The sequence below is a fragment of the Pseudomonas sp. 6D_7.1_Bac1 genome (assembly GCF_025465945.1).
Lineage (GTDB): Bacteria > Pseudomonadota > Gammaproteobacteria > Pseudomonadales > Pseudomonadaceae > Aquipseudomonas.
In genome coordinates, this window is record NZ_JANLNW010000019.1 from 1 (window position 1) to 55,625 (window position 55,625).

The 55,625-nt window shown below is 55.3% G+C and carries 54 protein-coding genes, 4 tRNA genes and 4 pseudogenes (1 of these 62 running past the window's edge); 33 read left to right on the forward strand and 29 right to left on the reverse strand.

Annotated features, from left to right (window positions below):
• Positions 1-8: 8 nt before the first annotated feature.
• Positions 9-1,241: a serine/threonine transporter SstT gene (gene sstT / locus NTD87_RS04780; RefSeq protein ID WP_262112245.1), complete on the reverse strand. Its 1,233-nt coding sequence runs from the start codon at positions 1,239-1,241 to the stop codon at positions 9-11.
• A gap of 311 nt (positions 1,242-1,552) precedes the next feature.
• Between sstT and NTD87_RS04785 the strand changes: the two genes are divergently transcribed.
• A complete protein-coding gene (locus tag NTD87_RS04785; RefSeq protein WP_262112246.1) occupies positions 1,553-2,707 on the forward strand; it encodes an MFS transporter in 1,155 nt (384 codons plus the stop codon).
• A 4-nt stretch (positions 2,708-2,711) separates the two neighbouring features.
• Here the strand turns inward: NTD87_RS04785 and nhaR are convergent, their stop codons facing one another.
• Positions 2,712-3,611 (reverse strand): transcriptional activator NhaR, encoded by a 900-nt coding sequence (gene nhaR / locus NTD87_RS04790; protein ID WP_262112247.1) that lies wholly within the window; start codon positions 3,609-3,611, stop codon positions 2,712-2,714.
• 135 nt (positions 3,612-3,746) lie between these two features.
• Between nhaR and NTD87_RS04795 the strand changes: the two genes are divergently transcribed.
• Complete coding sequence (locus NTD87_RS04795) at positions 3,747-3,998, forward strand: hypothetical protein (protein ID WP_262112248.1); 252 nt, start codon at positions 3,747-3,749, stop codon at positions 3,996-3,998.
• A 29-nt stretch (positions 3,999-4,027) separates the two neighbouring features.
• Entirely contained in the window at positions 4,028-4,783 is a 756-nt protein-coding gene (locus tag NTD87_RS04800; protein ID WP_262112249.1) for a TerC family protein, read from the forward strand.
• A gap of 87 nt (positions 4,784-4,870) precedes the next feature.
• Here the strand turns inward: NTD87_RS04800 and NTD87_RS04805 are convergent, their stop codons facing one another.
• A complete protein-coding gene (locus NTD87_RS04805) occupies positions 4,871-5,041 on the reverse strand; it encodes a hypothetical protein (protein ID WP_262112250.1) in 171 nt (56 codons plus the stop codon).
• A gap of 212 nt (positions 5,042-5,253) precedes the next feature.
• Here NTD87_RS04805 and NTD87_RS04810 point away from each other — a divergent pair, with 212 nt between their 5' ends.
• Positions 5,254-5,928, forward strand: coding sequence for a peptidase C39 family protein (locus NTD87_RS04810; RefSeq protein ID WP_262112251.1), 675 nt, complete (start codon positions 5,254-5,256; stop codon positions 5,926-5,928).
• An 81-nt stretch (positions 5,929-6,009) separates the two neighbouring features.
• On the opposite strand, the gene pbpG is transcribed toward NTD87_RS04810, so the two are convergent.
• Positions 6,010-6,951 carry a D-alanyl-D-alanine endopeptidase gene (pbpG, locus tag NTD87_RS04815; protein WP_262112252.1) on the reverse strand — a complete coding sequence of 314 codons (942 nt, stop codon included), beginning with the start codon at positions 6,949-6,951 and terminating at the stop codon, positions 6,010-6,012.
• Positions 6,952-7,895: 944 nt separating this feature from the next.
• On the opposite strand from pbpG, the gene NTD87_RS04820 reads away from it, so the two are divergent.
• The gene (locus NTD87_RS04820; RefSeq protein WP_262112253.1) at positions 7,896-8,288 is read left to right on the forward strand and encodes a hypothetical protein; all 393 of its coding nucleotides are present in this window, start codon (positions 7,896-7,898) and stop codon (positions 8,286-8,288) included.
• Positions 8,289-8,414: 126 nt separating this feature from the next.
• On the opposite strand, the gene folD is transcribed toward NTD87_RS04820, so the two are convergent.
• Entirely contained in the window at positions 8,415-9,269 is an 855-nt protein-coding gene (gene folD, locus NTD87_RS04825; protein ID WP_262112254.1) for a bifunctional methylenetetrahydrofolate dehydrogenase/methenyltetrahydrofolate cyclohydrolase FolD, read from the reverse strand.
• A 280-nt stretch (positions 9,270-9,549) separates the two neighbouring features.
• Here folD and NTD87_RS04830 point away from each other — a divergent pair.
• From NTD87_RS04830 to NTD87_RS04885, 13 genes and pseudogenes are all read left to right on the forward strand, one after another.
• Positions 9,550-9,626: transfer RNA gene (locus tag NTD87_RS04830), tRNA-Arg, on the forward strand.
• Between the two features lie 40 nt (positions 9,627-9,666).
• Positions 9,667-9,742: transfer RNA gene (locus NTD87_RS04835), tRNA-His, on the forward strand.
• 56 nt (positions 9,743-9,798) lie between these two features.
• A tRNA-Leu gene (locus NTD87_RS04840) sits at positions 9,799-9,883 on the forward strand.
• A gap of 452 nt (positions 9,884-10,335) precedes the next feature.
• Positions 10,336-11,646: a trigger factor gene (gene tig / locus NTD87_RS04845; RefSeq protein ID WP_262112255.1), complete on the forward strand. Its 1,311-nt coding sequence runs from the start codon at positions 10,336-10,338 to the stop codon at positions 11,644-11,646.
• Between the two features lie 92 nt (positions 11,647-11,738).
• The gene (clpP, locus tag NTD87_RS04850) at positions 11,739-12,380 is read left to right on the forward strand and encodes an ATP-dependent Clp endopeptidase proteolytic subunit ClpP (RefSeq protein ID WP_019692758.1); all 642 of its coding nucleotides are present in this window, start codon (positions 11,739-11,741) and stop codon (positions 12,378-12,380) included.
• Between the two features lie 106 nt (positions 12,381-12,486).
• Positions 12,487-13,770, forward strand: a complete 1,284-nt coding sequence (gene clpX, locus NTD87_RS04855; RefSeq protein WP_054596541.1) for an ATP-dependent Clp protease ATP-binding subunit ClpX — start codon at positions 12,487-12,489, stop codon at positions 13,768-13,770.
• A gap of 161 nt (positions 13,771-13,931) precedes the next feature.
• Positions 13,932-16,328, forward strand: coding sequence for an endopeptidase La (gene lon / locus NTD87_RS04860; RefSeq protein ID WP_262112257.1), 2,397 nt, complete (start codon positions 13,932-13,934; stop codon positions 16,326-16,328).
• A 147-nt stretch (positions 16,329-16,475) separates the two neighbouring features.
• Positions 16,476-16,748 (forward strand): HU family DNA-binding protein, encoded by a 273-nt coding sequence (locus NTD87_RS04865; protein WP_002552737.1) that lies wholly within the window; start codon positions 16,476-16,478, stop codon positions 16,746-16,748.
• A 53-nt stretch (positions 16,749-16,801) separates the two neighbouring features.
• Positions 16,802-16,878: transfer RNA gene (locus NTD87_RS04870), tRNA-Asp, on the forward strand.
• 101 nt (positions 16,879-16,979) lie between these two features.
• Positions 16,980-18,839, forward strand: a complete 1,860-nt coding sequence (locus NTD87_RS04875; RefSeq protein WP_262112260.1) for a SurA N-terminal domain-containing protein — start codon at positions 16,980-16,982, stop codon at positions 18,837-18,839.
• 86 nt (positions 18,840-18,925) lie between these two features.
• Positions 18,926-19,021 (forward strand): annotated as a pseudogene (locus NTD87_RS27985) (LysR family transcriptional regulator); the annotation flags it as partial.
• A gap of 91 nt (positions 19,022-19,112) precedes the next feature.
• Positions 19,113-19,994 (forward strand): DUF2242 domain-containing protein, encoded by an 882-nt coding sequence (locus tag NTD87_RS04880; RefSeq protein WP_262112261.1) that lies wholly within the window; start codon positions 19,113-19,115, stop codon positions 19,992-19,994.
• Positions 19,995-20,142: 148 nt separating this feature from the next.
• Positions 20,143-20,343: a hypothetical protein gene (locus tag NTD87_RS04885; RefSeq protein WP_262112262.1), complete on the forward strand. Its 201-nt coding sequence runs from the start codon at positions 20,143-20,145 to the stop codon at positions 20,341-20,343.
• Positions 20,344-20,367: 24 nt separating this feature from the next.
• Here NTD87_RS04885 and NTD87_RS04890 read toward each other — a convergent pair whose 3' ends face one another.
• Positions 20,368-21,408: an AraC family transcriptional regulator gene (locus NTD87_RS04890; RefSeq protein WP_262112263.1), complete on the reverse strand. Its 1,041-nt coding sequence runs from the start codon at positions 21,406-21,408 to the stop codon at positions 20,368-20,370.
• Positions 21,409-21,411: 3 nt separating this feature from the next.
• Positions 21,412-22,542 (reverse strand): nitrilase-related carbon-nitrogen hydrolase, encoded by a 1,131-nt coding sequence (locus NTD87_RS04895; protein ID WP_262112265.1) that lies wholly within the window; start codon positions 22,540-22,542, stop codon positions 21,412-21,414.
• Between the two features lie 277 nt (positions 22,543-22,819).
• On the opposite strand from NTD87_RS04895, the pseudogene NTD87_RS04900 reads away from it, so the two are divergent.
• The 4 genes and pseudogenes from NTD87_RS04900 to NTD87_RS04915 all read left to right on the forward strand — a co-directional run.
• Positions 22,820-23,251 (forward strand): annotated as a pseudogene (locus NTD87_RS04900) (Tn3 family transposase); the annotation flags it as partial.
• A 718-nt stretch (positions 23,252-23,969) separates the two neighbouring features.
• A complete protein-coding gene (locus NTD87_RS04905; protein WP_262112266.1) occupies positions 23,970-24,401 on the forward strand; it encodes a hypothetical protein in 432 nt (143 codons plus the stop codon).
• Between the two features lie 340 nt (positions 24,402-24,741).
• A pseudogene (locus NTD87_RS04910) lies at positions 24,742-25,594 on the forward strand (agmatine/peptidylarginine deiminase).
• Between the two features lie 597 nt (positions 25,595-26,191).
• A complete protein-coding gene (locus NTD87_RS04915; protein ID WP_262112268.1) occupies positions 26,192-27,103 on the forward strand; it encodes a cation diffusion facilitator family transporter in 912 nt (303 codons plus the stop codon).
• Positions 27,104-27,544: 441 nt separating this feature from the next.
• On the opposite strand, the gene NTD87_RS27990 is transcribed toward NTD87_RS04915, so the two are convergent.
• The 13 genes and pseudogenes from NTD87_RS27990 to NTD87_RS04975 form a co-directional block, all read right to left on the reverse strand.
• Complete coding sequence (locus NTD87_RS27990) at positions 27,545-27,763, reverse strand: carbon storage regulator (RefSeq protein WP_410017462.1); 219 nt, start codon at positions 27,761-27,763, stop codon at positions 27,545-27,547.
• Positions 27,764-28,225: 462 nt separating this feature from the next.
• A pseudogene (locus NTD87_RS04920) lies at positions 28,226-28,448 on the reverse strand (IS3 family transposase); the annotation flags it as partial.
• A gap of 492 nt (positions 28,449-28,940) precedes the next feature.
• Positions 28,941-29,720 (reverse strand): lytic transglycosylase domain-containing protein, encoded by a 780-nt coding sequence (locus tag NTD87_RS04925; protein ID WP_262112269.1) that lies wholly within the window; start codon positions 29,718-29,720, stop codon positions 28,941-28,943.
• Complete coding sequence (locus tag NTD87_RS04930) at positions 29,707-30,759, reverse strand: EscU/YscU/HrcU family type III secretion system export apparatus switch protein (protein ID WP_262112270.1); 1,053 nt, start codon at positions 30,757-30,759, stop codon at positions 29,707-29,709. Before NTD87_RS04930 ends, NTD87_RS04925 begins: the two co-directional genes overlap by 14 nt.
• Positions 30,756-31,544 carry a type III secretion system export apparatus subunit SctT gene (gene sctT / locus NTD87_RS04935; protein ID WP_262112271.1) on the reverse strand — a complete coding sequence of 263 codons (789 nt, stop codon included), beginning with the start codon at positions 31,542-31,544 and terminating at the stop codon, positions 30,756-30,758. The genes NTD87_RS04930 and sctT overlap by 4 nt, the downstream gene beginning before the upstream one ends.
• A gap of 2 nt (positions 31,545-31,546) precedes the next feature.
• Positions 31,547-31,816 carry a type III secretion system export apparatus subunit SctS gene (sctS, locus tag NTD87_RS04940; RefSeq protein ID WP_124320327.1) on the reverse strand — a complete coding sequence of 90 codons (270 nt, stop codon included), beginning with the start codon at positions 31,814-31,816 and terminating at the stop codon, positions 31,547-31,549.
• A 13-nt stretch (positions 31,817-31,829) separates the two neighbouring features.
• Entirely contained in the window at positions 31,830-32,480 is a 651-nt protein-coding gene (gene sctR, locus NTD87_RS04945) for a type III secretion system export apparatus subunit SctR (protein WP_262112272.1), read from the reverse strand.
• 81 nt (positions 32,481-32,561) lie between these two features.
• Positions 32,562-33,521, reverse strand: a complete 960-nt coding sequence (gene sctQ / locus NTD87_RS04950; protein ID WP_262112273.1) for a type III secretion system cytoplasmic ring protein SctQ — start codon at positions 33,519-33,521, stop codon at positions 32,562-32,564.
• Entirely contained in the window at positions 33,499-33,963 is a 465-nt protein-coding gene (locus tag NTD87_RS04955) for a hypothetical protein (RefSeq protein ID WP_262112274.1), read from the reverse strand. The genes sctQ and NTD87_RS04955 overlap by 23 nt, the downstream gene beginning before the upstream one ends.
• 3 nt (positions 33,964-33,966) lie before the next feature.
• The gene (locus NTD87_RS04960) at positions 33,967-34,350 is read right to left on the reverse strand and encodes a hypothetical protein (protein ID WP_262112275.1); all 384 of its coding nucleotides are present in this window, start codon (positions 34,348-34,350) and stop codon (positions 33,967-33,969) included.
• The gene (locus tag NTD87_RS04965; RefSeq protein ID WP_262112276.1) at positions 34,329-35,669 is read right to left on the reverse strand and encodes an EscN/YscN/HrcN family type III secretion system ATPase; all 1,341 of its coding nucleotides are present in this window, start codon (positions 35,667-35,669) and stop codon (positions 34,329-34,331) included. Before NTD87_RS04965 ends, NTD87_RS04960 begins: the two co-directional genes overlap by 22 nt.
• 1 nt (position 35,670) lies before the next feature.
• Positions 35,671-37,725, reverse strand: a complete 2,055-nt coding sequence (locus tag NTD87_RS04970; RefSeq protein ID WP_262112277.1) for an EscV/YscV/HrcV family type III secretion system export apparatus protein — start codon at positions 37,723-37,725, stop codon at positions 35,671-35,673.
• Entirely contained in the window at positions 37,725-38,090 is a 366-nt protein-coding gene (locus tag NTD87_RS04975) for a hypothetical protein (RefSeq protein ID WP_262112278.1), read from the reverse strand. Before NTD87_RS04975 ends, NTD87_RS04970 begins: the two co-directional genes overlap by 1 nt.
• 183 nt (positions 38,091-38,273) lie before the next feature.
• Between NTD87_RS04975 and NTD87_RS04980 the strand changes: the two genes are divergently transcribed.
• The gene (locus NTD87_RS04980) at positions 38,274-41,060 is read left to right on the forward strand and encodes a two component system sensor kinase (RefSeq protein ID WP_262112280.1); all 2,787 of its coding nucleotides are present in this window, start codon (positions 38,274-38,276) and stop codon (positions 41,058-41,060) included.
• A gap of 15 nt (positions 41,061-41,075) precedes the next feature.
• On the opposite strand, the gene NTD87_RS04985 is transcribed toward NTD87_RS04980, so the two are convergent.
• Positions 41,076-41,726, reverse strand: a complete 651-nt coding sequence (locus NTD87_RS04985; RefSeq protein ID WP_262112282.1) for a two component system response regulator — start codon at positions 41,724-41,726, stop codon at positions 41,076-41,078.
• A 123-nt stretch (positions 41,727-41,849) separates the two neighbouring features.
• On the opposite strand from NTD87_RS04985, the gene NTD87_RS04990 reads away from it, so the two are divergent.
• From NTD87_RS04990 to NTD87_RS05015, 6 genes are all read left to right on the forward strand, one after another.
• A complete protein-coding gene (locus NTD87_RS04990; protein WP_262112283.1) occupies positions 41,850-42,245 on the forward strand; it encodes a hypothetical protein in 396 nt (131 codons plus the stop codon).
• 32 nt (positions 42,246-42,277) lie between these two features.
• Positions 42,278-43,747, forward strand: a complete 1,470-nt coding sequence (locus NTD87_RS04995) for an EscC/YscC/HrcC family type III secretion system outer membrane ring protein (RefSeq protein ID WP_262112285.1) — start codon at positions 42,278-42,280, stop codon at positions 43,745-43,747.
• 7 nt (positions 43,748-43,754) lie between these two features.
• Positions 43,755-44,975: a type III secretion system inner membrane ring subunit SctD gene (gene sctD / locus NTD87_RS05000; RefSeq protein ID WP_262112287.1), complete on the forward strand. Its 1,221-nt coding sequence runs from the start codon at positions 43,755-43,757 to the stop codon at positions 44,973-44,975.
• A 26-nt stretch (positions 44,976-45,001) separates the two neighbouring features.
• A complete protein-coding gene (locus NTD87_RS05005; RefSeq protein WP_262112289.1) occupies positions 45,002-45,226 on the forward strand; it encodes an EscE/YscE/SsaE family type III secretion system needle protein co-chaperone in 225 nt (74 codons plus the stop codon).
• A gap of 252 nt (positions 45,227-45,478) precedes the next feature.
• Complete coding sequence (locus tag NTD87_RS05010) at positions 45,479-46,681, forward strand: CyaA/EF/ExoY family adenylyl cyclase toxin (protein ID WP_262112291.1); 1,203 nt, start codon at positions 45,479-45,481, stop codon at positions 46,679-46,681.
• A gap of 207 nt (positions 46,682-46,888) precedes the next feature.
• Entirely contained in the window at positions 46,889-48,019 is a 1,131-nt protein-coding gene (locus tag NTD87_RS05015; protein ID WP_262112293.1) for a CyaA/EF/ExoY family adenylyl cyclase toxin, read from the forward strand.
• 110 nt (positions 48,020-48,129) lie between these two features.
• Here NTD87_RS05015 and sctW read toward each other — a convergent pair whose 3' ends face one another.
• From sctW to NTD87_RS05055, 8 genes are read right to left on the reverse strand one after another with little or no spacing between them, the layout of a single operon-like run.
• Positions 48,130-49,227, reverse strand: coding sequence for a type III secretion system gatekeeper subunit SctW (gene sctW, locus NTD87_RS05020; protein WP_262112295.1), 1,098 nt, complete (start codon positions 49,225-49,227; stop codon positions 48,130-48,132).
• Positions 49,115-49,885, reverse strand: coding sequence for a hypothetical protein (locus NTD87_RS05025; RefSeq protein WP_262112297.1), 771 nt, complete (start codon positions 49,883-49,885; stop codon positions 49,115-49,117). The genes sctW and NTD87_RS05025 overlap by 113 nt, the downstream gene beginning before the upstream one ends.
• The gene (locus NTD87_RS05030; RefSeq protein WP_262112299.1) at positions 49,882-50,472 is read right to left on the reverse strand and encodes a type III secretion system domain-containing protein; all 591 of its coding nucleotides are present in this window, start codon (positions 50,470-50,472) and stop codon (positions 49,882-49,884) included. The genes NTD87_RS05025 and NTD87_RS05030 overlap by 4 nt, the downstream gene beginning before the upstream one ends.
• Positions 50,469-51,209, reverse strand: a complete 741-nt coding sequence (gene sctJ, locus NTD87_RS05035) for a type III secretion system inner membrane ring lipoprotein SctJ (RefSeq protein WP_262112301.1) — start codon at positions 51,207-51,209, stop codon at positions 50,469-50,471. The genes NTD87_RS05030 and sctJ overlap by 4 nt, the downstream gene beginning before the upstream one ends.
• A complete protein-coding gene (gene sctI, locus NTD87_RS05040; protein ID WP_262112302.1) occupies positions 51,206-51,538 on the reverse strand; it encodes a type III secretion system inner rod subunit SctI in 333 nt (110 codons plus the stop codon). Before sctI ends, sctJ begins: the two co-directional genes overlap by 4 nt.
• An 8-nt stretch (positions 51,539-51,546) precedes the next feature.
• Positions 51,547-51,855: an EscG/YscG/SsaH family type III secretion system needle protein co-chaperone gene (locus tag NTD87_RS05045; protein WP_262112304.1), complete on the reverse strand. Its 309-nt coding sequence runs from the start codon at positions 51,853-51,855 to the stop codon at positions 51,547-51,549.
• Complete coding sequence (sctF, locus tag NTD87_RS05050) at positions 51,852-52,067, reverse strand: type III secretion system needle filament subunit SctF (RefSeq protein ID WP_217857793.1); 216 nt, start codon at positions 52,065-52,067, stop codon at positions 51,852-51,854. The genes NTD87_RS05045 and sctF overlap by 4 nt, the downstream gene beginning before the upstream one ends.
• A gap of 6 nt (positions 52,068-52,073) precedes the next feature.
• Positions 52,074-52,796 carry a helix-turn-helix transcriptional regulator gene (locus NTD87_RS05055; RefSeq protein ID WP_262112305.1) on the reverse strand — a complete coding sequence of 241 codons (723 nt, stop codon included), beginning with the start codon at positions 52,794-52,796 and terminating at the stop codon, positions 52,074-52,076.
• 376 nt (positions 52,797-53,172) lie between these two features.
• Here NTD87_RS05055 and NTD87_RS05060 point away from each other — a divergent pair, with 376 nt between their 5' ends.
• From NTD87_RS05060 to NTD87_RS05075, 4 genes are all read left to right on the forward strand, one after another.
• Positions 53,173-53,958 carry a hypothetical protein gene (locus NTD87_RS05060; RefSeq protein ID WP_262112307.1) on the forward strand — a complete coding sequence of 262 codons (786 nt, stop codon included), beginning with the start codon at positions 53,173-53,175 and terminating at the stop codon, positions 53,956-53,958.
• A 126-nt stretch (positions 53,959-54,084) separates the two neighbouring features.
• The gene (locus NTD87_RS05065) at positions 54,085-54,444 is read left to right on the forward strand and encodes a hypothetical protein (protein WP_262112309.1); all 360 of its coding nucleotides are present in this window, start codon (positions 54,085-54,087) and stop codon (positions 54,442-54,444) included.
• A 19-nt stretch (positions 54,445-54,463) separates the two neighbouring features.
• Positions 54,464-55,015: a hypothetical protein gene (locus tag NTD87_RS05070; RefSeq protein WP_262112311.1), complete on the forward strand. Its 552-nt coding sequence runs from the start codon at positions 54,464-54,466 to the stop codon at positions 55,013-55,015.
• 52 nt (positions 55,016-55,067) lie between these two features.
• On the forward strand, positions 55,068-55,625 hold the 5' portion of the coding sequence (locus tag NTD87_RS05075) for a SycD/LcrH family type III secretion system chaperone (RefSeq protein ID WP_262112313.1). Its footprint extends 9 nt past the window's final position; the window shows 558 of its 567 coding nt (coding positions 1-558); the start codon lies at positions 55,068-55,070; its stop codon lies off the right edge, out of view.

Below are 55,625 nucleotides of genomic sequence, written 5' to 3' on the forward strand. Positions count from 1 at the left end.
CGAAGTTTTTACGCGGTTTGTTCGGCTTTCTCTTCCTGGGCCAGACACGCCGCAGCGGTGAACAGCACGTCGGTGGAGGAGTTCAGCGCGGTTTCTGCCGAGTCCTGCAGCACACCGATGATGAAACCGACGGCCACCACTTGCATGGCGATCTCGCTCGGTATGCCGAACAGGCTGCACGCCAGCGGAATCAACAGCAGCGAACCACCGGCCACGCCCGATGCGCCGCAGGCGCAGACTGCCGCTACCACGCTGAGCAGCACGGCGGTCGGGATGTCCACGGCAATCCCCAAGGTGTGCACGGCCGCCAGAGTCAGCACGGTAATGGTGATCGCCGCACCGGCCATGTTGATGGTCGCGCCCAGCGGGATCGATACCGAGTAGGTGTCTTCATGCAGGCCCAAGCGCTTGCTCAGTTCCAGATTGACCGGAATGTTCGCCGCCGAACTGCGGGTGAAAAACGCGGTGATTCCGCTTTCCCGCAAGCAGGTCAGCGCCAGCGGGTAAGGGTTGCGACGCAGCTTCCAGAACACGATAGCCGGGTTCATCACCAACGCCACGAACAGCATGCAGCCCAGCAGCACCGCCAGCAGGTGCAGGTAGCCGATCAGCGCGCCGAAGCCTGAGGTGGCCAGTGTGGAAGCGACCAGGCCGAAGATCCCCAGTGGAGCAAAACGAATCACCAGGCGCACGATCATGGTGACGCCGTTGGACAGGTCGCCCAGCACGGTGCGGGTCGTTTCGCCGGCATGGCGGATGGCGACGCCCATGCCGATCGCCCAGGCCAGAATGCCAATGAAATTGGCATTCATCAGCGCGCTGACCGGGTTGTCGACCACACTCAGCAGCAGGCTTTGCAGGACTTCACTGATCCCGCCGGGTGCGCTGATTGCCACATCGTGGGTGACCAGCACCAAACTCGAAGGGAACAGGCTGCTGGCCACCACCGCGACCACCGCTGCGGCAAAGGTGCCCAGCAGATACAGGAACAGAATCGGCCGGATATGGGTTTCCTGGCCGTGTTTGTGGTTGGCAATCGAGGCCATCACCAGCACGAACACCAGAATCGGCGCGACGGCTTTCAGTGCCGAGACAAACACTTTGCCAATGAGCGCGGTGGACTTCGCCACGTCAGGTGCGAACAGCGCCAGGGCAATACCGGCGATCAGGCCAATAATGATTTGCGTGACCAGGCTGGTGCGTTTGAGTCTTTGCAAAAGAGAGGGCGGGGCAGCAGTCATAGCGGTATCTCTGATTTTTTAAAGTGCTGTGAGTCCAGAAACTCGGTCAGCAACAAACGGGCAGGCTGACTGAGTAAGAGCGCATTGCGTCATCGGCATCGGCGGGTGTGCAAGGTTGTTTTTTTTTGCGGGCGCGGACTTTATCACAGCGCAGGCCCGATCCTTGAGGCCTGTGACGATCTGCCACCGGGACAGGTCAGGTTCGTGCCAGCGCTGTCGGACACACTCTGTTAAGCTTCGCCATCCTCGTTTACATCCCCCTCAGTGAGCCCTTGGGCTGTCGCTGGCGTTGTCGTTTTCTGGAGTTATCCATGCTGTTGCCCATCCTGTTGTTGTCAGCGGCCGGTTTCACCGTGCTGACCACAGAATTCATCATTGTCGGTCTGTTACCGTCGATTGCTCGCGACCTCGACGTCAGCGTTTCCCAGGCGGGACTGCTGGTGACCTTGTTCGCGTTTACCGTCGCCGCTTTCGGCCCGTTTCTGACCGCGTACTTCGCGCGTTTTGAGCGTCGGCGTCTGTTTATCAGCGTGCTGATCATGTTCGGGCTGGCCAATACCCTGGCGGCCATGGCGCCGAACATCGGCGTGATGGCGGTGGCGCGGCTGATTCCAGCGCTGGGCTTGCCGGTGTTCTGGGCGCTGGCCAGTGAAACGGCAGTGGACATTGTCGGGCCGGATTACGCAGGACGGGCGATCGCCAAGATCGGTTTCGGGATCGTCTGCGCGACCGTATTCGGAATTCCCGTCGGTACGCTGATTTCCGATGCATTCGGCTGGCGCAGCGCCTTCGGGATTCTGGCGGTGATTGCCTTTGCCAAGGCGTTGCTGCTGTTTATCTATTTGCCGAAAACCAACCTGCACAACCAGCAGGTGAGCTTTCGTTCGCAGTTCAAGATTCTGCGCAGCCCGCTGATGCAAGGACACGTGCTGTTGTCGATTCTGGTTTTCTGCGGGATGTTTACCGCGTACACCTACCTGGCCGATATCCTTGAGCGTCTGGCCGGTTTCAACGGCACCGTGGTTGGCTGGTGCCTGATGGGCTTTGGCGCGGTCGGGCTGATCGGCAACTCGCTGGGCGGGCGCATGGTTGACCGCCATCCGTTGATCGCGTCGATGGTGTTTTGTGGCTTCATGATCAGCGGCATGGTGGCGCTGGTGCCGAGTATCCATTCGACGTTGGGATTGGCGGCGGCGATGGGCATCTGGGGCGTGACCCAGGCCGCATTGTTCCTGGTCAGTCACGTGCGCTTGATGAAAGCCGCCCCGCAGGCGCCGGCCTTTGCCGCGTCGCTGAACATCGCCGGGGCCAATCTGGGGATCGGCCTGGGGGCGATGGTCGGTGGGCACGTGATCGATACCCTGGGGCTCGGTAGCCTGGGGTTTGCGGCGGCCGGTTTCATCCTGGTGTCGATTGTGTTGGCGTTGTTGCTGATGAAGGTCAAACCCCCGGCCGTCTGCGCCTGAGCCCTTAAAGAGCGGTAAACAGTTCGCGTCGGGCACCTTCGGTAATCGCGACAATGCCGGGGTGCTTGACCTTGCGCTCCACCGAGATGGCGTAGAACGACTCGGTTACCGCATCGGTCTGCCCGATCAACTCGACGCCGCACTGGCGTTTCACCTCATCGGCAATCACGCTTGGGCCGATGAAAATCCCGCTGCCGGATTGGCCGAACGCCTGCATCAAGGCACTGTCATCGAACTCGCCGACAATGCGCGGCTGAATCTGCTGTTCGGCGAACCAGCGCTGCAAGCGGCTGCGCACCACGGTTTCCTGCCCGGGAATCAGCAGGGGGGCGCCGTGCAGGCAGCGTGGGAAGTCTTTGCCATAGTGTTGTGCCAATTCGCGGGTGGCGAAAAAACTGATGCCGCATTCACCTAGTTTCTGGCTGTAGCCCTTGATGTCCAGGTGTGAAGGCATCGGGCTGTCGGAGATCACCAGGTCCAGCCGCTGAATGGCCAGGTCAGCCAGCAAGCGTTCCAGTTTGTCCTCGCGACAGGTAATGCGCAGCGGTTCACTCAGTTCCATGGTCGGTGCAATGAGCCGATAGACGATGGATTTGGGCACCACGTCGGCGACCCCGACCCGAAACAGAATCTGCTGTTCATTGGGTTGCGCCCGCAGCATGGCCTCCAGTTCGCCGCCCAGCTGAAACATCTGCTCGGCGTAAGGCAGCGTCTGGCGCCCGGCCTCGGTCAGTTCAAGTTGCCGGCCGACACGTCGGAACAGTTCTATCCCGTAGGTTTGTTCGAGCAGGCTGATCTGCCCGCTGATGGTCTGCGGGGTCAGGTTCAGTTGCTCGCAAGCCCGGACAATACTGCCGGTTTTGGCCACGACCCAGAAGTAATGCAATTGCCGGTAATTGAGCATGCGAATCGCCGATTCGTAAAAACCGAAGTATAGCTGCTGAAAATACGAATTTTCCTGAAGTATTTGCCTCCTTAGAATGCCTCGCTATCGACGGGTCACCACCTTGGCCCTGTCAGTTTTATTGAGGAAAGCATGATGAAGCTCAAATCCCTGACCGCCGTCTCGCTGCTGGCCGTTTCTGCGCTGCTGCTGACCGGCTGTGACCAGGCCGAGAAAAGCGCCCAGCAATTGATGGGAAAAGCCGCCGAAACCGCCAAGCAGGCGATCGACGATACCCACAAGGCGGCAGAGCAAGCGCTGAGCGACGCCACCGGAAAGATCATCAGTAACAAGGAAAAACCAGCCGACGACAGCGAGAAAAAAGAAGGCTCGTCGCAGGAAATCTAATCCGCCTAACACCGAATCAGGACTGACCCATGGAATACCTTTTACAACTTGCTGCAAGCCCCACCGTCTGGGTCGCCCTGGCTACGCTGATCGTGATGGAAATCGTGCTTGGCATCGACAACCTGATCTTCATCTCGATCCTGACGAACAAACTGCCCGTGCAACACCGTGCCAAAGCACGTCGCATCGGTATCAGCATGGCCCTGGTTCTGCGTCTGGGCTTGCTGAGCACCATTGCGTTCATCGTGCAGCTGACTGAGCCGGTGATCGAACTGTTTAACCAGGCGTTCTCGTGGAAAGACATGATCCTGATCGCGGGTGGTCTGTTCCTGTTGTGGAAGGCGACCAGCGAAATCCATCACAGCATGGACCCGTCGCCGGAGGATCCGAAGTCGCCAACGTCTGGCGTGACATTGGGTTTTGCTGCGGCAATCGGTCAGATCCTGATGCTCGACCTGGTGTTCTCTATCGACAGCATCATCACCGCTGTCGGTATGACCGAACATTTGCCGATCATGATCATCGCGGTGCTGGTGTCGGTGCTGGTGATGTTGGTGGCGGCCGAGCCTTTGGCCAAGTTCATCAACGACAACCCGACGGTGGTGATGCTGGCTCTGGGCTTCCTGATCATGATCGGCATGACCCTGATTGCCGAAGGTTTCGGCGCCCATGTACCGAAAGGCTACATCTATGCGGCCATGGCGTTCTCCGCAACGATTGAAGGTCTGAACATGTTGTCGCGGCGGGCTCGGGAGAAGCGGATCGCTGCTGAAGCTGAAGCTTAAGAGGTAACGCGATAACTGGACGGTCGTCTGCGCTCGAAAGCGTGCAGACGGCCGTTTTGCTTTGTGGAGGGGTTAAACACGAACCGATCAGTGCGCCGTGGCGTGGTGTCGGGCAGGTTTCTCGGCGTTGGCGGGGGGCGCAGGTTGAACAGGTGCCTGATAGTGCCTGCGGGTAATGCGCAATACACCCCACAGCATCGCGGCCGCAACGGCCAGCCAGCCACCGATCAGCATCAGGATTATCATCGTCAGGCTCATCCGTGCCTCCTCTTTGTCCTGCTTCGAGCACACACTCTTTGTATGGGTCAGTCTAGTCGTTGATGTGTTGCAGACAATTGACCAATAGTCGTGGGCCACCAACCAGTTCGCTCTATCAGCCGCAGACGACTGCCGTTAAAGGCTATACCGCTGCTATGATCATGGGCGAAGCCGGGAGACCGATTACCTGGCGCCTGAACAAGTGAGTGATGATGTCGCCGGTATTTTCCCGATTCCGCTTCGCCTTGCTGGCAGCGGCCTGCGTCTTGAGCCTGGCCGGTTGTGCCGGGAGCGTGCAACCTGAAATCCAGCGTCTGCCCGAGCGTGTCGAGCTCAACGGCGTACCGTTTTACCGTGGCGAAGCCTACCAGAGTGGGCCGCAAACCCTGGCCAGCATGCTTTCCCAGCAAGGTATCGTGATGACTCCGGGGTTACTCGACAAGCCGTTGCATCTGCCGGGCGCCGAGGCGCAGTTGCAGCAGAACATGCAGAACCTGGCGCGTGAATACGGGATGGTCGTGTATCCGCTGGACAGCAACCTGCCGGCGTTGTTGACCCAGGTCGCGGCGGGTTACCCGGTGTTGCTGCGCTTCAGTGAGGGCTCGGCATTCTGGAAAGAACCGAGGTACGCCATTCTCGCTGGCTACAACCGTCACAAGCAGACGGTGCTGCTGCGCTCCGGAATGGACCGCCGCTTGCTGATGGACTTCAAGTCATTTGAATCTGCCTTCCAGAACGCTGGCGGTTGGGCAGTGCTGATTCAGGGGCCGACCCAAATTCCGGCCAAGGTTGACCCGCAGCGCTGGCTTAAAGCCGCTGACGACCTGGCCCGGGCTGGACAGGAACAGGCGGCAGCCAAGGCGACCAAAGCACTGGCGGCCCATTAATCGAGCCGAATAAAAACGGCGCCTTGAGGCGCCGTCATCGATAAAGGCCCCGACTCACGTCGCGGGCCTTTTTTAGTGCGCTTATTTTTCGGTCTGCGCCATGCCGCTACCTTGACGATGTTTCAGGTTTTTCTCGGCTTTGTAGTGCAGGGCAACATCCGGCACGGAAGTGCTCTTGCCGGTTTCAACCCATTGACGAATCCGTCCGGCGTCCGCGAAGTGGGTGTATTTGCCGAAGGCATCGAGAATCACCAGGGAGACAGGGCGATTGCCCATGCTGGTCACCAATACCAGGCAGTGGCCGGCCTGGTTGGTAAAGCCGGTCTTGGTCAGCTTGATGTCCCAGTTGGCTTTGTTGATCAGGTGGTCGGTGTTGTGAAAACCCAAGGAGTAGCTGGGCTTGCGGAACGTCACGGTTTTTTCCTTGGTCGTGCTCAACTGGCTCAGCATCGGGTACTTGCGTGCCGCCTGGAGCAATTTGCTCAGGTCGCGGGCTGTGGAAACGTTGTGGACCGACAGGCCGGTCGGCTCGACGTAATGGGTGCTGGTCATGCCCAGCGCCTTGGCCTTGGCGTTCATTGCGGCGATAAAGGCCGCGTAACCGCCAGGGTAGTGGTGGGCCAGGCTCGCGGCGGCGCGATTTTCCGAGGACATGAGTGCAATCTGCAGCATTTCCCGACGCGACAGTTCGCTATTGAGTTTGACTCGGGAAAACACACCTTTCATTTCCGGGGTGTCTTTGATCGACACAGAAATGTACTCGTCCATATTCTGCTTGGCGTCCAGCACGATCAGCCCGGTCATCAATTTGGTCACCGAGGCGATAGGCACGATCACGTCCGGGTTGCTGGCATAGATGACTTTGTCGGTTTGCAGATCAATCAGCATCGCACTGCCGGAAGCGATGCGCAGATGTGAGGTGTCTCGGGGCGCCGCGGTGGTTTCACGTGCGTAGACGTTTGACGTGACAAGAGGGCCTGTAAATGCAAAAAGAAGGCTCAGGATCGAAAGACGAATTTTCACGCGTGCGGACTCGCTAAGGTATGGATATGCCGTTCTGCAACGGGCTTCTCTAGATAAAACGTTACATTTTATGAGTATGCGACAGGAAAGCGCTATACGCCTGCTGTAGCGATGCTTGAAATGAAAAATATTTTAGGGTGTATCGACTCTGTAACAGTCTGATTTTCGGGCTTCACCGATGCTCGGGTAGCACGTAACGCGATTGCTTTGGCGTATGACGATGCGGCTTCGTGCGGTCAGGTGAGGGGGCTGATGACGTCGGCGGGTTATTTCGAACTGTCGTGGTGTAAGGTCTATTAATAGCGAATTTAACTTTAAAATGGATATAGATAAACGCTCTATAAAGCGCTTGTAACCATTGAAATAATTGTGGGAATGTTACATTTCAGAGGGGTGTCCGGGATTATCAATGATCACAACGGTTTGTGGTCGTCGGGAGAGCAGTTCAAAATTCTGTCGCGTGAAAGGCTAGTTATTCAGTCTTGAATACAAGGCGTTTGCATATCGGTTTGTGGTGCTTGTTGTTACTGAAGAATGGTTTCGCCAAAAATATGACGGTAATGTAGGGTTTTTTATTTTTATAGCTGGAAGGCCGTGCCTTTACTTTTAATTCGGCGGTGCTAATCTCACCCTCGCATTGAACGACAATGTTATACAGCGTCATCAGGCCCTATCACGGAAAGACTGTATACGGCCGATTGTCGCTAACGCTGTCGACTCAGTGAAATGTTGCGAGTTGGTTTTTTTGATCCAAGTGCATGGCTGGGTAGTTTGTGATCGGGCATTGAATGCCATTCATGCCTTCTGCTAAAGCCTATGGAAAGGCGTGAATGTGCGCTGTCCGGACACCTCATGCTTCCCCCCTAAGCGAGCACGCGCCCAGAGGCTGATGGTTCAAGCGGCTTGACAACGCTAAAGACAACTTACACAAAAGGAATAGTGTGATGAAATCAGTAGATGTTTTGATTGTTGTCGATGTCGAGAACGCGCTGGCATCAGGCGACCTCCAGAATAATGTGTACCTGATAGACAGTAACAAGCACTGCGGTTCGGGTAGTGAAGGTCAGGCGGAGCTCTATACGGCATGTACTGAAGGGCAATACATTAATTGGACTGTGGCGCCTGTTTCTCCTTCCAGTGATGTGCAGATAGATGGTTTTACTGGTCAGATGGTCAATGATAAAATTTGCCTTCCTAAGTTAGTGGTCGATCCATCAGGTAATTATTGGAAGGGGCAGGTCGAAGCGCAAGGTTATAAAGGGAATCTGCAGTACTCGGTGGTGCTTTCAATGGACGGGAAGCAGATGACCTTCGATCCGTTCCTGATAGTTAAGTAATGTGTGAAGAGGTGCCTTGACCTAAATGAAGTTGTTAGTGTGAATTCCTTTATTTCAAGGTGACATAAAACCAGGAACCCCGCCAATTGGCGGGGTTCTTGTTTACGCTGCAGAACAAGCCTTGACTCAGCCGTGCAGGGTTTCCGCTGCGTACAGCGTGTTTTCCAGCAGGCAGGCACGCGTCATCGGGCCGACGCCGCCGGGTACTGGAGTAATCCAGCCAGCGCGGGGCAGGGCGGTTTCGTAGATCACATCACCCACCAGCTTGCCATCTTCCTGGCGGTTGATGCCGACGTCGATAACGATGGCGCCTTCCTTGATCCATTCACCTTTAACCAGGCCTGGTTTGCCAGCGGCGACTACGACCAGATCGGCGCGACCGACGTGACCGGCCAGATCCTTGGTGAAGCGGTGGGTGACGGTCACGGTGCAGCCGGCCAGGAGCAGTTCCATGGCCATCGGGCGACCGACGATATTGGAAGCGCCGACGACCACTGCGTCCATTCCGTAAAGATCAGCACCGGTGCTTTCCAGCAAGGTCATGATGCCTTTAGGGGTGCACGGGCGCAGCAGAGGGATGCGTTGTGCCAGGCGACCGACGTTATAAGGATGGAAACCATCCACGTCTTTATCCGGACGAATGCGCTCCAGCAGTTTGGAAGCGTCCAGGTGTTCAGGCAGAGGTAGCTGCAGCAGTACGCCGTCGATGTTCGGGTCGTCATTGAGACGGTCGATCAGATCGGTCAGGGCTTGCTGGGTAGTATCGGAGGGCAGGTCATAGGCTTGGGAGAGGAAGCCGACCTCTTCACAGTCTTTACGCTTGTGCGAGACATAAACCTGAGAGGCGGGATCGCTGCCGACCAGAATCACCGCGAGGCCTGGCGTGCGCAGACCTTGCTGGCGACGCTCGGCGACACGTTTGGCGATCTGCTGGCGCAGGCTGGCGGCGATCGATTTGCCGTCGATTAGTTGTGCAGTCATTGCGCGTGATTAACCATCGAGAGGGGGAAGAAAAGAGAACGCATTCTCGCATGTCAGAACGTGAGGGCAAAGGCGCTTGGTCTGCAAATTCCCCTAAGCCCTTTAATTAAATGAATTTTTTTCAAAAAAGAGTTGACGACCTTCAGGCTCACCTATAACATTCGTCGCACTTGTCGGGCACAGCCTAGCACTGGTTAAGAAGGTCGAGCAGAATTGATGGTTGATTCGGTGAGACTGAAAGCACTTAGTTTGTAATCGTCCAAGAATACAGATTAACAAGGCGCCCGTAGCTCAGCTGGATAGAGCATCCGCCTTCTAAGCGGATGGTCGCAGGTTCGAGTCCTGCCGGGTGCGCCATTAGGCAGCTTTGGCACAAGTAACGCAACATGGCAATATGGTGGGCGTAGCTCAGTTGGTAGAGCACGGGATTGTGACTCCCGTTGTCGAGGGTTCGATCCCCTTCGTCCACCCCATATTTAGAAAGGCGCCAGATTAATAATCTGGCGCCTTTGCTTTAAAAGCTTGATACGCGGATGTGGTGGAATTGGTAGACACACTGGATTTAGGTTCCAGCGCCGCAAGGTGTGAGAGTTCGAGTCTCTCCGTCCGCACCAGTTAAGTAGCTATTTAATAGCAGAAAACGGCGCAGAACCTGAAAGGGTCTGCGCCGTTTTTGTTTCAGTCGGCCGTGGTTTCCAGTGCGGCTGCAGATTTTGTGCTGGTAGGGTGCTCGGCTCGTCGACAGCGTGTTTCTCTCGACAATGTGTTTCTCGATGATGCCCGATACGCCCGTCGGTCTCCTTGTGAGATCGGCAGCCAGGGATGCGACTGCTGGTTCCTTCCTGCTTATATATAGAAGGCAGAAGGGTTGGCGCAGAGCCCTGGCGTGATTCGCTGTATTTGCTCCCATGGCGAGGCTCGACCGCTTGTCCCCGCCGATAAATTGCCTGCTGCTTTTTTACCCGTTTTCAGTAGGGTGACTTCTTGAGTTTGACCCACTAGAATGCATGCCCTTGATTCTGGGGTCGGAAACGGCCGGCTAACGTCTGTGCAACGAGGAATATCCATGCAAGTTTCTGTTGAAAATACTTCTGCTCTTGAGCGCCGCATGAGCATCACCGTGCCAGCTGAGCGCATTGAGACTCAAGTCAACAAGCGTCTGCAGCAGACTGCCCAAAAGGCCAAAATTGCAGGCTTCCGTCCTGGCAAAGTGCCAATGAGCGTGATCCGTCAGCGTTATGAAGCTGATGCGCGTCAGGAAGCTGTAGGCGATGTAATCCAGGCTTCTTTCTACGAAGCTATTGTCGAGCAAAAGCTGAACCCGGCTGGCGCTCCTTCGGTAGAGCCTAAAGTCCTGGAGAAGGGCAAGGATCTGGAATTCGTTGCAACGTTCGAAGTGTTCCCCGAGTTCACCGTTGCCGGTTTCGAATCCATCGCTGTCGAGCGCCTGAGCGCTGACGTGGCGGACGCCGATCTGGACAAAATGCTGGACATCCTGCGCAAGCAGAACGTTCGTTTTGAAATTGCCGATCGTGCAGCTCAGAACGAAGACCAGTTGAACATCGATTTCGTTGGCAAGGTTGACGGTGAAGTGTTCGCCGGTGGTTCCGCCAAGGGCACCCAGCTGGTTCTGGGTTCCGGCCGCATGATCCCGGGCTTTGAAGAAGGCCTGGTTGGCGCCAAAGCGGGCGAAGAGCGCGTTCTGAACCTGACCTTCCCTGAGAACTATCAGAACCTGGACCTGGCTAACAAGGCCGCCGAGTTCACCGTAACCGTTAACACTGTTTCCGAGCCGAAACTGCCTGAATTGACTGAAGAATTCTTCGCTCAGTTCGGTATCAAAGAGTCTGGCATCGACGGTTTCCGTACCGAAGTTCGTAAGAACATGGAGCGCGAACTGCGTCAGGCGATCAAATCCAAGGTCAAGAATCAGGTAATGGACGGTCTGCTGGCCGCCAACCCGATCGAAGTGCCAAAGGCTCTGCTCGAAAACGAAGTGAACCGACTGCGCGTTCAGGCTGTTCAGCAGTTCGGTGGCAACATCAAGCCTGATCAGCTGCCGGCCGAGCTGTTCGAAGAACAAGCCAAGCGTCGCGTTGTGCTGGGTCTGGTGGTGGCTGAAGTGGTCAAGCAATACGACCTCAAGCCTGACGAAACCCGCGTTCGCGAGCTGATTCAGGAAATGGCTTCGGCTTATCAGGAGCCTGAGCAAGTCGTGTCCTGGTACTACAAGAACGACGAGCAGCTGAACGAAGTCCGTTCGGTTGTGCTGGAAGAGCAAGTTGTGGATACTGTTCTGCAGAAAGCTAGCGTGACCGACAAATCGGTCTCTTACGAAGAAGCGGTCAAGCCGGTAGAAGCTCCACAAGCCGACTGATTGTTTTTGCGTTAGAAGCACACACCATAAGCCAGCTTTCGAGCTGGCTTATGCGTATTCAAGACATAACTATTTGGGAGTGACTGCGAGACATGTCCCGCAATTCTTATTATCAGCAGAGCTCTGACATCCAGGCCGCAGGTGGTCTGGTCCCGATGGTTATCGAGCAGTCCGCCCGTGGCGAACGTGCCTATGACATCTACTCGCGTCTCCTCAAGGAGCGAGTGATCTTCCTTGTCGGCCCGGTAGAAGACTACATGGCCAACCTGGTCGCGGCGCAACTGCTGTTCCTTGAAGCGGAAAACCCGGACAAGGACATCCATCTTTACATCAACTCACCAGGCGGTTCGGTGACTGCGGGCATGTCGATCTACGACACCATGCAGTTCATCAAGCCTGACGTTTCCACCACCTGCATCGGTCAGGCCTGCAGCATGGGTGCTTTCCTGCTTGCCGGTGGTGCTGCGGGCAAGCGTTACTGCCTGCCGAACTCGCGCATGATGATTCACCAGCCGTTGGGCGGTTTCCAGGGTCAGGCGTCGGACATCGACATCCATGCCAAGGAAATCCTCCATATCCGTTCGCGCCTGAACTCGTTGTTGGCTCATCACACCGGTCAAAGCCTCGAGACCATTGAGCGCGACACCGAGCGTGACAACTTCATGAGCGCAGAGCGTGCGGCTGAATACGGCCTGATCGACTCCGTGATCGACAAGCGTAAAATGCCCGCCTAAGCAGCTCAAATGCAGGTGGTTGGTTTAACTGGCCACCAGCGGGCTTGAAAAAGCCCGCAATTGCCTTCATCTTGTGTTGCAAGCCTATCGGATTTGGATCGATCGAATGACTGACACCCGCAACGGCGAGGACAACGGCAAGCTGCTCTATTGCTCCTTCTGTGGCAAAAGCCAGCATGAAGTGCGCAAATTGATTGCCGGCCCCTCGGTCTTTATCTGCGACGAGTGCGTCGACCTGTGCAATGACATCATCCGCGAGGAGGTGCAGGAAGCACAGGCCGAAAGCAGTGCGCATAAATTGCCTTCGCCTAAAGAAATCAGCGGCATCCTTGATCAGTATGTGATTGGTCAGGAGCGTGCGAAAAAGGTTTTGGCCGTAGCGGTGTACAACCACTACAAGCGCCTCAACCAGCGTGACAAAAAGAATGACGATGTCGAACTCGGCAAAAGCAACATCTTGCTGATCGGCCCTACAGGCTCGGGTAAAACCCTGCTTGCTGAAACTCTGGCCCGTTTGCTGAATGTGCCTTTCACCATCGCTGACGCAACCACCCTCACCGAGGCGGGTTACGTGGGTGAAGATGTTGAAAACATCATTCAGAAGCTGTTGCAGAAGTGTGATTACGACGTAGAAAAAGCTCAAATGGGCATCGTCTACATCGATGAAATCGACAAGATTTCGCGCAAGTCTGACAACCCGTCCATTACCCGGGACGTTTCCGGTGAAGGCGTGCAGCAGGCTCTGCTCAAGTTGATCGAAGGTACGGTCGCTTCCGTTCCGCCTCAAGGTGGTCGCAAGCATCCGCAGCAGGAATTCCTTCAGGTCGACACCCGTAACATCCTGTTCATCTGCGGCGGTGCGTTCTCCGGTCTGGAAAAGGTTATTCAAAACCGTTCCACCCGTGGCGGCATTGGTTTCAACGCAGAAGTTCGCAGCAAGGAAGAAGGCAAGAAGGTGGGTGAGTCCTTGCGTGAAGTCGAGCCTGACGATCTGGTCAAGTTCGGTCTGATCCCGGAATTCGTCGGTCGTCTGCCGGTTCTTGCGACGCTGGACGAGCTCGACGAGGCTGCGCTGATGCAGATCCTCACCGAGCCGAAAAATGCTCTGACCAAACAGTATGCCAAGCTGTTCGAGATGGAAGGTGTTGACCTGGAGTTCCGGGCCGATGCACTCAAATCGGTCGCCAAGCGCGCACTGGAACGCAAAACCGGTGCTCGTGGATTGCGGTCGATCCTCGAAGGTGTGCTGCTCGACACTATGTATGAAATCCCCTCGCAGTCCGAGGTGAGCAAAGTAGTGATCGATGAAAGCGTTATAGAAGGCAAGTCCAAGCCACTGTATATCTACGAAAACAGTGAGCCGGCTGCCAAGGCAGCGCCAGACGCGTAAGCGTCGCACTGCTGGATTAAAGAAGGGGCCTTCGGGCCCCTTTGCTTTTAGCGGGTTTAAGTACCTTCTTTAAGCTTGTTTTTTTTCAAGGCAGCCCCCATCTTGGTTTCAAGCTTACTTCCATCTGTTTCCGGCCTTATGGCCGCCGTAGAGGCGAAATCATGAAGACAACCATCGAATTGCCTCTCCTGCCATTGCGTGATGTTGTGGTTTATCCGCACATGGTTATCCCGCTGTTCGTGGGGCGCGAGAAATCTATCGAAGCCCTCGAGGCCGCGATGACGGGCGACAAGCAGATCCTTCTGCTGGCTCAGAGAAACCCTGCTGACGACGATCCCGGTGAAGACGCACTTTATCGTGTAGGCACCATCGCAACGGTTCTGCAGCTGCTCAAGCTACCTGACGGCACGGTCAAAGTGCTGGTTGAAGGCGAGCAGCGTGGCGCGGTCGAGCGTTTCAGCGAAGTGGACGGTCACTGCCGTGCCGAGGTTTCGCTGATTGACGAAGTCGAGGCTCCCGAGCGCGAGTCGGAAGTATTTGTCCGCAGCTTGCTGTCGCAATTTGAACAATACGTTCAGTTGGGCAAGAAGGTCCCGGCTGAAGTGCTGTCTTCGCTCAACAGCATCGATGAGCCAAGCCGCCTGGTCGATACCATGGCCGCGCACATGGCGCTGAAGATCGAGCAGAAGCAGGAAATCCTCGAAATCATCGATCTGTCGGCCCGGGTCGAGCACGTTCTGGCATTGCTGGACGCCGAAATCGATCTGCTGCAAGTCGAAAAACGCATTCGTGGCCGCGTCAAAAAGCAAATGGAGCGCAGCCAGCGCGAGTACTACCTGAATGAGCAGATGAAGGCCATTCAGAAAGAGCTGGGCGATAGCGAGGAAGGCCATAACGAAATCGAAGAGCTGAAAAAGCGCATCGATGCCGCTGGCTTGCCAAAGGACGCGCTGACCAAGGCTCAGGCCGAGCTGAACAAGCTCAAGCAAATGTCACCGATGTCCGCCGAAGCAACCGTTGTGCGCTCCTACCTCGACTGGCTGGTTCAGGTGCCGTGGAAGGCTCAAAGCAAGGTTCGCCTGGATCTTGCGCGCGCAGAAGACATTCTCGACGCCGACCACTATGGCCTGGAAGAAGTCAAAGAACGGATTCTCGAATACCTCGCCGTGCAAAAACGCGTGAAGAAAATTCGCGGCCCGGTGTTGTGCCTGGTCGGTCCTCCGGGGGTGGGTAAAACTTCTCTGGCGGAGTCGATTGCCCATGCGACAAATCGTAAATTCGTACGCATGGCCCTCGGCGGCGTACGCGATGAGGCGGAAATTCGTGGTCATCGCCGGACTTATATCGGTTCGATGCCAGGAAGATTGATTCAAAAGATGACAAAGGTTGGCGTGCGCAACCCACTTTTCTTGCTCGACGAAATCGACAAGATGGGCAGCGACATGCGTGGTGATCCGGCGTCGGCTTTGCTGGAAGTGCTCGATCCTGAGCAAAACCACAATTTCAACGATCACTATCTGGAAGTCGACTACGACCTGTCCGATGTGATGTTCCTTTGCACCTCGAACTCGATGAACATTCCTCCGGCGCTGCTCGACCGGATGGAAGTGATTCGTCTGCCGGGTTACACCGAAGACGAGAAGATCAACATTGCCGTCAAATACCTTTCGCCCAAGCAGATTCAGGCCAACGGCTTGAAAAAAGGCGAGCTGGAATTCGATGCCGAGGCGATTCGCGACATCATTCGTTACTACACCCGTGAAGCCGGTGTACGTGGGCTTGAGCGCCAGATTGCCAAGGTTTGCCGCAAGGCGGTCAAAGAACACTCGATGGAAAAACGCTTCTCGGTGAAGGTCACAGCCGAGCTGTTGGAACACTTCCTGGGCGTGCGCAAATTCCGCTACGGTCTGGCCGAGCAGCAAGATCAGATCGGTCAAGTGACGGGCCTGGCCTGGACTCAGGTGGGTGGCGAGTTGCTGACCATCGAAGCCGCAGTCGTGCCGGGTAAAGGTCAGTTGATCAAGACCGGCTCGCTGGGCGATGTCATGGTCGAATCGATCACCGCTGCGCTGACGGTTGTTCGCAGTCGCGCGAAAAGCCTGGGGATCCCGCTGGACTTCCATGAGAAGCGCGACACCCACATCCACATGCCGGAAGGGGCGACGCCCAAAGACGGTCCTAGTGCGGGTGTAGGCATGTGCACGGCACTGGTGTCAGCGTTGACCGGGATTCCCGTGCGCGCCGATGTTGCCATGACCGGCGAAATCACCTTGCGCGGTCAGGTTCTGGCGATCGGTGGTCTTAAAGAAAAACTGCTGGCGGCACACCGTGGCGGTATCAAGACGGTGATCATTCCTGAAGAGAACGTTCGCGATCTGAAGGAAATTCCTGACAATATCAAGCAAGATCTTCAGATTAAACCGGTTAAATGGATTGACGAGGTCCTGCAAATTGCGCTGCAATACGCGCCGGAGCCCTTGCCGGATGTGGCTCCCGAGATAGTTGCAAAGGATGAGAAGCGCGAGTCTGACTCTAAGGAAAGAATTAGCACGCACTAGTACGTATTAGCCTGGGGGGCTTCCTTGACAGTTTTTTAGAGCCCTTGTTATAAAGCGGCTCTTAAGTGTCTGTAGGCCATTCAGCACTCGTTTTTGCTTTCACCAAAAAACTTAGAATCATCTCAAATAGATATAAGGGGACTTAGAGTGAACAAGTCGGAACTGATTGATGCTATCGCTGCATCCGCTGATATCCCGAAAGCCGCTGCTGGCCGTGCGCTGGACGCAGTAATCGAATCCGTCACTGGCGCTCTCAAGGCTGGCGACTCTGTTGTTCTGGTTGGTTTCGGTACTTTCTCCGTCACCGATCGTCCAGCTCGCATTGGTCGTAACCCACAGACCGGTAAGACGCTGGAAATCGCAGCAGCCAAAAAACCAGGTTTCAAAGCCGGTAAAGCACTGAAAGAAGCTGTTAACTAAGCCTCACTCGGTTTTTTGCCTATCCGGGTCGGGGTCATTCCTGACTTGGCAGCGGAGCGGTAGTTCAGTCGGTTAGAATACCGGCCTGTCACGCCGGGGGTCGCGGGTTCGAGCCCCGTCCGCTCCGCCAGTTACGAGAAGGCGCATCCTCGGATGCGCCTTTCTTCTATCCGGATTCTACCCACGCTCCACGGTTGCCTAAATTGAAGTTCAACCGTTTCTGGGGGACGCATGCTGCAGAATATCAGGGACAATTCACAAGGCTGGATTGCCAAGACCATCATTGGGGTCATCGTTGCACTGATGGCTTTGACCGGTTTCGACGCCATCTTCAAGGCCACCACCCACCGCAATGATGCGGCCAAGGTGAATGGTGAAGAAATCAGCCAGAACGAGCTGAGTCAGGCGGTTGATATGCAACGCCGTCAACTCATGCAACAGCTGGGCAAGGACTTCGATGCTTCCTTGCTTGATGAAAAAATGCTGCGCGAGGCGGCTCTGAAAGGGCTGATCGACCGCAAACTGTTGCTGCAAGGCGCAGAAAAATCGAAATTCGCTTTCTCCGAAGCTGCACTGGACCAAGTGATCCTGCAAACGCCTGAATTTCAGGTCGACGGCAAGTTCAGTCCTGAGCGTTTCGACCAGGTGATTCGTCAGTTGGGCTACAGCCGTATGCAGTTCCGCCAGATGCTGGCTCAGGAAATGCTGATCGGCCAACTGCGCGCCGGTCTGGCAGGTAGCGGTTTCGTCACTGATGCACAGGTGCAGGCTTTCGCCCGTCTGGAAAAACAGACCCGCGACTTCGCAATCCTGAGCGTCAAGGCGGATCCTGCGGCGGTAAAGCTGACCGACGAAGAGGTCAAGGCTTACTACGACGAACACGCCAAAGAGTTCATGACGCCTGATCAGGTGGTCATCGATTACCTCGAGTTGAAGAAGGCTGCCTTCTTCGATCAGGTTTCTGCCAAGGACGAAGACCTGCAGGCGCTGTATCAGAAGGAAACCACGAACCTGGCGGAACAACGCCGGGCTGCGCACATTCTGATCGAAGTGAATGACAAGGTGAACGAGGCGCAAGCCAAGACGAAGATCGAAGAGATTCAGGCGCGTCTGGCCAAAGGCGAAAGCTTCGAGGCCCTGGCCAAGGAGTTCTCGCAGGACCCGGGTTCGGCAGCCAATGGCGGTGACCTCGGTTATGCAGGTCCAGGCGTTTACGATCCGGTCTTTGAGAAAGCGCTGTATGCGTTGAACAAGGATCAAGTCTCGGCGCCGGTACGCACTGACTTCGGTTTCCATTTGATCAAGCTGTTGGGTGTTGAAGCACCGGCTGTGCCGAGCTTTGCCAGCCTGAAAGACAAGCTGACCAAAGAACTGAAAACCCAGCAGGTCGAGCAGCGTTTCGTCGAAGCGACCAAGCAACTGGAGGATGCGTCGTTCGAAGCCTCCGATCTGGCTCAGCCGGCTCAGGATCTTAAGCTGACCGTTCACACTTCTGCGCCGTTTGGCCGTGAAGGTGGCGAAGGTATCGCGGCCAACCGTGCCGTGGTCACTGCAGCATTCAGCCCGGAAGTACTGGATGAGGGTGCCAACAGCATCGGCATCGAGCTGGATCCGGAAACGGTCGTGGTGCTGCGTGCCAAAGAGCATCGCAAGCCTGAACAACTGCCACTGGAAAGCGTCGCTGCGAGCATCCGCCTGCTGTTGACCAAGGAACACGCGAGTGCTGCTGCCAAGACCAAGGCTGATGAGCTGATCGCCAGTCTGCGCGATGGTAAAACGCCGCTCGACAGCCAGAACTGGAAAGCCACCAACGCGGCGACTCGTGCTCAGGAAGGGGTTGACCCAACCGTGCTGCAAGCGTTGTTCCGTATGCCAAAGCCTGCCGCCAAGGACAAGCCGACGTTCAGCAGCGTGACCCTGACCGATGGCAGTCTGGTGATCGTACGCCTGAACGGTGTGAACGAAGCCGCAGCGCCTTCTGAAGAAGAGAAGGCTCAGTATCGTCGCTTCCTCGCGTCGCGCATTGGCCAGCAAGACTTTGCGGCCTATCGCAAGCAGCTGGAAAGCCAGGCAGACATCAAGCGTTACTGATGCCTGACTGACTCTGCGGGTTGTAAACAAAGACCCCGGCCGAAAGGCCGGGGTCTTTTGTTTTGTGCGGTTCAAGGGCGGGCCGGATTTTTTGGCCATCCAGCCGTCACGCGGCGGCCAAATTGCGGATGTTCATCGATCATCTGTGTGTGCGACTTTTTCCGGTAAACGATGGTCAGTAGACTTGTAACGCTTACAAGACATTAATCCATGCGCCGTTACGGGGTGATCTGTTGCACAATACGCCCCGGATCGTTTTCTTCAGGATGTTCAATGTTCAAATCATTCCACGTGCGTGCCGCCGGGCTGGCGTTGGTACTGGCAGCCGCAGCCGGTTGCACCAAGGACCAGGCCATCTATGAGCATGAAAATTTCGATGATTCCGGGACGTTTTCACGCAAATACCCGGTTACCGATGTTGCTTCTTGCGAAGCCGCCCGTCGGGCATTGCTGAGCCAGGGTTACATCATCACCAGCACTGACCCGAAGCTGGTCAGCGGTCACAAGAGCTTTCAGCAGACCGGCGACACGCATATGGAGATCAGCTTCAATGTGGTCTGCGCCGAAGACAGCAAGCATCACGCGACGATGTTTGCCAATGCTTTGCAGGACCGCTATGCGTTGAAGAAAACCAACAACTCCGCCAGCCTCGGCGTCGGTGTGTTGGGCTCGGTGTCGATGCCGATTGGTTCTTCCGATGACTCGATGGTCAAGGTTGCCAGTGAAACCGTATCGTCCGGGAAGTTCTACGAGCGGTTTTTCACGCTGGTAGAGCTGTTCCTGCCGCCTGATGCGAAGAAAGAGGCGCATATCATCGAGAAGCCAAAGACCGATCTGGGTGTGCCTGAACCCAAGGCAGCCCCCGCAGCTCCGGCTCCAGCGCCCGCAGCGACGCCAGCGCCAACTCCCGCGCCTGTCGTACCTGCGGCGGCCGAGCCGGTGCCGGCTGCGCCAGCACCAGCGGTCAGTGCGCCGATAGAGCCGGTATCTGCCGCATCGGTGCCTGTTGCGTCAGCGCCCGAGGCGGCGTCGATTGCGCCTGCGGTGACTGTCGCACCGACACCGGCGCCTGAAGTCATCACGCCACCGGCGAATCCGAGCTCGTTGCCGGCACCGACCGAGCCGATTCCGGCATTGCCATCGTCCGGCCAGTAATCTGAGTTCGAGCGCTGCGGGGTCGAAGCCCGATCCCGCAGCGTTTCTTCGGACGCATCTACGCTACCGAAGGCTGATTTCCTTCAGCTTTTATTCGACGTTTATTCAAAGTCTCCCGTGATAAATTCTTGAGTGCCTGCTACGTTTTATGAGCAGGATCGCTTCCGCGTGCCCGCGTCATTTTTCTTTCATGCGGGCACTTTATGCTGATGGCGAAGGTCATTGGTACAGCGGTTTTAATTCGACTCAAAAGGACATCTCAATGGACGATTATCAAGAAGAGCTGCTCGAATATCAGGCGTTTGAACTGGATCCACTGGAACCCGCCGAAGACGCCACGGAGTTGTAAGGCAGCAGCTACAGGCCTGCCGCGTCAGGCGGATTGCCTGTGACTGCGGCGAAACTCACCAGGTGTCTGGTTGTTCCAGCGCTTGAAGGCGCGCTGAAAGGCTTCGGCTGAGGCAAAACCCAACAGGTAGGCGATTTCACCAAAGGCCAACTCCGTGTCACGGATGTACGTCATGGCCAGATCGCGGCGGGTGTCGTTGAGAATGGCGCGAAATTGCGTACCTTCTTCGGCGAGCTTGCGACGCAAGGTCCAGGTTGGCAGCTTCAGGCGTGCCGCCACTTCTTCCAGGTCGGGTTCGCGACCACCATTGAGCAAAGGCCCCAGCAACTGAGTGATGCGTTCACGCAGGCTGCGGGTGCGGGTCAATTGCTCCAGTTCCCGTTCACACACTTGCACCAGGTGTCGCCAGGTACTTGGGCAGTGCTCGGGGTTGCGCAGGGCCAGGCTGGCCTGACTCAATCTGAGCTGGTTGTGTTCGGCGCCAAACTGGATCGGGCAGTCGCCCAGCACCGCGTAGCGCTCGCGGTAATCCGGCTCGGCGAACTCGATGTCGATGCGTTCAGCGCGTAGCGGCTCAGGGCTCAGACTGGACAACTGCCGTAACCAGCCGGCGATGATAGAGTCCACCACAAAACGGTTATAGACGTTGTAGGGGCTGATGGAATAGAACCGCAGCCACGCACCCTGGACATCTTCATGGAAACTCGACTGGCCGCGGTAGTTGGAGCCGTACAAGGCTTCAAAGCGAGTCAGGCAGCGTGCCGCCTCGCGCACGGTCGGCGCCTGAGCGGCAGTAACGCCGGCCAGCCCGGCCTGGCTGAGGCGGCTGAGTTGACCCATGCGCAGACCCAACGCCGGGTCGCCAGTCAGTTGAATCGCCGCGTGGCCCAGGCGCATGTAGCGCGGAATCGACAACCGGGCGCCGGCTTCAGCTAACCGCGCCGAGTCGAGGCCGTATTGTTCAAGCAACGGTTGCGGGTCCAGACCGTGGCTGCGTACGGCGTCAGCCAGACTATGGACGAAGCCGACCGACAAATCCCCGAGGCGCATTGGCTGTGGTTTCATCACTTACAACCAGATGTTCAGCAAACGAGCACCGTGGGCTTCGCGGTCGGCGAAGTGTTGGCCGTTGCTGCTGAGAAAGCTCTGGCCGGCGCTGCCCTGATCCCAGAATTGTCCACGCAGGAACACGCTGACCCCGGCGTTGGCCTGACTGATCGGCCGCTGGCTGGTCAGCGTCAGGCGATGCCAGGCTTGGCCTTCGCTGAGCTCGCCGGGTTTGAGACGGATTTCGCTGGGCGTCAATGGCCCTTTGTAACCACGCCAGGGTTTGTCCCAGGCCCCGCGGCCTTTGACAAAGGCCGGCACGGCAATCAGCTGAGCGCCCTGGTCATTGAGCTTGCGGTAATTGTCCGGATACCAGCTGTCGTTACCGATCAAAACGCCCAGACGTCCGGCCGGCGTGTCGATGACGTTGATCACTTGATCGGCGCTTGGCTGGGTTAAGCCCTGTTCATCGAAGGCCGGGCTCAGTTGACGCTGTGGCTGGCCGATCGGCAAGCCATCGCGACCGAACACCAGGCTGCTGTTGTACAGCGCGCCACGGCCGATGTTCAGCGTACCGTCGCTGACGCTGGGTTCGGGCAACACGATGCTGCCTGCCACCAGGGTGACGCCGAACTCTTTGGCCAGCCCACCGAACAGCGTCTGATACTGCTTGGCCATGCTTTTGGCTTTCATCCGCAGGTGCGCGTCATCCAGACGGTTATCGCCCTTGGCGCTGATCAATGCACGAAAAAACGACAGGGGATTACTCACTGCCAGCCAGTTCATGGCGTCATCAAGCGTGTCGGCCTGATACAGCTCGTCTTTTTCGCCGCTGACCATTAACCAGGTACCGATGTGTTCCGGCAGCACGACGATGGTTTTTTCGTTCAGCAGGCCCCGTTCGCGAGCCTGCTGCAAATAGGCCGCGAGCTTGCGATGCAGGTGCTCGGGGCTTTGATAGTCAGTGGGGAACAGCTCGGGCTGAATACCCAGCAGGTTGCCACGGTCGGACGGAACGCCCTGGTCAACCGCGAGTTTGATGCGCAGGTCCGAGAGGTAGTGGCCGGCCGGGCGATCAGTGGTCCACATCGCGTACGCCGCGATGACGGCGATCAACGCCATGGAGACGGTCATATAAAGAAGTTTGCGCATGGGGAAACAGTAAGCGGCCGCGTGCAGGGCAGGCTTTTCAAATGGAATTGGATCAAGGATAAAGCGAATCAAGGAGTTATTGGGTGAGTTTCTGTTTTCTCTGGGTTATTTTTTCGCTTGAGGCTGAATTTTTGCTCCAAATACCAGTAATGAGTGGATTGGTAAATCGGAGATTTACGTATTTTGGATAGGATGATAGCAATTATGTGCCCGGCATTGCGGCGAGAAAGGAGATCGTTCGACGCGATGTGACGCCCGGCTTCGTCGTTGCGGAATTAATCGCCTGGCTCGGCTCCTAGTGCGCGATGACACGCCGTCCGAGTTGGCCGCTCTAAGGCAGGAAGCCAAAGACTACGGCTGGCGGCAGGTGGTGCACGAGCGCGAGAAGCGCACCAAGCCACTGTACCGGATCGCCAAGTCGCTGCTGCCCAGGCTTGCAATCTCGCAGCAGCATTTGCGTTTTTACGCGAGCCTGGCGAACCTCTACACCGTTCACGATTTGCGCCACCTCAAGGCTGAGCAAACCCATCTTTACCTACTGTGCTATGCCTGGCAGCGCTACCGGCAGATCACCGATAATCTGGTCGACGCTCTGGGTTACCACATGAAAAAACTTGAGGATGAGAGCAAAGCGCGCGCGAACAAGTCCTTTGTCGTCGAGCAAGTAAGCCGCCAGCTGGGAACACCAGAAGTCGGGCGTTTGCTGCTGTTCGACATTGGGTACCGCAACGCGTCGGACAGCGTGCCAACCGCGATTACTGGCGACATGCACGGCGCCAACAAGACTAACTTCGCTATCCTGCACTGGTCCGGGCAGCGTGGCGACACATCCTCCTGAACGGACACTACACGTTCCATAGCGACGGGCAACTCATCGACCTGGATGCGCTCGTGGCGGGTTTGGAGTTGGGGGGACGGAAATTTCTGGGGTTCCGGCTTACATTCCCTTACCTGTAACGGCTCGCGGTGAAGCGGCCGAGCTCTCAATCAACGCTAATTACGGCTCACATTATTTGCAAGCTCGCGGAGGAAACTTGACAGAGGATCGCAAGGCGGTACGGAGTATGGGCTGTTCACAATCGCTTCGCGGCCATTCGGTCACTCCCGCCGAATAAGTCATGTGGTTGCTGGCCTCAAGTGTAATGGAATTCACTACGACTGTTTTCAAAGGCAGATTTGCCGCTCATGGTCGTCCTGAATGTCATGGCTTCACCGTGACCGAGCGATGTGGTTTGCTCAGCATAATCAGACAAGTCCAATTATCACCAGTTATCAGATTCTTCATGCTAAGGGTAATAGGGGCAGCGCAGTAATGTCCGTTACCGCATGCTCCTTATACTCGGACTCGGCGTTAGCCGAGTCTTTATATGTTGGGGTGGTACGGTCATCGTCCCAGTGTCAAATCTGTAACCTGAGGAATAATTGTTATGTCTTTTCTGCGCACTTTGACAGTGGCTTCGTTGCTCACTCTTACCGCTGGTTGTGCCAGCGGGCTGAACTCTTTTCAAGAAAATGAGTTGAATCATTATCGCGCAAACAACCTTGTCCTGGAGGAGAAGAGCCCTGGTGCGGGGGCTGCTCTCGGCTTGCTGCCTGGTGGCGGCTCTTTCTATGGTCGTTCGTACGGTACGGGGGTTGTCAATCTACTGAGTTGGCCTCTGTCGATGATGTGGGATCCGGTTAGCGGTTATCGGGCGGCTGAATCCATCAACTTTCAAGCGACCAAGGCTCATGTCGCTCGTTTGATGGAGCGAGAGCTGGGTGCACTGGATAGCCAACTGCGTCTCGGGGAAATCGACATGAAAGCCTATGCACTGAAAAAGCGTCAGATTGAACAGAAGTATACCTATAGTTCGTAACGTTCAACATCTGAGCAACCATGACCGATGTTGTATCTGCTGCTGGCTGATGGATTAACGTCCAAAGACCTCCGCAATCAGCGACAGAGCTCGGCGTCGGTAGTGCGCTCTCTAGGAGAAGGGGCTTGAAGGGGTGAGCGACCTGCCTCGAAGTGGCCGGCCTTGCACTCTCAGCACTCAAAAAAGGAAGGAGGTCCTCCGGCGCGAGCCTCGTGAGGCGATGCAGTGGAGTGTGCACCTTTGGGCCCAGTATGCCGCCGCGATGACTTGCCATGATTTTTCTGCCAGTACGGCCAAGGTCAATGCCTCATATGCGGTCTACGGTCCATCATCGGTGGCTATGGTCGTTCATCCCGATGATATGTTTTGTGCCGAGAGATTTTGTGAGCCGACTATCAAGCTAATACCACTGTCGGTGAACGACAGTTGGTGTCGTGACACTGGCCCTGCTTTTATCTGTCATACCAAGCATGGTGTGGCTGGAATCAATTGGGGTATCAATGGTTGGGGTGGCAAGGCCAAGCATGAGTTGGATGCAACCCTGGGACGGCGCATCCTCGAGAATCAGGGCCTGGAATGTCTTGTCGTGCCGCTGATAAACGAGGGTGGTGCTATTCATGTCGACGGTGAGGGTACGTTGATCACCACTGAGTCGGTCTTGCCGAATGCTAACCGCAATCACGGCATGGATAAGCTTGAGGTCGAGGAATACTTCCGACTGTGTTTGGGGATCGAGAAGACGATCTGGTTACCGGGCGATCCGAATGACGCCACCGATGACATCACAGATGGTCATGTCGATGGCATTTGCGCCTTTGCCCATCCGGGGGGGTGTTGCTTGAGTCCACTCGCCAACAGGCGACTCCCTACGCCGAAGTGTTTCGTGAGAATCGCCGCGCCCTCGAACTGGCGCGAGATGCACGGGGCCGAAAGTTTGAATTGATTTCTTTATATGAGGCTGAGGGGGTGGAAGCGTGCAGTGACATATTCTGCACGTCTTACAGTAACTTCTATATCACCAAAGGTGGCGTGGTGATGCCAAGCTATGGGGTGGTGTCCGATCAGTTGGCAGCCGAACCGTGCGGCGGGTTTTTCCGGATCGCACGTTGGTGCAAGTGTCGATCAACAACCTTGCACATGGAGGGGGCGGGATTCATTGCATGACTCAGCAGCAGCCCGCCTCGCCCGTATAGCCTGAGGTGCTGGGTGCAGCTACACCAAGTCGTTTTATAACTAAATATAGGGCGCTTGAATAAAAGAATTTATTGTCCATGCAGTGGAGTGTCATGGGTATTCGGTGTGTGGCAGTGCTCGTTCGTTCGTTCGTTCGACGTAAGTAACTCGGGACTCTATAAGGTTACGCCGCCCATTGTTGATTGGACGTCTGTTGTGCATATCTCGATCCGTCTATGCCTATCAACCAGTACCCGAACAGCATCGACGACGACCGCGTGGGAGTGTAAGCACTGCTGGGGACCAGCCGGTCCAGTTAGAATAGGCGGCCGAGCTTAGTTGACCACTACAGTTTCATTGAAGCTAAACCGTTCAGTTTGTGTGGCAGGTGCGCTTCACCTGATAGGGAGATCTTTTTAAGGGTTTTTATGGATGGACAAGCCTGAATTTGACGTGGCGATTTTGGCGATCTCTATGTGAAGTTGTGTGCTTTTTGATATGACTTTAGTGTGGAGTCCCGTGACTGAGTTTCTTGAAGTTGATCTTCCTTACCTTGAGCTCGTCTATGTACGAGAATAATTGGCTTCGCCTCGGCGTAGTATGAACAAGTGAATACCATGAAGTTAAATTTAAACCGTGAACAATGGCTACTGCTGATTTCCACAGGGGTGATGGGCATTATCGCAGTGGCCTGCATGTCCCTCGGTGGGGTGATCGGGTCCAACTCGCTGTTCTTCGATGGCGTCTCGACTATGGTGGCGACCCTGATTTCCAGCGTCATGTTCCTGGTCGCGTCCTTGATTGCCAAGCAGAATAGCTCCCGTTTCCAGTTCGGTTATTGGCATTTTGAGCCACTGATCATCCTTCTCGAGTGCGGTTTTTTACTGCTCGCTGCCACCTTTGCGTTCTATCGGGGTATTGATCTCTTGGTGCATGGAGGCAACCATATACCGGTCGGGTTGGTCTTTTTCATTGAGCTATTCTTCGCTCTGTTTGAGTTCGGTTACTTCTTATACCTGCGTGCAGCGAATCGAGACGTCGGGTCGGAACTGGTACGTATGGATGGACTCGGTTGGTTCTCCGATTCCTGCATGTCGCTGGCTATCGCGCTAGGTTTTGGTCTCGCTTGGCTGGCACAGGGAACCCAATTCGACTGGCTCTCGCTGTATATGGACGGGGTTGCGCTCCTGCTGGCGGCGACGCTGGTGGTGTTCAGTGTATTGGGGAGGGTAATGCCTGCGGTTAAGCAATTTCTTGGGGTTTCGCCGCGCTCTTTGGATGCTGCGGTGACGGGAGTAGTCGGTGAATTCGTCAAGAAACATGGCTTCGTTGATTTTACTTCTTATGTGCAGGAAGTAGGGCGATCTTCAGTCATCGAAATCCACGTCATACTGCCGTCAGGGTTCGATGTGGGGGCTATCGACACTCTCGACTCCTGGCGTGAGGTGATCGCCATACAGATTGGAGAGGCATCGCCAGATAGGTGGCTGTCGATTTCATTCACGGCTCAGAAGCGCTGGGCGGATTGATCCTTGGCTGCATGTTGAGGCACTGAAAGAGCGTGTGCCGCGGTGAGCCTGTAGCAAGCAGAGGACTCGGTGGGTCGGGTTATCCGTATGGACTAGGTCAGATTCGGTATCGACGCGATGCGCACTTTCATACTGAAGAAATATTGATTTCCATTAATGATGGTCAGCCCGGTTCGTCTGGTGCACTACTAGATCTAGAAGCTTCAATTTAAAACGCCGCAAACATCAAGGTGTGTGACGAGGCTGCCACTGACGCTGGATACGCGTGGGAAAATCGGCTCAGCTGCATCAAGCGTGCAGGCAACGGGAGAGACCGCAGACCTCTCCATTGAGCCGGGTATTATTAGAGGTATCGCTTCGCTCTGTGAATATGTGTCTCTAGCAGAATGAGTAGAGCTGGGCCAGTTAGCCGAGCGGTAAGGTTTTATTTTTGAATAAAGTTCAGTCCGCGAGCCGATTTATTTTTGGGGGGGCGAGTTTTCCGCTCTTTTGATTATCGCCATTTTTGATTTGCAGATAGACTTCGCGACGAAGTATTGATACCCCGCTTGGGGTCGATATTTTAAGTTTTACGTGCTCTAGATCAACGGCTAGTACCGTTATGGTTATATCATCGTTGATGCGTATGGATTTATTGATGTTGCAGCTAAGCACTAACATTGGTGACTCCCTTGTTTTTTGTAATAACTCCTGCCTTCCAGGAAGCCTGAGTGGTTAAACGTCTGACTGCGGAAGGTGAATTGGACATTGACCCGCGCATAACAACCCGGCTGTTCATGCCCATTGAGCGGGTCACCTCTCGATGAGGAGAATTATTTGTAAGTAAGATATTTTGCTTCACGCAAACCGATATCGATGCCGAAAAATTTTATTGGCTTTCCGATGGCATTTCATAGCTAAGACCTCTGCGCAGACCCTCCGCATTTAAGTCTTCCTGGCTTTTGCATAGTTGGTTCTTTAGCAGCATCTTGATGCAGGGATGATTGTGCTTGTCTTAAATGTTGAAGATATAGGACTAGTCCTATTTTTTTCTATGGCTTGTTTTTTTGTTGACCTGAAACGAGTAAAGGAGGCTGATTCAAAAGGACGTTTTTTAAAGCTGTAGTAAATTTTTCTCGCGATTGGCCGCTTAACCGTAGCTTGTTTGTAGGCATGCGAACCCGGTTGTTTACTGATTAGCCTCAGCTCCCGCATCAGTGCTGCACACTTTGAACCATCCGATCTGCTCGCCATCTTCCTGCACCATGGACATGATACTGCGGCTGCCGGCAGCGCTTCGACTTTGCGTGAAAAGCTTGCTTACGCGGCAGCGTTCGATATCCGGAGTTCGGCACCTGAGACGATGGGCTTAGGTGTTCAGTCTAGGAGAGTCATGGTGCATCCTTAAAGGGTCATGCCCACTGTAAACATGATCGTGGAGGCAGAGCCTATCCCTACGATTGAAACCGTTGGCGCACGTATACAGCATGACTTCAAAGTCTATTAATGATTAGGTGCTGTGCACACTAGGCTCTGTACGGAAACTGCCTGCGTGTCGACCAGACTGCGTTAAAAACAGGCTCGGACGAACGGAGTGAGAGCGTCCGAAGGACGGCCCGAAGGGGCCGCGCAGCGGATACTGCTCATTTAGGCCCCTAAAGTCGGATGCGACCCCAGCCGTTCCTCGCCTGTTTTTGCCTTGCCTGATCGCCGCTCGGCGAGTTTTCGTACAGACCCTAGCATTGATTTCTATATGAAAATATCCTTGCCAGCCCATTGCGTGCCTGCTCCCCAGGGGCTCACCGAGTGTTGAAATGCAGAATGTTCTCCAGGGAAAACGGTTACACCGATGCTTGGTTTATCTCAATGGCGACGAATTAGGAGCGGACAAGAGCAGACCAGTCAGTTTAGCCAGAAGTGCAAATGTTCGGGGCGCTGATGTCGGTGCTGGAGGCTGTAAGATCACCGGGCGATTGACGGACAACGCTGCCGGATCATACCGATAGCGGGCCAGTACTTTCTTGACGTAATTGCGGGTCTCGGGGTAGGGCGGTATCTGGCGGCCGTATTTTTCGACCGCGCCTTCTCCGGCGTTGTACGCGGCCACCGCAAGTTCGAGGTTATGATCGAAGTGATCGAGCAGCCATTTTAAATAGGTTGCGCCAGCGCGAACATTGCTGTGCGAGTTTTGCAGATCTGAACAGCCGAATCGCTTACCTGTGGCGGGCATCACCTGCATTAAACCGAGCGCCCCCTTAGGTGAAACGGCGTTCGAATTATAGTGTGACTCTACGTGGACCATTGCATGCAGCAGTCGCGCATCCAGCTGGAGTTCGTTGGCCACTGTGTCAATGATCCGGTCGTAGCGAGTGTCGGTGAACTGTTTCGGGGAGACGCCAATAGATTGAGGGGGGATCGGCACCGCCGCAGGTGTTGCTTGTGACGCTTGAACCGGGGCCGAGGGCATGTCAATGCCTGGATCACCACGTGTCCAGACTAGAGGGGCATTTAACAGCGGGTCTTGTGCGAATGCAGATTTGAACAGAGCACTGGCGAACAGTACGCAAAGGCCGGTGATAATGCTGGATCGCTGTAGCATTTTCAGCGCCAATCCTGCGACGCGATCATTGCTCTTCATTGTCATAATCCAATTTCATTGCGATACGCAGAATATGAGCGACGGGCTCGAACAATTCCGCTGGAATGTAGCGACCTACCTCTGTCCGGGCGGCGAGGGCGCGGGCGACACCGATGTTCTCGACAACCGGAATACCGGCTTTCTCGGCGAGTGCGACTATGTGTAATGCGACTTCATCGTGGCCGATTTCGATCACTTGCGGTAAGGGGGTTTCACCCGGCCGGAAGTAAAGACAGACCGCGATATGAGTGGGGTTGCGCACCACGGCTGTGGACTTCGCAACATTCGCTGCGAGGCTACCGCTTTGTACTTCTCGGTGAACTTCTTTGCGCTTTTGTTTCATTTCCGGGTTGCCTTCGGAGTTCTTGAATTCCTGCTTGATATCTTCCAGTGACATCATCAATTGCTGTTGGGTGTTGTAACGTTGGAACGCGAAGTCGGCGATGCCGAAAATCACGTAGAAGCCGATCAAGGCAGCCCACATCCAGTAAAGTAGTTGCGTGCTGACCGCCAGGCCGCAAGCAACTCCACACAAGGGCAGGAACTGGATCGAGGGGGCATATTGACGAATGAGGTAGAAGAATATGAGCGACAATAATGCGACCTTGGTGAGTGATTTAGCGAACTCGAATAGACTACGCATGGAAAACATTTGCTTGGCATTCGCTAGCGGATTGACCTTCTCCAACGAGGGTTTTATTGCCTCGGGTGCCAGCAGTGGACCTATCTGTGCAATGACAGCGACGATGGTCATGACGATCACAAGAGCGGCGATACCGCCCACAAAGCGCAGAACGATGCTGGCGAACAGGCCACTCAACTGATCGATTGCCGAGGCCAGCTCAAGATTGATGGCGTTGATCGTTGCGTCGAGCAATGCTTCGAAACTTTCGAGCAGAGGTTCGCCTTCGAACGTAAAGTAACCGAGCAGTACCGCGAGTTGTACGCCGCTTGTAATTTCAACGCTCTTGGCGACCTGTCCTTTGGCGCGGGCCTCGCGGAGTTTTTTCGCGGTGGGTTTTTCGGTTTTCTCACTCATCGCAAATGATCCAGAAGCGTGAGCGTGTACTGCACGAATTGTGTACTGCGTTCAAGGGGGGCCTGAAACGCAAAACCCAGCCCCATGACCAGCATCAGCAGGGCGAATGCGCTCTTGATCGGCATCGACAGGAAAAACACATTCAGTTGCTGCGCCGAGCGATTGACGAATCCAAGCGCCATGTCGACCAGGAGAATGGCGACGATCGCGGGCATCGAGAAGCGTAGGCATAACTCATACATCAGTTGCCATTCCCGCGACAAAAAAGCGAGAAAGCCAGGACCAAAGCGAAAGACCTCGCCCGGAGGCAGTGTTGCGTAGGAGTGATAGATCGCGGCGATCAGTTCGTTGAAGCCGCCAGTCACCAGAAACAGTAGGCTGAAGACTTGGGTAAACAGAATGCCGAACAGCGAAGATTGCTGACCCAGAAGCGGATTGAGCACGCTGGCCATCGATGCGCCACGCAGGGTATCGATCAGAAAGCCGGCCATGTCGAGTGCCCAGAAAGGAATGGCCGCGCAAAAACCGATCAGCAAACCGATGCTCAGTTCACCGCAGATAATCAGCAGGTAGTGCCAAGCAGTGACGTTCTCGCGTGCCGCCTGTAGCGTGGGCCACGTGTCGTGGAGCGGGATCAGCGGCAGGGCAATCATCAACACCAGGGCATTGCGTACCAGTGTGCCGCCAAGCGTAGCCTGATTGAACAGTGGCACCATCAGCATGACACCCAACGGGCGCAGCATGCAGAGCCCGAGCATAGGTAGCCATTGGGTGAGTGATTCCACGCTCAGACTCTCATCTGATTGATCAGATCGAATGATCGATTGGCGTAGTTGAGCAGGATGTCGCCCATCCAGTTAAAGGTCATCGCGAGCGTGACAGCGACGGCCACCAGTTTGATCAGGAACTGAATAGTTTGATCCTGCACCTGGGTCAAGGCCTGGATCAGGCTGACCAGTACCCCGACCACGGAAGCGACGACCACGACCGGGAGCGATAGAAGCAGGACCAGCCACATCATTTGCATGGCCAGTTGGGTGATCAGGGCTTCACTCATTGCACTATCACCGTCAGGTAAACGAAAGCATCAACTGGCCGAGCAACTTTTCCCAGCCGTTCATCAAAACGAAAACCAGCAGCTTGAGCGGCATCGATATCGTCATCGGCGAGACCATCATCATGCCCATGGCCAGCAGCACGTTGGAGACAATGAGATCGATCGCGACGAAGGGCAAATACAGCAACAGACCAATCTTGAAGGCTTCAATCAACTGGCTGACGGTAAAGGCCGGCATCAGCACCAGAAGCGAATTGTCAGGGATACGATCGCGGTATTTTTCTGGCCATATTTCATGTCCGATGTTTGAAAAAAAATGCGCCTGATCCGGCGCCGTGTTGCGCTCGAGAAACTCGCGATACGGTGCGAATACTCCGGCTTCGACCTGCTGGATGAAGTCCTTGGATTCGATTTGAATGGGGTTGGCCGCCAGGTTGTCCTGAATTTCGAGGCCGACCGGCGCCATGATGAACATTGTCAGGATCAGCGCCAGGCCATACAACGCGATATTAGGCGGGATCTGCTGGATGCCGAGGGCGTTGCGCAGTAGCGAAAAGACCACCGCCAGTTTCAGAAATGACGTCCCCAGTATGAGCAGGAGGGGCAAAATCGAGACAGCGGACAGCAGAGCGATCAGTTGTAGAGGTTGGTCCAGCAGGCCCATCTGTAAACTCCGGGAGGCTCGTCTTGCCCTCTATTATCGAGCTCGCGCCACAACCCGCCTATCAGGCACAAACCTGAGTTTTCAGACGAGGCGCTCGATCCTCACTACCAGTCGGCCATTGATATCCAGCAGCAGGCCATGGGCAATCGTTCTTCCGGCCACTTTCAAGGTGATGAAGTCCTCGGTGCGCACAGGCCCCTCCAGGATGTCGCCGGCCCTGAGATTGACCAGCGTATCCAGTGGAACCTCGATCGAGGCCACCTGGGCAACCACGGTGACCAGTACATCAGGGCGCAAGCTGGAGCCTGCTTCGGGTGCTATGGGGGTCATGTCGAGCCAATCGTTGAAGTCGTTCATTACATCCTTAAGGGTATGAATGCCGGTGTCGCCACCTGCCAGGGTGGCGAGTGGGCGGTTCATGAATAAACCCAGTTCGCCGTCGGCGATCAGGTAGCCATGTTGCAGCAGTAACCCATCACCTGGGCTCAAGCGCTTGAGCGCCTGCTCATCAATACGGCTCCAGCCGGCCACTAGCGGAACGGGGATGCGCCGCACGCCGGTTTCCTCGGTTGTTTGAAGCGGTGTGAAAGCCTCGGCAAGCGTATCGAGCCAAACCAGGGGGGCATCGAGTATCCAGGCGTCGAGTCGACAGCCCTCGCGTTCGATTCGCAGGCACCAGTACGGGGTCGTTTCGACATGACCGGGTTCTATGGTAGCGCCTATAGGCCAGGCCATATTGCTGTCGCACAGGACGGCCCCCGCCGAGGCCAGCGTCCAGGCGGCCAACAGGCTATGCAACTCGACAGGGACTGCTGGCCAGGCCGGTACGCTGAGCACAGGGCTGATCCAGCGGCACCAGTGGTCGGGCATTAACCACAGGCGTACAGGTTGACCCAGGACCTCAGCGCTCAGAATCAGGCCATCACCACCCGCCATGCTGTAGGTCATCGTCAATGTGCCATCGACCTGCTCCAGGCGTCGGCCGGCGCCGATCTTGCGCAGTAGTTGACCGGCAGATTCACTCAGACTCGGCAGTTGCACTGCAGACCTCCAGTGTCACGGGGCGATTGAACAGCGCGGCGAGTTCGCTCTCGAGTATTTTTCGAGGTCCGGCGATACGCTCGAAGTACCTGAGATCAGTGACCGTTATCCGCAGCGCCAGAAGACTCCCATGTGCGCTTGCTTCGATCTCCAGGCCAGCCAGTGGGCCGTTGGTCAGACGTAGATTGAGTGTGTCGGGGTTAAACCGGCCGAGTCGAGAGAGAGTCGCGACCTGAGGTGCGAATGCTGGCGCCAGATCTGGCCGGGACCGTTGCCGGTCCTTTGGTTCGAATGTATTTCGGGCCACGGTCTCATACAGGGTTACAGGCTTTCGCAACAGCTCACTGAAATAGCGCTGTTGATTGTCGTCGGCATCCTCGCTTGATGAATGTTGGCCCGTATAACGCTTTATGACGCCAGGTACAGCCTTGAGGTAGGTCATCATTTACTCCAGAAGCATTTTCAGTTTTTCTTGCTCGACCATCAGCTTGCGCAGCAGTGCCTGACGCTCAGCTTTCTCGAGCTGCATTCGGCTCCACTCGGTCTGCATGGTATCGAGCCGGTCTGCGATGGCGTGGTCATGCTGACTGTAGTTGGCGAGTTCGATCTTCAGGTCCCGCAGTGTTCTGTGGTCCAGTACATGTGAGGCCGCGCTGCAGCTGCGCCATTCATCCCAGAGATGGCGGCGCTCATCGAGCAATCGGGTTTTGTTCTGCAGCAGCTCGGCTTCGTGCTGCACGAGTGTTGCCAGCGCAGCACGCTGGCTCTGCTCGCGCCGCAGCTTGAGTGCGAGTAGCCTGCTCAGCGTCATGCTTTCAGTGTTCGGCATAGTTGTTGGCTCGTTTCTTCGAAGCTGTTTTTTTCCGTGGTCGACTGACACAAAAATTCCTTGATGGCCTGCCGACGGGCGAGCGCCTCATCAGCTTCGTTGTCTTGACCCTCTTGGTATTCTCCGACTCTGACCAGTAGCTCGATCTCCTTGTAGGCGGCCATCAGGCGACGTAACCGGCCGGCCAGGTTGCGATGTTCGGCATTGACGATCTGCCCCATGACCCGGCTCACACTGGCGCCGATATCAATTGCCGGATAGTGATTGGCTTCGGCGAGCTTGCGCGATAGCACAATATGACCATCGAGGATCGAGCGGACTTCGTCGGCCACCGGTTCGTTCAGGTTGTCGCCCTCGACGAGCACGGTGTAGATACCCGTGATGCTACCGATGGCCGCGGGTCCGGCACGTTCAAGCAGGCGCGGTAGCCGGGCGAAAAAGCTGGGTGGATAACTACCGGCCGCGGACGGCTCTCCGGCGGCCAGGCCGATTTCCCGGGAAGCGCGGGCAAAACGCGTGAGTGAGTCCATCATCAGCAGCACGTTCTTGCCTTGATCGCGGAAATATTCGGCGATGGTGGTCGCGGTATAAGCAGCCTTCAGCCGTTCCAGCGCAGGGCGATCCGAGGTCGAGACCACCACAATGGTGCGTTTACGCGCAGCTGCAGACAGCGTGTGCTCAAGAAACTCACGAACCTCACGGCCGCGCTCACCGATCAGCGCCAACACAATCACATCGGCCAGGCTGCCATCGCAAATCATCCCCAGTAATGTGCTTTTTCCGCCGCCAGCGGCGGCGAAAATGCCGATCCTCTGGCCAACGCCGCAGGTCAGAATACCGTCGATAGCCCGTACACCCAGTGGCAGGGGTGTATCGATAATCGGTCGGGTGAGGGCTGGCGGTGCGGTGCGTTCAATGCCACGCCACAGGCAATTCTGCGGCGCATCCGTACCGTCGAGTGAGCGGCCCAGGCCATCGACAACGGTGCCGAGCAAAAACTCCCCCAAGGCGATTTCGTGTGGTCTGCCCAGTGCTCGCACGTTGCTGCCGGTCGTCACGCCAAGCGGTTCGGCGAACGGCGACAGCAGCGCGAAATCACCTTCGACGGCAACCACTTCCGCTTCAATATCGGAGGGCTCCAGCCGGCACAGTTCGCTGAGCCCGACACCTGGGAGAGATGCACGCAGAAGCGTTGGACCGACTTCGGTAATGCGTCCGCAGAGGCTTTCGCCCACTTCGGTTGTTGTGGCGCTGGCAGCCGTGTGTGCGGGCCGGTCATTTAGCAGTGCCTGGATGACGGCAAGATTGGGAGCGCGCATATCAAGCCTCTGCGATCAGGTCGATATTGCCGATCACGCGCAACTCAACTTCATCGCCCAGTTCCTGGAATGACAGGACGTGCAGGCTTGAGTACTCGCGCTCAACAATCTTGCGGACAAAGCGCCGTACATCGATCGCGGTCATCAGTACGGCGCGACGTGTGTCGCCGTCGCTGATCCTTTCGCGAATGCCGTCGATGATTGCCCGGTTCTGTTGCGCATCCAATGTCGAGTAAGACCCGGCAGCCGTTTGCCGGATCGATTCACGTACCATGTTTTCAATACGGTCACCGAGCATCCAGCCGCTTATCCAGGGCTGGTTGCCGCGGTATCGGGTGGCAATATGGCGGCGCAATGCAACGCGTACGTATTCGGCGAGCATGATCGGGTCTTTTTCCCGTGGCGCCCACTCGATCAGCGCCTCGAGAATGCTTCGCAGGTCGCGGATCGATACACCCTCGCCAACCAGTCGCTGCAGGACATCGGCAATCCGCCCGATAGGCATTTGCCGTTGCACTTCCTTGACCAGCTCGGCGTAGTTGTTCTCCATGGAGTCCATGAGAAAACGCGTTTCTTGCACGCCGACAAAATCGGCGGCATAGCGGTCTATGACAAGCGATAAACAGTGCACGATGCGTGCTTTGTCACGGTAGAGGGTGATACCCAGCGCTGCCAATGCTTCACCTTGCACGGGATCGATCCATTGCAGGACCTGGCCGCCGAAGGGCAGTTTGTTCGTGTGCACTGCTTGCGCGAGCGTCGTCGAGTGCGCATCGGCGAGCAACATCTGCTCTGGTACCGTGACGGTGAGGACCGGCTCCTGATAGAGCAGAACCTGTAACGTGCCGGGTTCAAGTGTGTTGTCAGTCTGTAGATGGATGTCGGGCAGGGGGATGCCCAGTTGTTCGAATTTCTTCTGGCGCAATTGGCCGAACGCTTCATCGAATGACCCTGAGCGCGCCAGATCACTGGCAACCCGTACCATCAGAGGTATGGCCCCCGGTGTCATCGAACTTTGTAAAGCCCCCGCATCCGAACCCGCTTGCGAATGAAGCGGTGCGGTCCCTGATTGCACACCGCTGCGGCGCAGGCGTTTTTTGATCCACCAGGAGCCTCCGTAGATAGCGGCGGCAAGTGCGGCGAAGTAAATGACCGGAAAGCCCGGTATCAGCGCAAATACCAGCAACACCCCGGCGGCGAGACTCAAGGCTTGCGGTTGTCTGGCTATTTGCTCGCTCAGATCGCTGGCCAGGTTCTTGCGTTGTTCGCCAGGCACACGGGTGACGATAATACCGGCGGTGATCGAGATCAGTAGCGCGGGAATCTGGCTGATCAAACCATCACCGATGGACAGGATGGCGTAGGTCGACATCGCTGTACTGGCGCTCATTTCGTGAACGAACACGCCAACAGCGGTACCCCCCAGGATGTTGACGAGGATAATGATGATGCCGGCTATTGCATCGCCTTTGACGAACTTCATCGCGCCGTCCATCGCGCCGTACAGCTGACTTTCTTTTTGTACGAGTCCACGCTGACGACGGGCTTCGTTTGCATCGATGATCCCGGCGCGCATATCGCCGTCGATACTCATCTGCTTGCCCGGCATGGCATCTAGGGAAAAGCGCGCACCGACTTCCGCGACACGCTCCGAGCCTTTGGTAATGACGATGAACTGTACGATCGTGATGATCATGAAGACGATCAGGCCGACCCCCAGGCTGCCGCCGACGGCGAAACTGCCGAAGGTGTAGACGATTTCACCCGCGTCGGCTTGCAGAAGAATCAGGCGGGTCGTGCTGATGGTCAGTGCAAGGCGAAAGAGGGTGGTGATCAGCAATACGGCCGGGAAGGTCGAGAACTCCAACGGCTCGCGGATGTACAGTGCCATCATCAACAGAACGATCGAGATGGTCAGGTTGATTGCGATCAGCAGATCGACGAGTCCGGTCGGTAACGGGACGATCATCATGAACACGGCGAGCAGCAACAACACTGCAAGCACAATATCCTGGCGGCCGGCCGCGATCGAGAGCCAAGAGCTGAGCCGCTTCATTAGGATTCTCCTGCATGGGTTGCGAGCAGGCGGCGCATGGTTTGCAGGCACATTATCCACTGATTGACATCACTGCCTGGTACGAGTCCGCAGCTGAGCACCTGATGATCGCCCAGTGCATAGGCCCGTAGCGGTACGCCTTGGGTGCATGCCGGCTGGCAGCGTCCCAACAGGGTTTTCAGTGTATGGGTGCGGCGGCAGGCTTCGACTTTGCGGGCCAGCGATAACAGTAGGCGGCCATTGGTATACTCGATATACAGCCGAAAAGGCGGTAACGAGAACTCCATGCGCGGCTCGATGCGATCGGCAGGAACGTCCGACAGGCGCAGGAACTGTTCAAGCCGGCGTTCCGTTTGTAGGTCCATCCGCATCCTCGTTCTATTTAAGAGTGTCACCATTCAGGCGCACCCATGTATCCATATGGCAAGGGCCTGTCGTGGTTACGCTAAGCTAGAGCCGATCATCTACGATTGGCAGGCCTTCGAGCCATCCGGTAAATACCTGAATCACAAAGCGCCATCTCTGGCGCAGCCCTTTTGGCGCTATTCGTGGCGCAGACTGTCGAGGTCGTCATCTGCATGCACAAACTTTGGGAGGCTTCACTGACCAGGCGGGTCATCGTCACACTTGCCTGCGCGATGAGTGCCTTCTGGTTATTGTCCGAGGGGATCAGTTTTTATTACCGCTATACCAAAACGGAGGCCGAGATCCGTAACGACTTGGCCTGGGAGTTGAAATCGGTTTCCGAGGAAGAAAGCCGGCGCTATGAGTTCGCCCAAATCAGAGTCAACACGTTGCTCCGGCTTTTGGGGGAACTGTGTACGCGTACGTGTATGCCAAGCGATAAGGCCGTCACGCTCAAGCACACGGTATTTGTCCCGTTCGAAGGCGTGACGGTGGACATGGCGAGTATTGCGGCAGAAGGAGAGGTCATTGAAATATTTGGCAATTCTGATCCTGTGAATCGGATCGATACCTTTCTGTTGTTGCCAGGCAAGGGGGTATTTTTTTACACACCGGATATCTCATCTCCCGCCGATATGAGAATCAGAATGCAGGCACTTTCATCGCTCCAATACGCTTCAATGACCGATGGCTATCGCTGGGGAGCCGCATTCAAGGATGCCAGTGGCTTTTTACGCAGCGCCGTTATCGCAGGAAACTCCCGCTCAAATGTACAGGCAGGTCAATTGCTGCGTATCGATGACCTGAACCTGCGTAAGTACGAGTTTTTTTACATTTTGCGTGACAGTTCAGGCGCTCAACTGTGGAGCGACTTTGGCAAAACCCCCGCGTTACTTGCATTGAAGGGGCGGCTGCCGGACTGTCATCAGTCGTGGTCCACCCGTGTCGCGGGTTTTTTCGTAGAGTGCACTCCGCTCAAGGGGCCTGGGTGGCAATTGACGGCAGTCGCTCCAAGTGATGCGGTGATGAGCCGGGTACTTTCATTGTTGGGCTCTACGCTGCCGTGGACGCTTTTGGCGCAGGTGCTGTTATTGATCGTCATAGCATTCATTTTACAGCGGTGGCTTGGGCGACCGTTGCGTCATATTGTTGAGATCATCAATCGCCAGAAAAAAGTGACTGACTTGAGCTATCGGCTGCCGGAAGGCCGCAAGGACGAGCTCGGACGGATTGCCAGTGCCTACAATACTCTGCTCAAAACCCTCAATGCTTACTATCAGACGCTCGAAGATAAAGTTGGTGAGCGGACCCGCGAACTTGATGTAGCCAAACGTATTGCAGAGCGAGCCAATGATCGCAAAAGCGAGCATCTGACGAGTATTAGCCATGAGATACGCACGCCATTGAACGGCATCGTCGGCGCGCTCAGTTTGCTTGAGCTCAGTTCATTATCCGTGCATCAACAGGAACTGGTCAGTACCGCGCGGCAGTCGTCCGGTTTTTTGCTAAGTATTGTCAATAATCTCCTGGATTTCTCCCGTATCGAAGCGGGGCAGTTGGAGCTGTCGTATGAGCAGACGGCAATTTTGCCCATGCTCGATCAAGTGCTATTGACGATCAATTTGCGTGCCCAGGAAAAACGCCTGGAGTTGCAGACGCTGGTGGCGGCCGACGTGCCACAGTCGTTGTTGCTCGATGGCCTGCGCGTGCAACAGATTCTGATTAACCTGTTGGGCAATGCGGTGAAGTTCACCTCATCCGGAGGGATTTACGTACGGGTGGAACGGCGTGCGGACATGCTGGTGATTACGGTCCGGGATACGGGTAAAGGTATCCCGGAAGAAAGCCAGCTGGACATTTTCATGCCGTTCATCCAAGTCCGGGCGCACGACAACGGCAGTGGGCTTGGGTTGGCGATCGCTTCGCGGCTTGCCAATTTGATGGGGGGGGAAATTTTACTCGACAGTCAGGTGGGTGTTGGATCGTGCTTTATGTTGTTACTACCCCTGCACGAGCCCTCCTTGCCACCCTTGGCATTCACAGCGAGCCTCGTCGCACCGGCGACGTTGCATCAGCAGTTGCGCATCTGGGGGCTTCAGGTCGAAACGGGCGATTCTCCATTGCTTGATATGCCGGAGCTGGGCTATTTGCCTGGCAGACTGCGGCAAAAGGTGAGCGCCATTGTCTTCGAAGAAAAAATGCCAGGTGAGGAAGTCGTGTCGATTGCTCCCTGTCCGTGGACGCTCAAGGTGTTGATTGTCGACGACATGCCGATCAATCGCGACATCGTCGGCAAGATGCTTCGCGAGCTTGGACATCAGACGCAAACGGCTGCAACGGGTGAGGAGGCATTGCAACTGGGGCGTGAGCAGGTTTTCGACCTGGTCTTGATGGATATCCGTATGCCTGAGATGGATGGTTTGCAGGTCACAAGGCATTGGCGTGACGTGGCGAGCGGGATGCTCGATCAGGATGTGCCGATCATGGCGCTAACGGCCAATGCGTTACCTGCCGAGCGCGACAGGGCCAGGGCGGCCGGTATGAATGGATACCTGGCAAAGCCCGTCAGCCTTGAGCAACTCGCGGTCGGGGTCGGGCAGGCCGTATCGCTGCAACTCGCGCGTGATATCGATCTTGCACCGAACCAGGGACTGCAACAGCCACTCTTCAATCTCGCTGACGCAGCCTTGCGCAGCAAGCTTTATGAGACGCTTGAGACCCTTCACAACGCTATTGTCGAGTCCACGCAGGCGAATGAGCGAGCGCAGTTGCTGGACTTGTTACATACCCTCAAAGGCTGTGCCGGGCAGGGCGGCCTGGACTTGGTGTGCGAACTGGTGGAGCAGCAAGAAATACAGATCCATCAGGGCAACTGGCCGAGCAGCAAGGATATAAGCGACCTCGGCTGGCTGATCCAGCAGACTAAATAAGTGATGTGCAGGGCATTAGTGGATACCCAGGCGGCTTGCCCAATTGACCAGTTCCGCGATGTTGTGCGCATCGAGCTTGCGCATCAGGTTCAGACGATGAGTTTCTACGGTCTTGATCGTGATCGTCAGTTTTTCGGCTATATCGCGGTTGCGCCCGCCTTCGGCGATCAGCTTGAGTATCTGGCGTTCGCGCGTGGTCAACTTGGTCTGACCACCGACACTCGGTTCAGACCTGACCTGTGCTTCGTTTAATGCGGGGTCGAGAAATATCTTGCCTGCCAGTGCTGTTTGCAACCCGGCAAGTAATATCTGTTGCGAACTCTTTTTCAGGATATAGCCGAGCGCACCCGCAGCCAGTGCATCGCGGGCGCGGTGTTCGGAAGTATCCGCAGTAATCACCACAATCACCAGTTCGGGCCTGCGCCGTTTCAGCTGGCGGATAATGTCGATCCCATCCATCCCGGGTAAACCCAGGTCGATCAGAACAACGTCGGGGCTCAGTTGCTGGCAGGCTGTATAGACCTGTAAACCGTCATCAATTTCACCGACTACTTCATACTCGGGCATCGCCGACAATAGATTTTTGATGCCGTAGCTCAACAAATAATGATCTTCGACGATCAAAATGCGTTGAGGGCTTAGAGCTGTCTGCGAGTGTAAAAACATGGTCGAAAGCCTGCTTTTTTGTATGAGGTGAGTAGCAAAAGCTTATAGGGTTCAGGTCATTACCGGATTCAGATTTGTACGATAGATGACAGAATTGAGTAATTCTTTTTTGCTGATGATCGTATGAAATTTCCTACTGCTCTGGCTGCTCTTGAATCGATTTCTACCCTTGAGCGCTCGGGCGGGCGTTGGCTGATCACACTGTCCGGTGTGCCGGGCTGGTGCTGGGAATACCCGCAGGGACTCTGCGTTGCCCTCGTCATTGAGCGTCCGTTGATTGATGACCAATGGCTGGCTCAGTTAAGTCTGTGGCTTGCATCAGTGCCAGGCAGTCTGGACGACAGCCTGCTGCTGGAAGGTGAACGGTTGCTCCTGGTGCGGCGTTATGAGTCCGATCTGGCATCTGTTGAGTTGCAAGCCCAGATCAATCAGCAACTGACGATTGCACGTTGGCTTGCAGCCCAGGGCGAGGAGCAACAGGACTCGACAGACACCGCTGTTGCGGGGCGTTGGGTGTGAGGGCGCGTAGCTCGTGCGTACTCAGGTGTTGCATGGTGGGCCTGATTGCGCTTGGAGTTGCCACCAGCACAATAGGGGCAATCCCGACTAACGGGAGCCCCGCGTTTTTCCTGACCACGCGCGGCACTAAGCTTGCCGACGTACTGCGCGATCTGGGGGCCAATTATCGGGTGCCGGTGGTCGTCAGTCCGCTAGTGGGTGAAGCCTTCATCGGCAGTCTGAGCGATATGGAGCCTGAGCAAGCACTCGAACATCTGGCGCAACTTTATCAACTCGCCTGGTACTACGACGGGCAAACGATCTATGTCTACAAAGCGCAGGAGGTTGGCAGCCAGCTGCTGACACCGGCTTATCTATCGGTTCAAACGCTGATTGCTCAGTTACGCGCCACCGGTGTGCTGGATCGTCGTTATTGCCGGGTGCGTGCTGTGCCGACGTCGAACGCACTGGAAGTTCATGGTGTGCCGATCTGTTTGGAGCGAGTCGCGCGCCTGGCCGAACGTATCGACCAACAGAAACTCAATCACGAGCAGAACCAGGAGGTGGTCGAGCTCTTTCCATTGAAATACGCCGCCGCCGCCGATACGCAGTACACCTACCGTACTCAGCAGGTGGTGATTCCGGGCATTGTTTCAGTGTTGAAAGATATGGCTCAGGGGCGAACCTTGCCGCTCAAGGAGAATCAGGGCGAGCAACCGTCGAGTGATCGTTCGCTGCCAATGTTCTCCGCAGATCCTCGGCAAAATGCGGTGCTCGTGCGGGATCGGAAGATCAACCTGCCGCTCTATTCGGACTTGATTGCCCAGCTCGATCACAAGCCAAAACTGGTCGAGATTTCGGTGGCAATCATCGATGTCAACTCGCAAGACCTGAGTGCGCTGGGAGTCGACTGGTCCGCATCAACGCGCATTGGTGGTGCGGGGGTCAGCTTCAACAGTGGCGGGGAGCTCGACTCCGGTAACTTTTCCACGGTGATATCCAATACTGGCAACTTCATGGTTCGTCTCAGTGCGCTGGAGCAAAATGCCAAAGCACGGATATTGTCGCGTCCATCGGTCGTCACGCTAAACAATATGCAGGCGGTGCTTGACCGCAATATTACTTTCTACACCAAGCTTGTCGCTGAAAACGTCGCCAAACTTGAGTCCATATCGGCGGGTTCTCTGCTGCGCGTGACACCGCGGGTGGTCGGTGAGGGGGCTCAACAGGAGGTCATGCTGACACTGATTATTCAGGATGGTCGGCAGACCAGTCCTATCAGCCAGGCAGAACCTTTGCCGCAAACGCTGAATTCAGAAATATCGACTCATGCGTTACTCAAAGCCGGACAAGCCCTACTGCTCGGTGGTTTCGTTCAAGACGAAGAAAGTGAGAGTGTGCGCAAAATTCCCCTGCTGGGTGATATTCCGCTGCTCGGCAGACTGTTTAGAACGACGCAGAAGACTAATCGCCAGACAGTGCGCTTGTTTTTGATCAAAGCCGATCCTTGGCATCAATCTTGATGGGCCGATGATGGAATGCACTTACAAGTTAAAGTGGCTGAATGGGCCGTTAAGTGGTCGCGAGCTGGCCTTGCCGGCCGGAGAGTTGCGCTTGGGGGGCACGGACCCGGATATTGCGCTGTCCCTTGAACAAGACATTCAGGCGATCCTGTCGATTGATGACACGGGTATCACGTTGGTATCGGCAACGCCAGTGTGGGTGGCGGGTCGCTTCTGGGATTTGGAACAAGCGCTGCCGTTGGGGGGCGTCATCGATGTCGCCGGACAGGCCTTTGTCCTGGGCACATCTACCGATGAGTTACCGACTTTAGTAGTGCCCGTGCGTTTGGCGCCAAGCGCTGAGCGTAGGTCTCGTTGGTCGCTCTGGTGCGCGGGCGGTATTGGTGTGGTCGCTGTGTTCGCTGTAGCGCTAGTGTTTTGGCAGCCGGCACCAGCCGCTTCGACGTTCAATCTGGATGCCTGGCTTGCTCTGCAACTGGAAAACCCCGAACTGTCCGGCTTGAGTGTCATACGTGACGCACAAGGGGGGCTGGTTCTTAAAGGCATGTGTCGGTCTTCCCCGAGTGTCGACGGGTTGAGGTTGCGTTTGCGGGAAAAAGGGCTGTACGTGCACGACGAAAGTGTGTGTGCCGACACCCTGCGTCAAAGCGTGCTTGCAGTGCTGACGTTGAACGGTTATCGGGATGTTGAGGTAAGGAGTGGCGAGATGCTGGATCACGTGGTGATCCTCGGTGCCATCGTTGCCGACCGTGCCTGGCAACAGGCCAGCGCGCAATTACAGACGATATCGGCGTTGGGCGGTTGGACTGTGGTCAATGATCACTCGGAAATGTTCAATGGTCTGCTCGCCAGGCTGACCACCCGCCATCTTCTGGACGGCCTCAGCATCATTACTTCAGATAAAACCCTGCGGGTGAGCGGACAACTCGACCCCCAGCGTATTCAGGCGGTGGCAGAGGTCATCAAAACCTTCAATCAAGATGGCCCGCCACGATTGTTGGCTGCTTTCCAGAACATACCCGGGGCTCCCTCAGCCAGTCAGTTCTTACCTTCGGCAATCGTCAGTATTGGTGGTAATGCTGACTCTACCTACGTTCAACTGGCCAACGGTATGCGTTTGCAAAAAGGCAGTGTATTGCCCAGTGGCTACCTGATTCATGCATTGAATCGCTCAGCGATTGCTTTACTTAAAGGGCAGGAGCTGGTCTCGCTGCCGCTCGATCTGTAATCCGCAGGATTGAAATAGGAACTCGAATGGCCCGTATCACCTACCTGGAAGATGCGCTGCATGCCGATACGCAGGGCAGGCTGCGCGACAACTCGCTGAATAAACTGCGACAGGCCGAACAGCAACTGCGCGAACAATTGCGTTTACCGCAAGCACCCGCCCAATACCAGGCACTGGAGCAGTGTGCGAGCGCCTGCGCCAGTGCGGCAGAGGTTATCGAAACGTTATGGTGTCGGTACCACCCCCGTTGAATACAGGCTGTCTGGTTGTCATTGGAGGTGTGGCGAACTAATCCGATTATAAATTCTCCGCATCTGAGACGATCTTCGTCTGTCATTGAATTCATTATAAAACCGGTAAAGTCGTAAGCCGTTAACGCTGAAACTTGCGAAGCTGTGGGGAGCCACTGACGTAGTGCATCACGTCTTGGCACCAGCGGCGACAGTTCATCGTCCCCACGTTGTCTGGCAAGTCTGGATTAACTACCTTATGGAAGATTACATATGATCAGCTCGTCAATGAGCCCCAACGTCGGTTCTTTGGATAAGACGACTCTTGGCAACGTCGAAACTGTGGCCGCTGCGAATGAAGTTCGGTCGACTGTCGATGTGGCTGTTTCGGAAGTCGAAGGTAAGACCGGTATTGTCGCCGCTCATTTGAAACCCTTGCAGGGGGTGGCGAAAGAGCACAATTGTATTATTGGAATTCGACCAGTTGAAACAGTCGCCACCGGTCTGATCGAAGATGGGCATCCGACCAAGGACTTTCATATTAAAGGCAAGAGTTCCAACTGGGGGCCGCAGGCGGGGATGATCTGTGTTGATCAGGCCTTCAGCAAACTTGAAAATTGCATAAAGTCCGACCCGGGGCGGGTCGAAAAATTTAGCGGGCAAACCAGCCAGTGCATCAAGGATGGCTATGCCGTTGCCGTGCCGCTGGCTATTACGCGAGAGCGCATGGGTACGTTACTGGCGGGTAATAAAATCACCGATATGCAGCCTGAAGACAAGCAGGGTGTGATCAAGTTCAGTGCGAAAGGACCCAGCGGTGAAGTGTACACATTTGAAGCCACACGCCAGCCAGAGGTGGCCAGAGATACGTATGTGATTACTCAGGGTGGTAAACCGCTTGAAGTCCTGGCGAAAGAAGAGGGGGGCAAGGCGTTGACCGCCGACTATGACTTGCATCTGATTGGGCCGCACCTGAGTGACCTGGGTCCACAAGACAATCTTCCGGTTCCGGATGTTGCACACAGTGTGTTCAAAGAACGCATCGATGGCTATAGCGATAAGACCAAGGCTAACCTGAATCCAGCATTGCGCGAAAGTTACGATAAGCCCGGCGTTTTTTATAATAAGGAGGATAAGCATCTCGGAAATGCTACGGCCCGCATAACCGCCATGATCCCGGTTATCAACCAGGCCCTGGTCGGTGATGGTGAGCCAGTGGTACATCACAATGCAGACTCGGGTAGCCCGGCGGCTGATGTCACTGCCAACTATCCGGCCACGTTTGTGTTGCCGATCAAGCTCGGTAAATTCCCTGAAGTCTGCGTGATCGAAAACAAACAAGAGATGGCCGAGTTGATCCAGGAAGCGAAAAACGGCGGATACCACATCCCGTTGAATCCACTGTGGGAGCCGGAAGTTACCGGTATCAAACGTGCCGATTTTAGCAACGCACTGGCGCTGTTCAATCGCGCCTGAACGCCCGCCCAAGGTGTTCAACGATCCGCTGGATCGTAATAGATAACTTGCAATCACCTGAAAAGACTCAATAAACTAACGTGCAGAAGGTTACATATGATCGAATTATCACGGGCTAATATTAATCCCTGTGCTGTAAGTCTCGAGTCCTTAGCCAAGACGGAACGCGACAATAGCAGCGCTGCGGTCCTGACTAATAAAACGTCCATGACACTCAAAGAAGTCGTCGAGAGCGTCAAAGAAAAAACCGGTATTGTCACCAAACACCTGGAACCCTTGCAGGGCGTTGCAAAAGAATACAACTGTATTATCGGAATTCGTCCAGTCGATCCGCTCGCCACCGGGTTGATCGAAGAAGGGCACTCGACCAAAGACATGAGTATCAAAGGCAAGAGTGCTTCCTGGGGGCCGCAGGCGGGTACGATTTGTGTCGATCAGACTTACAGCAAACTGGAAGGTCAGACAGAGCGGGTTAAGGCGTTCAGTAAAAAAACCGAAGGGTGCATCGATAATAAAACTATATTTTCAGTGCCGCTGACTATTTCGATGGCGCGTCTGGATTACCTGCTGGCGTCTGAAAAACTCACGGATCGTACGCTCGAAAATATTTCTGGGGTGATCAAATTCAATGCGCCCAGCCCCAGTGGCACCATTTATAACTTCGAAGCAACACGGCAGGAAGATGGCAAGTTTGCTATCAGCAGTCATGGCAAACCGATTCAGGTTCTCGCGGCCGAACCCGGTGGCAAAGCCATCACGGCTGACTATGACTTATATGTCATTGCCCCTCACATCAGTGATATGGGACCGGAGGATGTTTACCCCATTCCGGATGTGACCCACGGCGAGTTTACGAAGCGCACCGCGGATTATAGTGACTCCAGCAAGGAAAAGCTGTTGAGTGAAATGAAATATGAGAACGATAAGGGCGAGGTAAAAGGCGACTATACAAGTGAAGTGGGTTTTTATGACAACGCGGATAAAAAAATTGGCAACGCTTCGCGGCGCGATGAAAAGATGATCCCGATACTTAACAAAGCCATGGTCGGTGAGGGCGCACCGGCGGTGGTGCATCATGCTACGGATACCAGTAACCCAGTCACCGAAGATGCGGCAAACTACCCAGCCACTTTTGCATTGCCGACCAAACTCGGCATCTACAATGAAATCACAGTCATCGAAAACCAAGAACAAATGCTCAAGTTTATTCAGCAGGCGAAGGACAGTGGTTATCACGTGCCATTGAATCCACTGTGGGAGGGAGGACTTGCCGATGTCGTTCGTTCTTCTTTCACCGATGAGAAGGAGAACTTTAAAAATAACTTCAAGCGCGTCTGACAGCGTTTACCGAGAAACCAGATGCCCTTCACCTATCATCGTTGCCATGCCCGATTGAAACCTCATATGGCAACGTGTTACGGACTTACCCGTGGTAAGTCCGCTGTTTGTCATACGCCTTGGTCCGAGAGCTTTTCCTGGTACTCGGCAAACGCGTTCGAAATCATTTTCCGCTGCTCGTCATCCTCGAAACAGTCATCGGTCATTAATTTGACCAACTCCCCCATTTGCCGCACATACGCGTAGTGCAACGTCTCGTCGGGAACCTGCCGGGCGGTTCGCTGCTCGATCCAGTCGGCTTGCATCCAGGACTGCTGGGCGATCTCCAGCAAGGTTTCGATGACAGCGTCGCCGTCCAGGCCATCGATGTGTAGCGTTTGTGCGACGCGCTGACAATGATCCTCCATCCCGAGAAACATCATGATCCGTTTCAGGTCGGTAATGACGGCCGCAAGCTGGGTGTCCATCGCCGGTCCTTCAGCCGAAAGTTCGAAGGCTAATGCGCGAATCAGTGTTTTCAGCTTGCGTTTGCGATCCTGCAGATGGCGAAATTCCTCGAACCATTGCACCAGACGAGTACGCCGCGACGTCGCACGCTGGTACAGGTGTTTGAGCTCGGCGAAACTGCTTTTGCCGGTTGCGCCAAACTCCAGCCGGGAGAAGAGTTGTAACGTCCATTCATCATCGGCCATCACTGCCGACAAGGCGTCGTCCAGGCGCTTGCGACGTGCGCCGGAGAGGTTCTTGCCCGCCAGCAGATGGGCCAGCAGCAAGGCCATTTCACCGGCATCGAGACCGCCTTCGCGCATGGCCTCCATGAGATCGGATGCCTCATCGATGCCTGAGGCGCGCTTATGTAGATCGTCAAGTTGGGTCGAGGCCGTTGCCGTGATGTGTTTGACCAATTGTTGCAGCATCGAGCGTGAGCGTGGGCGTTCGGCTTTTCCGTCGCTCGTCCCACGTCCGGCAGCGCGCTGTCGTGAGCCCAGCGCAAAGCCCATATTCTCCAGGGTTTCGGCCAGTGCGTCTTCTACCCTGTCGACGGGCAAGAACTCGAAGCCACCCGTCTGCATGTCGAGTTCGTCGCGCGCTAGTTCAATGGCTGATTGCGAGGGGAAAATTTGCGTTGCGCTGGTCGGTGGCCGTTGTGGCGTATTTTGAATCGCCAGCGCTGGCTTGAGACTTGCGGAGTCGGTCTTGTTGATCATCAGTGAGTTCCTCGCGGCTGGCCTGCCTTAAGCGCGACAGGAGTGATTGAAGATGGAGATCCAGATCAATTTGCAGAGTGAAAAGGTGCGTCTCCAGCAGCGCTTGAGTGTTTTTCAGAGCGCTGTCAGTGATCACACGAACCTGGCTGTAAGAGGAAAAGGTATCTTTCGCTGTCGTTTCACTCGACGTTGAAACGCGTAATGTGATGGCCTCATCGCTGAGAAAATGCATGAGCCGTTGTTGCACCCGACGAATAATCAGCTCGGTGGCGTCTTGTTCACCGATGAACTCCTCCAGTACCGCACCGACAAGAACACGCAGACGTGTATCGAGGTGCTGGGCTATCGTGGTTTCGAGTTCAGTTTCTGCGACAAGCCATTCCAGCGTTTCATCGATGAGTGTCGTACGCAGCGAAGCGAGTTCGCTGGCGGCATCGGCAAGGCCTTGATGATGTGCTTCGTCGCGGATCTGTTGAGCATCGCGCTGAGCGTCGGCCAGGCTTGCACGGGCTTGTTGCCGTATTGCCTCGGCCTCTTCGCGGGCTTTGACAAGCATTGAGGTGGTGTTGAAGTAGTCCGCCAGTTCAACGGCAGGAATGATCGCGCTATGGGGTGTGGCACCGGAAAGATAAACGCATGGGATATTCAGGGCGCTCATAGGAATCGTCCTATTCTGATCAACCCGTTGACTGCGTTTTCAGGTATTGCGATGGCTTTATCAGTGATACGAGGTAACTGCATGGCCAGCATGCGACTCACCGGGCAATCGCTGGCGTCTCGAAGCCACCAGCGCGTGCCGATGCCGAGTGCGGTGTTGGTTAGCGTATCGGCCGGCACGGCGTGTTCGCTGCGACTCCAGCCGTGGTGCAACGCCAGCAGTTGGTCGCAATCGCGTTCGTCAATATGCGGCATAAGTGCCTGACGGCAGGCTTTCATCAGTAAGTGGTCGGGGCAGTTCAGTGCAATCACCCCGAGCGCGATGATCAGTTGGGTAAAGCGTGGTTCCAGCGAGAGCAGGACTTGTTGCTGCGTATTGAGGGCGCCGGGTAGCGCTGCCAATTCGAAGCCATGGTGTTGGAGAATCAACTTGTCGATGCCCGGCCGACAAGCCGGGTAGCGTTGATAGCTGGTCTGCCATTGGGCGAGCTCACGCTGAGTCCACCAATCGTCGTGCATCCACGCCCCGGGTTGCCAGCCGAGTTGGTGCAAGCGCTGCACGGAATTGGATATTGATGTCACTGTCATCGCTGGTCAGACCTGAGCAGTCGACCGTATAACATCATTGCGGCAAGTACGGCCAAAGCGCCCAAGGACAAAGCGAGCAACAGACGGTTTTGTGCGAGCCACGCCCACCTGTCGCTCTGATCCCCAACCGCCATGTCCGGTTCGGAAAGGGATTGATAGCGATAGTCGGCAGCCTGCAGCACGATGCTGATGTTCTCGGCCCGCAAGTTCGGCACGCTGTTGTAGATCAGGCTTTTTATGTCCGTTTCGCGGTTGAGCAAGTTGCGTTCGGGGCTGTATTTGATGAACACCGAGGCCGAGGGTTTAGGTGTTTCGCGCGGGTTCTGACTGATGCCTTCGCCAATCGATACCTGTGCAATGATGACGCCGTCCATTGCCCGCAACATTTTTTCCAACTGTTGTTCTTTCAGGTAGGTGATCTTCGCGTGCTCCTGGGCCGGTGAGGTCACCAATTGACCAGAGGGAAACAAATCCTCCATCGTTGCCACTTTTTTTCGTGGCAAGCCATTTTGTCGCAAAAGCTCGACCGCATTGACGAACTGCCCCTTGTCGACCTTGATCGTGACAAGTCCACCTTTTGCGACCTCCTTTTGCGCATCGATATTGCGTAGCAGCAGCATGGCCAGCATCTGATTGGCTTCGGCTTCGGACAGCTCGCTATACAGATCGATTTTGCAACCGGCCAACATCAACGCGAACATACAGATGCAGCCAAAACGTAACAGGCGTTTGGTCATTGCATGCTCACCAGCTTATTGACGCCTTGGGCAAGGGCTCCGGCGGTCTTTGCGATCAGGTCGACCTCAACGATGGAGTGCAGCATGTTCGATTGTGCGGAGAGCATCTTTAACGGGCTATCAAGCACGCTTTCGCGCGCATTGGCGATGCTGCTATCCACGTCTTGAGATTTTTCTTGCAGGTTGGTTAGCGCAAACGCCTCAGGGGTTTTTGCTGTATGGCCGAATAGCGCTTGGGTGAAGGCCTCGATGTCAGCCGGAGCGACGACGGGAGGCACGGAATCGGCGGATGCTTGCATTGCAGTCATGCGGGTGGCTTCGATTTCCATTTGATTTTTTATCCAAGTAATGGGTGCGTGTAAGCCTGTACAGGCGACGGGCAGCGGCGAACGGGATCGCTTTCGATCAAACGACGCAGCGTGTTTGCTTCGTCTGACGAGTTGTTGGCCAGCAGTTTCAGTGCGTCATCCACTTGTTTGAGCCCGATCAATAAGGCGGCTTCGAGAATCTGCCGATCTCCTGAATCTTTGATCAGGTAGGGGAGCGCTGTACGGATAGTCTCGACCTGCTCGATAAAACCGTGGTTGACCGCCGCCAGGCTGGTCTCACTGATCAGGCGACAAATATCGGTGTCAAGCGTGTTCATATTTTCTGAATGATCCCCGACAGCATGTCCTTGACGGCTTTCATCACGGCACTTTGATAGGTGACGAAGGTGGAGTACTGCTGAATCGCAAATTGCGCCTGGAGCATGCGCACCGGATCGTTCATGTCGGCAGCAGTCATCTTTGACTGAACGTCATTGCCGGCTTTCTCGACCATCTGTGAGAGCTGGTTATTGACGGTTTCGATATCCATGGCCGATTACCCTGCGTCGCTGGTTGTGCTGATGAGATTTGTCTGGATGCGGAATTGGGTGGGGTTGCAGAGAAAACGCTTGCGAAAACTTTCAGTGAAGTGCCCGTGATTGGAAAAGCCGCATTCGAGGGCGATATCGAGTATGCGCATGGGCGTCGACAGCAGCAGTTCGCGGGCATGGGTCAGCCGCCGCTCAAGCAGCCAGCGTTTCGCGGAAAGGCCGTATTTTTCCTGGAACAGAAGATTGAACTTGCGCAGCGGCATGTCGAACTCCTGCGCATACCGGGCGACCGACCACTGATTCAGCGAGTGCGTTTCGATAAATTCAAAGAAGGGCTCATCGCCGGTCATGATGTGCTGGAGCAGTGCCGAGAAGTAGCGCCGATCGACCCCCAGGCAATAGATGTAGGCAAAGCGCAAGAGCGTGTCGGGCGCGCCCCTGGCGAGCAGCTCAAGCACACTGATGACCTCGGCTTGTGCCTTCACCATTCTGATGGGGTCGCGCCAGAATAACGCGCGGTGGGGTGTGCCAAGCAGGTCCACAACATCGGCATATAACCGTTGGAAATCGGCGGGGTAGAAGTCGAAGTATTGAATATCGCTGCCCGTGTTGCAGGGGACAGCGTCGCTGTGTGCCACGACGACAGAGTTAGGCGCAATGACCTGTACTTTGCCGTCAACATGCACCTTGCCACCGTACTTACCGAATAAAAGTCGCACTGCTTGCATCGGTCCTCCCTGGTTATCAGTAACTGCTTTAGTTGCGCCCATGGTTACGCGTCGCCCGAGAAATATGCATCCGGTGTTCACCTGAAAGATGAGGGTGCTGGGCGGATTTCGATAGGCATTGAGTAAATATGTAAGGTGCGAGTGAGCAGTGAGTGTTCAGTCAAAACTGGAATGTTTGGCAGGATTTCAGAAGGGTGGGCTGGGCGGTTCCGTACTATTGGATGGTCGCCGCGTAAAGAAGTTGTAGTTAAGAAGTACTCTATTCGTGGCGATGAGTCAGGTTTGGCCTAGCGATATAGATGCTGTTTTTCATTAATGGATACGGCGCCGATGTCTTCAGCCATACCTGTGTTTGATACCCATGGAGAGTCCATATATGAATATGTCTGTAACACCGTCCGCTTCAATCAGTCCTCTTGAGGCTGCGCGCCCAACACCGCAGACCGTGGTGAATTCGCAATCGATGTTCAGTAACGGACTTCAGACCATGCAGAACATTATGTTGCAGCTCACTCAGTCGGGCAACGAACTGTTCGTGCAGATGAACAAGAAGTCCGAAATCGCCCGTGATGCGCAAGACAAGGCCAACCTGATCGAAGGCGTTATGGCCAATCTGAAGAAACCAACGGACACGCTGGCGTTGCCTGAAAGTGCGGTCGTGTATATGCGGGCCAACAATATTCTGGTCGACGGCAAGACCATTGATGAGTTTGTTGCCGCGAAGGCCGGGGCGCAGGCGAGTCTGGATACGTTGGCCGGCAAGATCGCTGCTGTTGGGTCTGATGGAATGCAGACTGGCTCCTGGCAAGAAGTACTGCAATACATGGACGATAACGACATAAAAGTCGAGGGGCAGAAGGCCACCGACTATGTCTGGAGTTTACCGGAAGTGGGTAATACCAGCGGTCAGAAGGTCAGTGTCGAGCATATGAATACGCTTCGCCAGGCGCTTGCGGATTCGATGAACTTTGATAAAGGCGATCTGATGATGGTGAAGTCTTCACTTGAAACGGTAGCGGGTCGTGCAACAGATTTCAATCAGCAGAGCCAGCTGAAGTTACAACAAGTGATGCAGAACTACAGTACCTCCAATCAATTGACACAAAGCATGCAGAGCATGTTGGCTGAAATGACCAAAGGTACTGCTTCTGCCATCCGCTAATAGTGTGTGCGGGGGGGCAGTTATAGCTGGGCGGTGGAGGCGAAAAAGTAAAGCACCGCTGGCTTTAGTAAGCATCAATGAGAGTGGCTGATTATTATCACCTTGCCCTGTAGAAAGGAGGAGTCTGTGGGAGAGCTTGAGAAGCTGAAAAGCATGCTTGTCGAACTTAATAAAAGTAAAGCAGTGTTTACGCACCAGGCGAAGGAGTTTGAGATGTTGCAGTCTGAGATCTCTGTGCTTGAACAAAGTGCGGACTTTGATTCGGTGGCAAAAAAGAAGTTACAGAAGCTCAATGATTTTATGGCCCGTGATGGCAACCAAGCGCAACGTCAAATCGTCGAGAAGTTTGCGATATCTGAAATGAGTTTGAAAAAGGTTGGGGAACAACTGCGTTCGCTGTCCCTTGCCCATAACGAAGTAGCAGGAAACGGCGTACCCACGCCAAAAAAAAATGCGGTGAAAAAGTTCAACCGCGCCTTTGTCTGAACCCTCTGGAGAGTCAATTATGAGTATTTCTGTCGCCCCGTCCGCTTCGATCAGCCCTCTTGAGGCTGCGCGCCCAACACCGCAGACCGTGGTGAATTCGCAATCGATGTTCAGTAACGGTCTGCAGACCATGCAGAACATCATGTTGCAGCTCACTCAGTCGGGCAACGAACTGTTCGTGCAGATGAACAAGAAGTCCGAAATCGCCCGTGATGCGCAAGACAAGGCCAACCTGGTCGAAGGCGTCATGGCCAATCTGACAAAACCGGAAGACAAGAAGGAACTGCCGGCCGGGGCCATTGAGTATATGAAAGCCAACAACATTCTGGTCGATGGCAAGACCATTGATGAGTTCATGAGCGCGAAGGGCAAAACACTCGATAAAGGCGACTTGATGATGGTCAAGTCTTCGCTTGAAACGGTGGCAGGTCGTGCGACGGACTTCAACCAACAGAGCCAGCTGAAGTTGCAGCAAGTGATGCAGAACTACAGCACCTCCAACCAATTGACGCAAAGCATGCAGAGCATGCTGGCGGAAATGACCAAGGGTACCGCTTCGGCCATCCGCTGATCGGATACTGCGCTGGCCGGACAGGTTGCAGTGTTCCGGCCAGCAACGACTGATGAGCTTTCCACCGGTATCTGTAGCGGTAGTACTGGACCGGGGAGGGCAGGTAAATCGGCAGTTATTGCAAGGAGTCATCATGACACAACCTGTTTCCAGCGTCGGTCAGGACGACCACGAGGTGCTACAGCACTTCTTCGCACGCGGTGGTTCCATTCGCATGTTGGCGGATATCAAACAAAACGACATCGATCAGCTGTATGCCTATGCGACACAGCTGTTCGATGCCGGTGAAATAGAGGGCGCACGTAATGTTTATTACATGCTGGTCCGTATTGATCACTGGAACTTTGACTGCTGGTTGGCTTTGGGCTTGTGCCATCAGCGTCTGGGGCTGCACGAGGAGGCTGTCGTAAGCTTTGGTCGTGCAGGCATGATCAAGGTCGACGATCCCCGTTCAGCGTATTTCGCAGGGATCAGTCATAGCGTGATCGGCAATACCGAGTTTGCCCGCAAAGCCTTCAATGCGGCGATCAAATGGTGCAATCAGAATCCTGAGCACGAGACGATTCAACGCAGTGCGGCACAGCTGCTCGCGCATTGCGCGGTGGAGGTG

Coding starts and splice junctions, on each gene's coding strand:
- sstT (WP_262112245.1), bottom strand. CDS start 1,241: ATGACTGCTGCCCCGCCCTCTCTTTTGCAAAGACTCAAACGCACCAGC.
- NTD87_RS04785 (WP_262112246.1), top strand. CDS start 1,553: ATGCTGTTGCCCATCCTGTTGTTGTCAGCGGCCGGTTTCACCGTGCTG.
- nhaR (WP_262112247.1), bottom strand. CDS start 3,611: ATGCTCAATTACCGGCAATTGCATTACTTCTGGGTCGTGGCCAAAACC.
- NTD87_RS04795 (WP_262112248.1), top strand. CDS start 3,747: ATGAAGCTCAAATCCCTGACCGCCGTCTCGCTGCTGGCCGTTTCTGCG.
- NTD87_RS04800 (WP_262112249.1), top strand. CDS start 4,028: ATGGAATACCTTTTACAACTTGCTGCAAGCCCCACCGTCTGGGTCGCC.
- NTD87_RS04805 (WP_262112250.1), bottom strand. CDS start 5,041: ATGAGCCTGACGATGATAATCCTGATGCTGATCGGTGGCTGGCTGGCC.
- NTD87_RS04810 (WP_262112251.1), top strand. CDS start 5,254: ATGTCGCCGGTATTTTCCCGATTCCGCTTCGCCTTGCTGGCAGCGGCC.
- NTD87_RS04820 (WP_262112253.1), top strand. CDS start 7,896: ATGAAATCAGTAGATGTTTTGATTGTTGTCGATGTCGAGAACGCGCTG.
- folD (WP_262112254.1), bottom strand. CDS start 9,269: ATGACTGCACAACTAATCGACGGCAAATCGATCGCCGCCAGCCTGCGC.
- tig (WP_262112255.1), top strand. CDS start 10,336: ATGCAAGTTTCTGTTGAAAATACTTCTGCTCTTGAGCGCCGCATGAGC.
- clpP (WP_019692758.1), top strand. CDS start 11,739: ATGTCCCGCAATTCTTATTATCAGCAGAGCTCTGACATCCAGGCCGCA.
- clpX (WP_054596541.1), top strand. CDS start 12,487: ATGACTGACACCCGCAACGGCGAGGACAACGGCAAGCTGCTCTATTGC.
- lon (WP_262112257.1), top strand. CDS start 13,932: ATGAAGACAACCATCGAATTGCCTCTCCTGCCATTGCGTGATGTTGTG.
- NTD87_RS04875 (WP_262112260.1), top strand. CDS start 16,980: ATGCTGCAGAATATCAGGGACAATTCACAAGGCTGGATTGCCAAGACC.
- NTD87_RS04880 (WP_262112261.1), top strand. CDS start 19,113: ATGTTCAAATCATTCCACGTGCGTGCCGCCGGGCTGGCGTTGGTACTG.
- NTD87_RS04885 (WP_262112262.1), top strand. CDS start 20,143: ATGAGCAGGATCGCTTCCGCGTGCCCGCGTCATTTTTCTTTCATGCGG.
- NTD87_RS04890 (WP_262112263.1), bottom strand. CDS start 21,408: ATGAAACCACAGCCAATGCGCCTCGGGGATTTGTCGGTCGGCTTCGTC.
- NTD87_RS04895 (WP_262112265.1), bottom strand. CDS start 22,542: ATGCGCAAACTTCTTTATATGACCGTCTCCATGGCGTTGATCGCCGTC.
- NTD87_RS04905 (WP_262112266.1), top strand. CDS start 23,970: ATGTCTTTTCTGCGCACTTTGACAGTGGCTTCGTTGCTCACTCTTACC.
- NTD87_RS04915 (WP_262112268.1), top strand. CDS start 26,192: ATGAAGTTAAATTTAAACCGTGAACAATGGCTACTGCTGATTTCCACA.
- NTD87_RS27990 (WP_410017462.1), bottom strand. CDS start 27,763: ATGTTAGTGCTTAGCTGCAACATCAATAAATCCATACGCATCAACGAT.
- NTD87_RS04925 (WP_262112269.1), bottom strand. CDS start 29,720: ATGAAGAGCAATGATCGCGTCGCAGGATTGGCGCTGAAAATGCTACAG.
- NTD87_RS04930 (WP_262112270.1), bottom strand. CDS start 30,759: ATGAGTGAGAAAACCGAAAAACCCACCGCGAAAAAACTCCGCGAGGCC.
- sctS (WP_124320327.1), bottom strand. CDS start 31,816: ATGAGTGAAGCCCTGATCACCCAACTGGCCATGCAAATGATGTGGCTG.
- sctR (WP_262112272.1), bottom strand. CDS start 32,480: ATGGGCCTGCTGGACCAACCTCTACAACTGATCGCTCTGCTGTCCGCT.
- NTD87_RS04955 (WP_262112274.1), bottom strand. CDS start 33,963: ATGACCTACCTCAAGGCTGTACCTGGCGTCATAAAGCGTTATACGGGC.
- NTD87_RS04960 (WP_262112275.1), bottom strand. CDS start 34,350: ATGCCGAACACTGAAAGCATGACGCTGAGCAGGCTACTCGCACTCAAG.
- NTD87_RS04965 (WP_262112276.1), bottom strand. CDS start 35,669: ATGCGCGCTCCCAATCTTGCCGTCATCCAGGCACTGCTAAATGACCGG.
- NTD87_RS04970 (WP_262112277.1), bottom strand. CDS start 37,725: ATGAAGCGGCTCAGCTCTTGGCTCTCGATCGCGGCCGGCCGCCAGGAT.
- NTD87_RS04975 (WP_262112278.1), bottom strand. CDS start 38,090: ATGGACCTACAAACGGAACGCCGGCTTGAACAGTTCCTGCGCCTGTCG.
- NTD87_RS04985 (WP_262112282.1), bottom strand. CDS start 41,726: ATGTTTTTACACTCGCAGACAGCTCTAAGCCCTCAACGCATTTTGATC.
- NTD87_RS04990 (WP_262112283.1), top strand. CDS start 41,850: ATGAAATTTCCTACTGCTCTGGCTGCTCTTGAATCGATTTCTACCCTT.
- NTD87_RS04995 (WP_262112285.1), top strand. CDS start 42,278: ATGGTGGGCCTGATTGCGCTTGGAGTTGCCACCAGCACAATAGGGGCA.
- sctD (WP_262112287.1), top strand. CDS start 43,755: ATGATGGAATGCACTTACAAGTTAAAGTGGCTGAATGGGCCGTTAAGT.
- NTD87_RS05005 (WP_262112289.1), top strand. CDS start 45,002: ATGGCCCGTATCACCTACCTGGAAGATGCGCTGCATGCCGATACGCAG.
- NTD87_RS05010 (WP_262112291.1), top strand. CDS start 45,479: ATGATCAGCTCGTCAATGAGCCCCAACGTCGGTTCTTTGGATAAGACG.
- NTD87_RS05015 (WP_262112293.1), top strand. CDS start 46,889: ATGACACTCAAAGAAGTCGTCGAGAGCGTCAAAGAAAAAACCGGTATT.
- sctW (WP_262112295.1), bottom strand. CDS start 49,227: ATGATCAACAAGACCGACTCCGCAAGTCTCAAGCCAGCGCTGGCGATT.
- NTD87_RS05025 (WP_262112297.1), bottom strand. CDS start 49,885: ATGAGCGCCCTGAATATCCCATGCGTTTATCTTTCCGGTGCCACACCC.
- NTD87_RS05030 (WP_262112299.1), bottom strand. CDS start 50,472: ATGACAGTGACATCAATATCCAATTCCGTGCAGCGCTTGCACCAACTC.
- sctJ (WP_262112301.1), bottom strand. CDS start 51,209: ATGACCAAACGCCTGTTACGTTTTGGCTGCATCTGTATGTTCGCGTTG.
- sctI (WP_262112302.1), bottom strand. CDS start 51,538: ATGGAAATCGAAGCCACCCGCATGACTGCAATGCAAGCATCCGCCGAT.
- NTD87_RS05045 (WP_262112304.1), bottom strand. CDS start 51,855: ATGAACACGCTTGACACCGATATTTGTCGCCTGATCAGTGAGACCAGC.
- sctF (WP_217857793.1), bottom strand. CDS start 52,067: ATGGATATCGAAACCGTCAATAACCAGCTCTCACAGATGGTCGAGAAA.
- NTD87_RS05055 (WP_262112305.1), bottom strand. CDS start 52,796: ATGCAAGCAGTGCGACTTTTATTCGGTAAGTACGGTGGCAAGGTGCAT.
- NTD87_RS05060 (WP_262112307.1), top strand. CDS start 53,173: ATGAATATGTCTGTAACACCGTCCGCTTCAATCAGTCCTCTTGAGGCT.
- NTD87_RS05070 (WP_262112311.1), top strand. CDS start 54,464: ATGAGTATTTCTGTCGCCCCGTCCGCTTCGATCAGCCCTCTTGAGGCT.